The organism is Stenotrophomonas sp. SBJS02 (assembly GCF_020428325.2).
Lineage (GTDB): Bacteria > Pseudomonadota > Gammaproteobacteria > Xanthomonadales > Xanthomonadaceae > Stenotrophomonas > Stenotrophomonas africana.
The window spans coordinates 833,511-890,007 of the sequence record NZ_CP109812.1 but is presented as its reverse complement, the minus strand read 5'-3'; the positions used below and the strand labels follow the sequence as shown (position 1 = coordinate 890,007).

Below are 56,497 nucleotides of genomic sequence, written 5' to 3'. Positions count from 1 at the left end.
CTCGACGTCGACCTTGACCACTTCCAGGTTCTGGGTGCTCTGCTGCACTGCGCCCATGTGGCCCGACATCTTCTTGCCCGGGAAAACGCGACCCGGCGTCTGGCGCTGACCCAGCGAACCCGGCGCGCGATGCGACAGCGAGTTACCGTGGGTTGCATCGCCCATACGGAAGTTGTGGCGCTTGATGGTGCCCTGGAAGCCCTTACCCTTGGTGACACCCTGGACGTCGACGATCTGGCCGACTTCGAAGATGTCCGCCTTGACTTCGCCGCCAACGGCGAAATCGCCGAGCTGCGCGTCTTCAACGCGGAATTCCCACAGGCCACGACCCGCTTCCACCTTCGCCTTGGCGAAGTGGCCGGCTTCCGGCTTGTTGACCAGGGCAGCGCGACGCGCGCCGACGGTCACCTGCACGGCGCTGTAGCCGTCGGTTTCGACGGTCTTGATCTGCGCGATGCGGTTCGGGGTTGCTTCGATCAGGGTCACCGGGATGGAGCGGCCATCTTCAGTGAACACGCGGCTCATGCCAGCCTTGCGGCCCACGAAGCCCAACGAATACTTCTTCGTCATGGTCGTAGTCCTCAGGTCAGCTTGATCTGAACGTCGACGCCGGCAGCCAGTTCGAGCTTCATCAGCGCGTCCACGGTCTTGTCATTCGGGTCAACGATATCGAGCACGCGCTTGTGCGTGCGGGTCTCGTACTGGTCACGCGCGTCCTTGTCGACGTGCGGGGAGACGAGAACGGTGTAACGCTCGATCTTGGTCGGCAGCGGGATCGGGCCACGCACTTGCGCGCCGGTCCGCTTTGCCGTTTCAACGATCTCGCTGGCCGAACGGTCGATCAGACGATGATCGAACGCTTTCAGCCGGATCCGGATCTTTTGGTCCGCCATGGCGGTAGGTTCCTTCGTTAAAAGAGCGACAGACAAAGCCTCTGGGTTGCTTTGTCCCATGAAATTCCTGAATACGGACGACCCACAGTCCTGCAGGCCGCCAAGGTCACTCCATAGACCTCAAAAACGTAGGCAGACCAGTTACCCGGCCTGCCCAGACGTAGAAGCATAATGGCACGCAAGGCAGCTGTCAACAGTCGCCTGTTGACGCCGCCTGAATGGCATTGACCCTTCCTGGTCCGGGGAACACAAGGCACATCCTGTGCCTGCTTTCCCATTTGATACGCCCCGATGCCCTACCCAGGCAACATCGGGGCGCAGATACTACCAGATTACTCGATGATCTTCGAGACCACGCCGGCGCCGACGGTACGGCCACCTTCGCGGATGGCGAAGCGCAGGCCTTCGTCCATTGCCACCGGGTTGATCAGGGTGACGACCATCTTGACGTTGTCACCCGGCATCACCATTTCGACGCCTTCCGGCAGAGCAGCTGCGCCGGTGATGTCGGTGGTGCGGAAGTAGAACTGCGGACGGTAGCCGTTGAAGAACGGGGTGTGACGGCCGCCCTCGTCCTTCGACAGGACGTAGACTTCGCCTTCGAACTTGGTGTGCGGCTTGATCGAACCCGGCTTGGCCAGAACCTGGCCACGCTCGACGTCGTCACGCTTGGTGCCGCGCAGCAGCAGGCCAGCGTTGTCGCCTGCCTGACCCTGGTCCAGCAGCTTGCGGAACATTTCAACGCCGGTCACGGTGGTCTTCTGCACCGGACGGATGCCGACGATTTCGATTTCGTCGCCAACCTTGATCACGCCGCGCTCGATACGACCGGTCACCACGGTGCCGCGGCCCGAGATCGAGAACACGTCTTCCACCGGCATCAGGAACGGCTTGTCGATCGCGCGCTCCGGCTCCGGGATCCAGCTGTCCAGGGCATCGACCAGCTTCAGGATGGCCGGCACGCCGATGTCGCTCTGGTCGCCTTCCAGCGCCAGACGGGCCGAACCGGCGATGATCGGGGTGTCGTCGCCCGGGAAGTCGTACTTGCTCAGCAGCTCGCGCACTTCCATCTCGACCAGCTCGAGCAGCTCGGCGTCGTCAACCATGTCGGCCTTGTTCAGGAACACGACGATGTACGGCACGCCGACCTGACGCGACAGCAGGATGTGCTCGCGGGTCTGCGGCATCGGGCCGTCAGCGGCCGAGCACACCAGGATCGCGCCGTCCATCTGGGCGGCACCGGTGATCATGTTCTTGACGTAGTCAGCATGGCCCGGGCAATCGACGTGGGCGTAGTGACGGACCGGGGATTCGTATTCGACGTGCGCGGTCGAGATCGTGATACCACGAGCCTTTTCTTCCGGAGCGGCGTCGATCGAGGAGTAATCCTTGAACTCGCCACCGAAACGCTCGGCACCGATCTTGGTCAGTGCGGCGGTCAGCGTGGTCTTGCCGTGATCGACGTGACCGATGGTGCCGACGTTGACGTGCGGCTTGGTGCGCTCGAACTTACCCTTTGCCATTGTTCTATACCTTGATTGTTCGTAAGTGGTTTCAAGAGAGGCTGAGCGAGGCTCAGCCCTTCTTCATGACGGCTTCGGCGATGTTGGTCGGAGCCGGCTCGTAGTGATCGAATTCCATGGTGAAGGTGGCGCGGCCCTGGGTCTGCGAACGCAGCGCAGTGGCGTAGCCGAACATTTCACCCAGCGGGATCATCGCGTTGATGATGCTGGCCGAACCGTCACCGGTGGTGTCGGAACCCTGCAGCACGCCGCGACGACGGCTGACGTCGCCCATCACGTCACCCTGGTAATCCTCCGGGGTCACGATCTCGACCTTCATGATCGGCTCCAGCAGCACCGGCTTGGCCTTGGCGAAGCCCTGCTTGAAGGCCATCGACGAAGCCAGCTTGAACGCCATTTCCGAGGAGTCGACGTCGTGGTACGAACCGAACACCAGCTTCACCTTGACGTCCACGACCGGGAAGCCAGCCAGCGGACCGCTGGTGATGGTTTCGCGCAGGCCCTTTTCAACCGACGGAATGAATTCCTTCGGGATCACGCCGCCGGTGATGTCGTTGATGAACAGGAAGTCGTCCTTGATGGCCGGAGCCAGCTTCGGATCGGCACGGTCGGCAGCGGTGATCGGCGACAGTTCGATCACGACGTGACCGTACTGACCCTTACCACCGGACTGCTTGGCGTGCTTGTAGTCCGACTTGACGTCGGCCAGGGTGATGGTTTCGCGGTAGGCCACCTGCGGCGCGCCGACGTTGGCTTCAACGTTGAACTCGCGCTTCAGGCGGTCGACGATGATGTCCAGGTGCAGCTCGCCCATGCCCGAGATGATGGTCTGGCCGGATTCTTCGTCGGTCTTGACGCGGAACGACGGATCTTCCTGCGCCAGACGGCCCAGGGCCAGACCCATCTTTTCCTGGTCCGACTTGGTCTTCGGCTCGACGGCCATCGAGATCACCGGCTCCGGGAACGTCATGCGCTCCAGGATGATCGGGGCGTCCACGGCGCACAGGGTGTCACCGGTGGTGGTGTCCTTCAGGCCCACGGCAGCGGCGATGTCACCGGCCAGAACTTCCTTGATTTCCTCGCGGTTGTTCGAGTGCATCTGCAGGATGCGGCCGATGCGCTCCTTCTTGCCCTTCACCGAGTTCAGCACGGTGTCGCCACCGTTCAGGGTGCCCGAGTAGACACGGAAGAAGGTCAGCGCGCCGACGAACGGGTCGGTGATGATCTTGAAGGCCAGCGACGAGAACGGAGCCTTGTCGTCCGACTTGCGGGTCATTTCGACGGTGTCGTCGTCAACGTCCACGCCCTTCACGTCCGGCACGTCGACCGGCGACGGCAGCAGCTGGATCACGCCGTCCAGCATGGCCTGCACGCCCTTGTTCTTGAAGGCCGAGCCGCAGTACATCGGCACGATCTCGGTGGCCAGGGTGCGGGTACGCAGCGCGTTGATGATTTCAGCCTCGGCCAGCTCTTCGCCGCCCAGGTACTTTTCCATCAGCTCTTCGCTGGCTTCGGCAGCGGTCTCGACCATGAACTGGCGAGCCTCTTCAGCCGGGCCCTGCAGTTCGGCCGGGATTTCACCGTATTCGAACTTCATTCCCTGCGAAGCTTCATCCCAATGGATGGCCTTCATCTTCAGCAGGTCGACAACGCCCTTGAAGTTGTCTTCAGCACCGATCGGCAGCTGCATCGGCACGGCAACCGCGCCCAGCTTGGCCTTCAGCTGGCCGACGACCTTCTGGAAGTTGGCACCGGTGCGGTCCATCTTGTTGACGAACGCGATGCGCGGCACGTGGTACTTGTTGGCCTGGCGCCACACGGTTTCCGACTGCGGCTGCACGCCACCGACGGCGCACAGGACGAAGACGGCACCGTCGAGCACGCGCAGCGAGCGCTCCACTTCGATGGTGAAGTCGACGTGCCCGGGGGTGTCGATGATGTTGAAGCGGTGCTCCGGCAGGGACTTGTCCATGCCCTTCCAGAACGCGGTGGTGGCAGCGGACTGGATCGTGATGCCACGCTCCTGCTCCTGCTCCATCCAGTCCATGGTGGCGGCGCCGTCGTGCACTTCACCGATCTTGTGGCTCTTGCCGGTGTAGAACAGGATGCGCTCGGACGTGGTGGTCTTGCCGGCATCGATGTGAGCCATGATGCCGAAGTTACGGTAACGCTCGATGGGAGTGGAACGGGCCACGGGAGCCTCTCAGATTTCTTGGATTTCGGATGGCCGAACGCCGCCTTTCGGCGGCCTTCGGATTGGCGCAGTCCTTCTGGGACCGCGAGGCAGCACGCACCGAAGTGGTGCTGCCCTGCCTGTTTTACAAGGCCGTCAAACTCACCAGCGGTAGTGGGCGAATGCCTTGTTGGCTTCGGCCATGCGGTGGGTTTCTTCGCGCTTCTTGATGGCGCCGCCACGGTTTTCCGAGGCGTCGATCAGTTCAGCAGCCAGCTTCTTCGGCATGGTGTTCTCACCACGCTTGCGCGCGGAGTCGATCAGCCAGCGCATGGCCAGAGCCATCTTGCGCGACGAACGCACTTCGACCGGCACCTGGTAGGTGGCACCACCGACGCGACGCGACTTGACTTCGACCGCCGGAGCGACGTTGTCCAGAGCCTTCTGCACCAGTTCAATGGCGTTGGCGCTGCTGTTCTTCTCGGTGATCACGTCCATGGCGCCGTACACGATCTTTTCGGCGACGGACTTCTTGCCGCTCTGCATGACCATGTTGATGAAGCGGGCGATGGTTTCGCTTCCGTGCTTCGGATCGGGCAGGACGGAACGCTGCGGAGTATTACCCTTACGCGACATAGTGCTCTCTCCTTATGCCTTCGGACGCTTGGCGCCGTACTTGGAACGGGCCTGGCGACGCTTGGCAACGCCGGCGGCGTCGAGCGAGCCACGAACGGTGTGGTAACGCACACCCGGCAGGTCCTTGACGCGACCGCCGCGGATCAGGACCACGGAGTGCTCCTGCAGGTTGTGGCCTTCACCACCGATGTAGGAAATCACTTCTTCCTGGTTGGTCAGGCGGACCTTGGCAACCTTGCGCAGAGCCGAGTTCGGCTTCTTCGGAGTGGTGGTGTAGACACGGGTGCAGACGCCACGGCGCTGCGGGCACTTGTCGAGCGCCGGCGAGGCACTCTTGTAGGTGGTCGCTTGCCGCGGCTTGCGGACCAGCTGGTTAATCGTCGCCATCAGTAGGTTCTTCTGATTGGTGGCCGGAAAATCCGACCAGAGATGCGGAAATGTTAAAGCAGGCCAAAATTCTGGCCTGCTGAGACAGACGATTGTAGCAACCTGCCAGGAAAGCAGTCAAACGCCTCCTGTCAAGCCCGTTCCTGATCCCGGAACGTTACTGGGGGGCCTCCATGTACCCCGTTCAGGTTGGCCGGGTCGATCGCGGACGATCTCCCCTGCCCTTTCCCAATCCCATCGATGGACCGATGGGGTGGTCCGGCCTTGCGGCCGGACCGGATACCTCATTCTTCGCCCGAAGCCTGTTCAGCTTCGGCTTCAACCACCGGCGCCTCAACCACAGCCGGGGTGCCGGCCAGGGTCTGCATTTCCGACTCGGTGAGACCGGAAGCGCCGCGACGGCGGTTGCTGTGGTACGCCAGGCCGGTACCGGCCGGAATCAGGCGACCCACGATGACGTTTTCCTTCAGGCCACGCAGGTTGTCCGAGGTGCCGCGGACGGCCGCTTCGGTCAGCACGCGGGTGGTTTCCTGGAAGGACGCGGCCGAGATGAACGATTCGGTCGCCAGCGAGGCCTTGGTGATACCCAGCAGGACCGGATCGAAGTGCGCCGGCAGCTCGTTGCGGGCTGCAAGGCGGGCATTCTCCTCGATAACGCGCTGGCGCTCCACCTGTTCGCCGTTCAGGAACTTGCTGCTGCCCTGGTCGGTGATCTCGACCTTGCGCAGCATCTGGCGGGTGATCACCTCGATGTGCTTGTCGTTGATCTTCACGCCCTGCAGGCGGTACACGTCCTGGATTTCCTTCACCAGGTAGGCGGCCAGCGGTTCGACACCCAGCAGGCGCAGGATGTCCTGCGGGCTCGGCTCGCCGTCCACGATGGTTTCACCCTTGGTGACATGCTCGCCTTCGAACACGATGACCTGGCGGTACTTCGGGATCAGCTCTTCGTGCTCCGAACCATCGGTGTCCTTGATGATCAGGCGCTGCTTGCCCTTGGTGTCCTTGCCGAAGCTGATGATGCCCGAACGCTCGGCCAGCACCGCCGGATCCTTCGGCTTGCGTGCTTCGAACAGATCGGCCACGCGCGGCAGACCACCGGTGATGTCGCGGGTCTTCGACGCTTCCTGCGGGATCTTGGCGACCACGTCACCCACGCCGACGGCAGCGCCGTCCTGCAGGTTGACGATCGAGCGCGGCGGCAGCAGGTACTGCGCCGGCAGATCGGTGCCCGGGATCGACAGGTCGTTGCCCTTGGCGTCGACGATGCGCACGATCGGGCGCAGGTCCTTGGCCTGGGTACCACGACGCTTCGGGTCGGTGATTTCGCGCGACGCCAGGCCGGTCAGCTCGTCGGTCTTCTCGATGACGGTGATGCCGTCGACAAAGTCGATGAAGCGGATGAAGCCGGCCACTTCCGACACGATCGGGTGGTTATGCGGATCCCAGTTGGCCACGGTCTGGCCCGCCTTGATCGCATCACCGTCCTTGGACGTGATGGTCGCACCGTACGGCAGCTTGTAGCGCTCACGCTCACGGCCGTGGGCATCGAGCACCGAGATTTCGCCCGAGCGCGACACTGCCACCAGCGAGCCGTTGGCGTGCTCGACGGACTTGAGGTTGCTGAACTTGACCGAGCCGGTGGTCTTGACGGTGATGTTGTCGACCGCAGCAGCTCGCGACGCCGCACCACCGATGTGGAACGTACGCATGGTCAGCTGGGTACCCGGCTCACCGATGGACTGGGCGGCGATGACGCCGACCGCTTCACCGATGTTGACCAGGTGACCACGGGCCAGATCGCGGCCGTAGCAGCGACCGCAGACACCGAAGGCCGATTCGCACGAGATCGTCGAACGCACCTTGATGCTCTGCACACCGGCGTCTTCCAGCTTGGCGACCCAGGCTTCGTCCAGCAGGGTGTTGCGGGTGACGATCGGATCTTCGTCGTTGCCCGGCAGGAACACGTCCTCGGCAACCACGCGACCCAGCACGCGGTCCTTCAGCGGCTCGACCACGTCGCCGCCTTCCACGATCGGAGTCATGATCAGGCCTTCGGTGGTACCGCAATCCACCTCGGTGATCACCACGTCCTGCGCGACGTCGACCAGACGACGGGTCAGGTAACCCGAGTTCGCGGTCTTCAGCGCGGTATCGGCCAGACCCTTACGGGCACCGTGGGTGGAGTTGAAGTACTCCTGCACGTTCAGGCCTTCACGGAAGTTCGCCTTGATGGGCGTCTCGATGATCGAGCCGTCCGGACGCGCCATCAGGCCACGCATACCAGCCAGCTGACGGATCTGCGCCTGCGAACCACGCGCACCGGAGTCAGCCATGATGTACAGCGAGTTCATCGACTTCTGGTCGATGGTCTCACCCTTGGCATTGACGACCTTCTCGGTACCGATGGTGTCCATCATCGCCTTGGCGATGCGCTCGTTGGTGCGCGACCAGATGTCGACCACCTTGTTGTAGCGCTCGCCGGCGGTGACCAGACCCGACTGGTACTGCTCCTGGATTTCCAGCACTTCGGCTTCGGCCTCGGTGAGGATGCCCTTCTTCTCGTCCGGGATCAGCATGTCATCGATGCCGATGGAGACGCCGGCACGGGTCGCGTAGGCGAAGCCGGTGTACATCAGCTTGTCGGCGAACACGACCGTGTCCTTCAGACCCAGCTGGCGGTAGCTGGAGTTGATCAGGCGGCTGATGTTCTTCTTGGTCAGCTCGGTGTTGGCCAGCGCGAACGGCAGGCCTTCCGGCAGGATTTCAGCCAGCAGGGCGCGACCGATCGTGGTATCCACGATCGAGGTCTTCGGCTGCTTGTTGCCGTCTTCGTCGGTCACCACTTCGGTGATGCGGACCTTGACGCGCGCGTGCAGTTCCACCACGCGGTTGTCGTAGGCACGCTTCACTTCGGCGATGTTGGCGAAGGCCATGCCCTCGCCCTTCTTGTTTTCCAGCGAGCGGGTCATGTAGTACAGACCCAGCACGACGTCCTGCGACGGCACGATGATCGGCTCGCCGTTGGCGGGCGACAGGATGTTGTTGGTCGACATCATCAGCGCACGCGCTTCCAGCTGGGCTTCCAGCGAGAGCGGCACGTGGACGGCCATCTGGTCACCGTCGAAGTCGGCGTTGAACGCGGTGCAGACCAGCGGGTGCAGCTGGATGGCCTTGCCTTCGATCAGCACCGGCTCGAACGCCTGGATACCCAGACGGTGCAGGGTCGGCGCACGGTTCAGCATCACCGGATGCTCGCGGATGACCTCTTCCAGGATGTCCCAGACTTCGGCTTCTTCGCGCTCGACCAGCTTCTTGGCGGCCTTGATGGTGGTGGCCAGGCCACGACGCTGCAGCTTGGCGAAGACGAACGGCTTGAACAGCTCAAGCGCCATCTTCTTCGGCAGGCCGCACTGGTGCAGGCGCAGGTACGGACCGACCACGATGACCGAACGGCCCGAGTAGTCGACGCGCTTGCCGAGCAGGTTCTGGCGGAAGCGACCCTGCTTGCCCTTGATCATGTCGGCCAGCGACTTCAGCGGGCGCTTGTTGGTGCCGGTGATGGCACGGCCACGACGGCCGTTGTCCAGCAGCGCATCGACCGATTCCTGCAGCATGCGCTTTTCATTGCGCACGATGATGTCCGGCGCGCTCAGTTCGAGCAGGCGGCGCAGGCGGTTGTTACGGTTGATGACGCGGCGGTACAGGTCGTTCAGGTCGGAGGTCGCGAAGCGGCCACCGTCCAGCGGGACCAGCGGACGCAGGTCCGGCGGCAGCACCGGCAGCACGGTCATGACCATCCATTCCGGACGGTTGCCCGATTCCAGGAAGGCTTCGATCAGCTTGATGCGCTTGGTGAGGCGCTTGAGCTTGGTTTCCGAACCGGTAGCAGCGATTTCCTCGCGCAGGCGGGTCATTTCCGACTGCAGGTCGATCGTGCGCAGCAGTTCATACACTGCCTCGGCGCCCATGGCGGCGTCGAAGTCGTCACCGTGCTCCTGGCGGGCCTGCAGGTACTGTTCTTCGGTCAGCAGCTGGCGGCGTTCCAGGGCGGTCAGGCCCGGCTCGGTCACCACGTAGGCTTCGAAGTACAGCACGCGCTCGATGTCGCGCAGGGTCATGTCCAGCATCAGGCCGATGCGCGACGGCAGCGACTTCAGGAACCAGATGTGCGCGACCGGCGAGGCCAGGTCGATGTGGCCCATGCGCTCGCGACGCACCTTGGCCAGGGTCACTTCGGTGCCGCACTTTTCGCAGACCACGCCGCGGTGCTTCATGCGCTTGTACTTGCCGCACAGGCACTCGTAGTCCTTCACCGGGCCGAAGATGGCGGCGCAGAACAGGCCGTCGCGTTCCGGCTTGAAGGTACGGTAGTTGATGGTTTCCGGCTTCTTCACTTCGCCGAAGGACCACGAACGGATCAGGTCCGGCGAGGCCAGCGCGATCTTGATCGCGTCGAAGTCCAGCGTCTGGCGCTGCTGGTTGAAGAGGTTGAGCAGGTCTTTCATGGTGTTCTCCAGAAGGAGGAATGCTGTGTCGATGGGCTTTCAGTTGACTGCCAGCGGCGCGGCGGCGGAGGCCGCCGCGCCGGCATGGATCAGTTGTCTTCCAGTTCCATGTTGATGGCCAGCGAGCGGATTTCCTTCACGAGCACGTTGAAGGATTCCGGCATGCCCGCGACCATCTCGTGCTCACCGTCGACAATGTTCTTGTACATCTGGTTGCGGCCCTGCACGTCATCGGACTTCACCGTCAGCATTTCCTGCAGGGTGTAGGCCGCGCCGTAGGCTTCCAGCGCCCAGACTTCCATTTCACCGAAGCGCTGGCCGCCGAACTGCGCCTTGCCGCCCAGCGGCTGCTGGGTGACGAGCGAGTACGGACCGGTCGAACGGGCGTGCATCTTGTCGTCGACCAGGTGGTTCAGCTTCAGGTAGTGCATGTAACCTACGGTGGTGTGGCGATCGAACGCTTCACCGGTGCGGCCGTCGTACAGCTGGGTCTGGCCACTGCTCGGCAGGTCGGCCAGTTCCAGCATGCGCTTGATTTCCGCTTCGGTAGCGCCGTCGAACACCGGGGTGGCCATCGGCACGCCGTCGGTGAGGTTACGGGCCAGACGCAGCAGTTCCTCGTCGCTGAACTGCGACAGGTCGACACGGTTGGCCACGTTGGTGTCGTCGTGGTTGTAGATGTCGTCCAGGAACTTGCGCAGGTCGGCAACCGCCGCCTGGGCTTCCATCATCGCCTGGATCTTGCGGCCCAGGCCCTTGGCGGCCCAGCCCAGATGCACTTCCAGGATCTGGCCGATGTTCATACGCGACGGCACGCCCAGCGGATTCAGCACGATGTCCACGGTTTCGCCCGAGGCCATGTACGGCATGTCCTCGACCGGCACCACGTTGGAGACCACACCCTTGTTGCCGTGGCGGCCTGCCATCTTGTCGCCCGGCTGGATGCGGCGCTTCACGGCCAGGAACACCTTGACCATCTTCAGCACGCCCGGGGCGAGGTCGTCACCGGCGGTGATCTTGCCGCGCTTGTCGGCGAAGCGACGCTCGAATTCCTTCTCGTGCGCCTGGATCTGCTTCTGCGCGCGCTCGATGGCTTCCGAAGCGTCTTCGTCCTTCATGCGCAGGGCGAACCAGTCAGCCTTCTTCAGGCCGTCCAGGAAGGCGTCGCTGATCACGTCACCCTTCTTCAGGCCAGCGCCACCGTTGACCACCTTGCCCACGATCTGCGAACGCAGACGCATGTAGATGGCGGCTTCCAGGATGCGGAACTGGTCGTCGAAGTCCTTCTTGACGCGCTTGATTTCAGACTCTTCGATCTGGCGGGCGCGCTTGTCCTTCTCGATGCCGTCGCGGGTGAAGACCTGCACGTCGATGACGGTGCCGTCCATGCCCGGCGGAACGCGCAGCGAGCTGTCCTTAACGTCCGAAGCCTTCTCGCCGAAGATCGCGCGCAGCAGCTTCTCTTCCGGGGTCAGCTGGCTTTCGCCCTTCGGGGTGACCTTGCCGACCATGATGTCGCCGGCGCGGACTTCGGCACCGATGTACACCACGCCGCTCTCGTCCAGGCGGTTCAGCGCCTGCTCGGAGACGTTCGGGATGTCGGCGGAGATTTCCTCCGGCCCCAGCTTGGTGTCACGCGCGACGCAGGTCAGCTCTTCGATGTGGATCGTGGTGTAACGATCCTCTTCCACCACGCGCTCGGAGAGCAGGATGGAGTCTTCGAAGTTGTAGCCGTTCCACGGCATGAACGCGATCAGCATGTTCTGGCCCAGGGCCAGTTCGCCGATGTCGGTGGACGGACCGTCGGCCAGCACGTCGCCGCGGGCGATGACGTCACCCACCTGGACCAGCGGACGCTGGTTGATGCAGGTGTTCTGGTTCGAACGGGTGTACTTGACCAGGTTGTAGATGTCCACGCCTGCGTCGGTGGCGCCAACGATCTCTTCCTCGTTGACCTTGACCACGATGCGGGCAGCGTCGATCTGCACGATCTCGCCACCACGACGGGCGTTCACGGTCACACCGGAATCACGCGCCACGGCGCGCTCGATACCGGTACCCACCAGCGGCTTCTGCGCACGCAGGGTCGGCACGGCCTGACGCTGCATGTTGGCGCCCATCAGTGCGCGGTTCGCGTCATCGTGCTCCAGGAACGGAACCAGTGCGGCCGCGATCGACACGGTCTGCATCGGCGAGACGTCCATGAAGTGGACCTCCGCCGGCGGCTTCAGCAGCGATTCGCCCTGGAAGCGGCACGGAACGAACTGCTCGGTCAGCACGCTGTCGGCATTGGTCAGGGCGTTGGCCTGCGCAATGACGTACTCGTTTTCTTCGATCGCCGACAGGAACTCGACTTCGTCATAGACCTTGCCGTCCACGACCTTGCGGTACGGGGTCTCAAGGAAACCGTACTGGTTGGTGCGGGCGTACACGGCCAGCGAGTTGATCAGGCCGATGTTCGGGCCTTCCGGGGTTTCGATGGTGCAGACGCGGCCGTAATGGGTCGGGTGCACGTCGCGCACTTCGAAGCCGGCGCGCTCACGGGTCAGACCGCCCGGGCCCAGGGCCGAGACGCGACGCTTGTGGGTCACTTCCGACAGCGGGTTGTTCTGGTCCATGAACTGCGACAGCTGCGAGGAGCCGAAGAACTCCTTGATGGCAGCGGCGACCGGCTTGGCGTTGATCAGTTCCTGCGGGGTCAGGCCTTCCGACTCGGCCATCGACAGGCGCTCCTTGACCGCGCGCTCGACGCGGACCAGGCCCACGCGGAACACGTTCTCGGCCATTTCACCGACCGAACGCACGCGACGGTTGCCCAGGTGGTCGATATCGTCGACCACGCCGCGACCGTTGCGGATCTCGGTCAGGACCTTGATCACGTCCAGGATGTCGGAGCTGTCGCCATGGGCGGCGACCAGGCGCTTGGACTCTTCGTCGTTGCGCTCACCGTAGTACTTGCGGTCGTACAGCACGGCTTCGCCGGTGGTTTCCTTGCGGCCCACGCGACGGTTGAACTTCATGCGGCCGACCGCGGACAGGTCGTAGCGCTCGAAGGTGAAGAACAGGTTGTGGAACAGGTTCTGCGCGGCATCCTTGGTCGGCGGCTCGCCCGGACGCATCATGCGGTAGATCTCGACCAGGGCTTCCAGCTGGGTCTTGGTCGGGTCGATGCGCAGGGTGTTGGACAGGTACGGGCCACGATCCAGATCGTTCACCCACAGGGTGCCCACGGCATCCACACCGGCCTTGCGGAAGGCCTGCAGCTGCTCGTCGGTGATCTCGTCATTGGCCTGGGCCAGCAGTTCGCCGGTCGAGGCGTCGACCACGTCGTGCGACAGGATGCGGCCGACGATGTAGTCGTCCGGCACGGCCAGGGCGGCGATGCCCGAGGCTTCCAGCTGCTTGATGTGGCGCGCGGTGATGCGCTTGCCGGCTTCCACGATGACCTTGTCGCCGTCGGCGAGGTCGAAGCCCAGGGTCTCGCCACGCAGGCGCTCCGGCACCAGCTCCAGCTGGACGCCTTCATCCGGGTTGATGTGGAAGGTGTTGATCTCGAAGAACTCGGCCAGCATCTCTTCGTTGCTGTAGCCAAGCGCGCGCAGCAGGATCGACACCGGCAGCTTGCGGCGGCGGTCGATACGGGTGAACAGCGCGTCCTTCGGGTCGAACTCGAAGTCCAGCCAGGAACCGCGGTAAGGAATGATGCGGGCGCTGTACAGCAGCTTGCCCGAGCTGTGGGTCTTGCCACGGTCGTGGTCGAAGAACACACCCGGCGAGCGGTGCAGCTGCGAGACGATGACGCGCTCGGTGCCGTTGACGATGAAGGTGCCGTTCTCGGTCATCAGCGGGATTTCGCCCAGATAGACCTCCTGCTCCTTCACGTACTTGATGGCCTTGGTCGACGACTCACGGTCGTAGATCACCAGGCGCACGGTCACGCGCAGCGGGGCGCCGTAGCTCATGCCACGCTGGCGGCACTCACGCTCGTCGAAGACCGGTTCGCCCAGCTTGTAGCCGACGTATTCCAGGGCAGCGTTGCCGCTGTAGCTGGCGATCGGGAAGACCGACTTCAGCGCAGCGTGCAGGCCGTGGTCCGTGCGCTTGGCCGGATCGACGTTTTCCTGCAGGAATTCACGATAGGAATCCACCTGGATGGCGAGCAGGAACGGCACTTCGAGAATCGAGCGCTGCTTGCCGAAATCCTTGCGGATACGCTTTTTTTCGGTGAACGAATAGGACGTCATGAGGTCTTCCACCTTGTTGTGCGGATCGTGCGCCCACGATCCGAAGGGAACTTGAAATTGTCAGTTGGAAGTCGCTGGTATTGCCGGCACCAGCACGCCTTCTCCCGCTACTTCCAACTGCCAACTCGTCTGCTACCACGCCCCTGCTGCCGCGCGCTGCGCTGGCCGGCCGGGGTTTGACTGCAGCCCGTGTTGGGCTTTTTGCCTGCTTTTGAAACGGTAGAGTCGACTGTTAGTCGACTTCCTTCACAGCAGTCGACTAACAGTCGACTCTACAACACCGCAACAACGACCAAAGGCCGGGGGCTTACGCCCCCAGCCTTGGCTGCATCGCCGCGAATCGGTGACGATGCAAGGTAACTGCTTACTTGACTTCGACAGTCGCGCCAGCAGCTTCCAGGTCCTTCTTCATCTTCTCGGCGTCGTCCTTCGAAGCGCCTTCCTTCAGGACGCCACCGGCTTCGGCCAGGTCCTTCGCTTCCTTCAGGCCCAGGCCGGTGATGGCGCGGACGGCCTTGATGACTTCGACCTTCTTGTCGCCGGCCGACTTCAGGGTGACGGTGAACTCGGTCTGCTCTTCAACAGCAGCGGCCGGGCCAGCGGCAGCAGCCACGGCAACCGGAGCAGCGGCGGAGACGCCGAACTTCTCTTCGATGGCCTTGACCAGCTCCATCACTTCCATCAGGGACTTCTCGGCGATGGCGTCGACGATCTGTTCGTTGGTAAGGGACATGATTAATACCTTTGGATGATTTTCTGGGTTGAGGTTCCGTCAGGAACCACGGTAAGTCGAAACTCAGGCGGTCTCGGCGGCCGGCTCGGCAGCGTCGGCGGCAACATCGCCACCACCCTGCTTCTCGCCAACGGCCTTGATGGCGCGGGCAAACATCGTGACCGGCTCGGTCAGGACGCGGGCCAGCATGGCCAGGGCCTGGTCGCGGGTCGGCAGCGAGGCCAGCACTTCGACGTGGCTTGCCGGGAACACTTCGCCACCGATGGCGACGACCTTAGCCTTCAGCTTGTCGTTGCCCTTGGCGGCTTCCTTGATCAGGCGACCGGCAGCGCCGGGCTCCTCGAGCGAGAACGCGTACAGCAGCGGACCAACCATCTGGTCCTGGGCGACTGCGAACTCGGTGCCTTCAACGGCGCGCGAAGCCAGGGTGTTCTTGACAACCTTCAAGAAAACACCGGTTTCACGAGCCTGCTTGCGCATCGCGGTCATCTGGGCGACCGTGGTGCCAGCGTATTCGGCTGCGATCAAGGAGTGGGCCTTGGCGGCGACGTCTGCCAGCTCGGCGACTACTTCTTGCTTCTGGGACAGATTGAGAGCCATTGCACTCCTCCTATTGAACTCCGCTTACGGCTCCTGCCGTGTGCGGTCCTGTGCAGCATCCGTCCTGGACGCCGGGAACATCGGGATGATGTTCCGGGGGTGGGCCGTTCTAGACCTGGAGTGGGCCAACCTGGGAAACCCAGACGTGCGTGAACCAGAAAAACTCCAGAAGGGCACCATCTACGCAGGGTGATTCCGGGGAATCGATTAAGCGCTCATGACTGCTCCGGCGGCGACTCCTTGCCAGATCGAGCCTCCCTGCCCGTCGCCGGTATTGCCACGACCGCGCCTGCGGTCTTTGACGGCTACCGCCGGCGATGCACTGCCAGCGATGCCTTCAAATGTCACGGTCACGGCACCGAAGGTACCGTGACCGCTTGAAACAATTACTTCAGGGTCAGCGACGACTGGTCGACGGTGACGCCCGGGCCCATCGTCGAGCTGACCGAAACCTTCTGCAGGTAGGTGCCCTTCGAGGTGGCCGGCTTGGCCTTGATCAGGTCCAGCAGCAGCGCGGTCAGGTTCGACTTCAGCGCGTCTTCGGCGAAGTCGGCCTTGCCGATGGTGCAGTGGATGATGCCAGCCTTGTCGGTGCGGTAACGGACCTGACCCGACTTGGCGTTCTTCACGGCTTCACCCGGGTTCGGGGAAACGGTGCCGACCTTCGGGTTCGGCATCAGGCCGCGCGGGCCCAGCACGGTGCCCAGCTTACCGACGACGCGCATGGCGTCCGGGGTCGCGATGACGACGTCGTAGTTCAGATCGCCGGCCTGCATCTTCTCGGCCAGATCATCCATACCGACGGCTTCGGCGCCAGCGGCTAGGGCTTCGTCAGCCTTGGCACCGGCCGGAGCGAACACGGCGACGCGGACCGACTTGCCGGTACCGGCCGGCAGCACGGTGGAGCCACGGACCTGCTGGTCGGACTTCTTCGCATCGACGCCCAGGCGCACAGCGACGTCGATCGACTCGACGAACTTGGCCTTGGTGGCGCTCTTCAGGATGTTGATCGCGTCCTCGAAGGCGTATGCCTTGCCCGGAACGACGGCGGCCTTGATGGCCTTCTCACGCTTGGTCTGTGCCATCTTATTAACCCTCCACCACGAGGCCCATGGAACGGGCAGAGCCAGCGATGGTACGCACGGCGGCGTCCAGATCGGCGGCAGTCAGATCCGGTTCCTTCGCCTTGGCGATCTCTTCCAGCTGCTTACGGGTGACCTTGCCGACCTTCTCGGTGTTCGGGCGCTTGGAGCCCGACGAGATGCCAGCGGCCTTCTTCAGCAGGGTGGTGGCCGGGGTGCTCTTGGTGATGAAGGTGAACGTACGGTCCGAGTAGGCCGTGATGATCACCGGAACCGGCAGACCCGGCTCGAGCTTCTGCGTGGCAGCGTTGAACGCCTTGCAGAATTCCATGATGTTCAGACCGCGCTGACCCAGCGCAGGACCGACCGGCGGCGAGGGGTTGGCCTGACCGGCCTTCACCTGCAGCTTGATGTAACCGACAACTTTCTTTGCCATGTGAGTGCTCTCCGGGTGCTAGCGCCTTTCGACAACAGGCTCCCCATCGGACCGGGAATCACGCGTCCCGGCATCGCGTTTTGAAATCATGCTGAAGGCCACCTTGCGGCGGCCTCGTCCTGCTGGCCTCCCAGCGGGGAGCCGCGCACTATATCAGGTTTTTTCTTCACATGCCTGAAGCGGCACATAAACGGACAAAACCGGGCCAAGCCCGGTTTCTGGTTCCGTAGAGTCGAGCTTGCTCAACTGATCAGCAAAGTCGAGCAAGCTCGACTCTACAAGACAGGTCAGACGGCCTTTTCGACCTGGCCGAACTCGAGCTCGACCGGGGTGGCACGACCGAAGATCAGCACCGAGACGCGCAGACGGCTCTTCTCGTAGTTGACTTCTTCGACGACGCCATTGAAATCATTGAACGGGCCGTCGGTGACGCGGACCATCTGGCCCGGCTCGAACAGCACCTTCGGGCGCGGCTTCTCGACACCTTCCTGAACGCGATTCAGGATAGCCTCGGCCTCGGAATCGGCGATCGGCAAAGGACGATCGGCAGTACCGCCGATGAAGCCCATCACGCGCGGGGTTTCCTTGACCAGGTGCCAGCTTTCGTTGTCGATGCGCGGAATGCCGGCTTCTTCATGGGTCTCGATCTGGACCAGCACGTAACCCGGGAAGAACTTGCGCTCGGAGCGGCGCTTCTGGCCAGCGCGCATCTCGACCACTTCCTCGGTCGGGACCAGGACGTCGCCGAAGCGCTCTTCCATGCCGTCACGGACGATGCGATCGCGCAGAGCCTGCGCCACCGACTTCTCGAAGCCCGAATAGGCGTGAACGACGTACCAACGCTTCATGCAATTCTCCTTAGCGGCTCAGGAACCACTGAGTCAGTTTCTGGATCAGGAAGTCGAAGCCACCCAGCAACAGGCTGAGGATGAGCACCACGACGATCACGACCCACGTCATGCGGATGGCTTCCTGGCGCGTCGGCCAGACCACCTTGCGCAGTTCAAAGCGCGACTCGGAGAGGAATTCGCGGGTGTCGCGCCCCTTGCCGGTCAGCATGAACACGCCGATACCGCCAACCAGACCGACCACGACCGCCAACGCACGCAGCTGACCTGCCCACGCGCCCAGCTGGGCGGCGCGACCAGAGTCGGCGGAGAACCAGAACCAGACGAACAGACCGGCCAGCACCAGCAGCGATGCGGCGACATACTTGACGATATCTCCACCGTTGGCGGAGTTGTCCTTGGAGTGTTCGATCTTGCTATTCATCAGGCTGTGTCTGCTTTAGCGGCCCAGGCCGCTGGATAAGGTGGGCAGATGGCACGCCAGGAGGGACTCGAACCCCCAACCTGCGGTTTTGGAGACCGCTGCTCTGCCAATTGAGCTACTGGCGTACGTTGAAAACTTGCCTTCCCTTAGACGGCGAAGGCGGACCGAGGTTCCCGGCCCGCCATTCACGTAACCGGCGGCGCTATGCAACCACCGGTACTGCAGGCTTACTCGATGATCTTCGAGACCACGCCGGCGCCGACGGTACGGCCACCTTCGCGGATGGCGAAGCGCAGGCCTTCGTCCATTGCCACCGGGTTGATCAGGGTGACGACCATCTTGACGTTGTCACCCGGCATCACCATTTCGACGCCTTCCGGCAGAGCAGCTGCGCCGGTGATGTCGGTGGTGCGGAAGTAGAACTGCGGACGGTAGCCGTTGAAGAACGGGGTGTGACGGCCGCCCTCGTCCTTCGACAGGACGTAGACTTCGCCTTCGAACTTGGTGTGCGGCTTGATCGAACCCGGCTTGGCCAGAACCTGGCCACGCTCGACGTCGTCACGCTTGGTGCCGCGCAGCAGCAGGCCAGCGTTGTCGCCTGCCTGACCCTGGTCCAGCAGCTTGCGGAACATTTCAACGCCGGTCACGGTGGTCTTCTGCACCGGACGGATGCCGACGATTTCGATTTCGTCGCCAACCTTGATCACGCCGCGCTCGATACGACCGGTCACCACGGTGCCGCGGCCCGAGATCGAGAACACGTCTTCCACCGGCATCAGGAACGGCTTGTCGATCGCGCGCTCCGGCTCCGGGATCCAGCTGTCCAGGGCATCGACCAGCTTCAGGATGGCCGGCACGCCGATGTCGCTCTGGTCGCCTTCCAGCGCCAGACGGGCCGAACCGGCGATGATCGGGGTGTCGTCGCCCGGGAAGTCGTACTTGCTCAGCAGCTCGCGCACTTCCATCTCGACCAGCTCGAGCAGCTCGGCGTCGTCAACCATGTCGGCCTTGTTCAGGAACACGACGATGTACGGCACGCCGACCTGACGCGACAGCAGGATGTGCTCGCGGGTCTGCGGCATCGGGCCGTCAGCGGCCGAGCACACCAGGATCGCGCCGTCCATCTGGGCGGCACCGGTGATCATGTTCTTGACGTAGTCAGCATGGCCCGGGCAATCGACGTGGGCGTAGTGACGGACCGGGGATTCGTATTCGACGTGCGCGGTCGAGATCGTGATACCACGAGCCTTTTCTTCCGGAGCGGCGTCGATCGAGGAGTAGTCCTTGAACTCGCCACCGAAGCGCTCGGCACCGATCTTGGTCAGTGCGGCGGTCAGCGTGGTCTTGCCGTGGTCGACGTGACCGATGGTGCCGACGTTGACGTGCGGCTTGGTGCGCTCGAACTTACCCTTGGCCATGGCTGCTTATCTCGAATTCGTCTGAGAGGTGATGCTTAAGATGGTGCTCACGAAAGGAATCGAACCTTCGACCTCTTCCTTACCAAGGAAGTGCTCTACCGACTGAGCTACGTGAGCCGAGTTTTGCATTATGACATGAACTCGATAATATTCAAAGTTCATTCAATGGAGCGGGAGACGGGAATCGAACCCGCACCATCAGCTTGGAAGGCTGAGGTTCTACCATTGAACTACTCCCGCGCCGGGAATGTCACAACGTGAAACTGGTGGAGGGAGGTGGATTCGAACCACCGAAGGCGTAAGCCAGCAGATTTACAGTCTGCCCCCGTTGGCCGCTTGGGTATCCCTCCTTACCACCCCATTCCGTTGCCGCCGAAGCGTTGCGGTGTGTGGTGGTGAGCCGCTTATTCTGCTGATGGGACGGGGGGCTGTCAACGCTTTTTTCCACTTTTTTCACACGCTGTCGCAAACCCATTGATACGCAAGGTTATTGCCCCGGGACCGGCAGGGTCTCGTTGGCGAAAATTGCGACATGAGGGACACCGTCGGCGCCAATCCAGCCCCGATACATGCCCTGGGTGTTGAACGGCGTGGCCATTTTGCCGTCTGCGCCGAGCACGATCGCACCGCCGTCGCCACCCATCTGCGGAATCGCCTCGTTGATCACGCCCTTGCCTGCCTGTTCCGGGCTCTGTCCCTGGTAGCGCATGCGCGCGCAGATCTCGTGTGCGGCAGCAGTGCGGATGTAGTACTCGCCCCAGCCGGTGCCCGATACCGCACAGCGCGCATCGGCCCAGGTGCCTGCACCGATGATCGGCGAGTCACCCACCCGGCCATAGCGCTTGTTGGTCATGCCGCCGGTGGAGGTACCGGCGGCCAGGTGCCCCTGTGCATCCAAGGCGACCGCACCGACGGTCCCGAAGTGCTTTGCGGTCTCCAGATCGGCGTGTGCCTGGCCACTGGCCTCTTCCTTCAGTGCACGCTGCAGCTGCTGCCAGCGCTTCTCCGTGCGGAAGTAGGAGGGATCGACCAGAGACATGCCCTGCTCGACCGCGAAGGCTTCGGCGCCCTGCCCGACCATCATCACGTGCCTGGATTTCTGCATCACGGTCTGCGCCAGCAGGATCGGGTTGCGCACGCGCTGGACGCCTGCCACTGCGCCCGCCGCTTGGCTTGCGCCATCCATGACAGCCGCATCCAGCTCGTTATGGCCGTCGTGGGTGAACACTGCGCCCTTGCCGGCGTTGAAGGTGGGGTCGTCCTCCAGCACGGTGATCGCCGCAGTGACCGCTGCAAGCGCCGGGCGACCGGCCGCCAGTTCGGCATGGCCCTTCAGCAGCGCAGCGCGCAACGCATCGCGCGCAGCCTTCTCTTCGGACGGCGACAGGTCCTTGCGCTCGACACCGGCGCCACCGTGAATGACCAGCAGCGGTGAGGTGGCCGGCGCGGCCTCGGCAAGCATGGGCAGGGACAACAGTGCGGACAGCGCCAGGCGCAGTTTCATCGGGTACGTCTCCAGCAGGACGAGGGAATGGATTGCAGGGTAGTGCCGGCCGCTGGCCGGCAAGGGGCGCGTCAGGGAAGGTGAGTTGCCGGCCAGCGGCCGGCACTACCTAAGCGTGAACTCCATTTCGCCGTCGCTGATGTCTGCCACCGCCTGATAGTCGGCGTCGGCCTGGACGTCGTCCAGGCGCATGCGGCTGCCACTGGCGACCACGGTTACCGGGACGGCACGGAAGCGCAGCGGCTCGCCTTCCACCAGACGGTCGGCATCACGACCGGGGCTGACCACCCAGACCTTGCCTTCGCCATCGGCGCTGTAGACCTGGGCCTGGCCATCGGGCTCCACGCACAGGGCGGTGTCCTCATCAACGCCGATGCCGACGATGTCGGGATCACCGCTGTCCTGGGCGGCGCGCGCCACGAACACGATCAGGCGGCCGAGCCGATCGCGCTTGTCGAAGTGGGTGTCGGTGACCACGCGCTGCAGGTAAGGCATCTGCAGGAAGCCACTGTCCATGGTCACCGCGCTGCCCATCGGGTCGGCCAGCGCACCCGCGGAGGTGATGCTGCCGCCGTCCATCGCGCCGTAGGCATAGCCACCGAGGATGGCGAGCCCGGCACTGGTGCCGGCTATCGGTTTGCCGGCGCGCACATGGGCGTTCAGCGCGCGGTTGAGCGCAGTGCCCTTCCAGAAGCGGATGTAGCGCGACTGGTCACCACCGGCAATGAAGATGGCATCAGCTGCGGCAACCACGCGCAGCACGGCCGGATCGTCGGCGCCGCGGCGGCTGTCGAAGACCAGCGTCTGCACTGCGGTGGTCCCGCCGATCTCGCGATACAGGCGGTCCTGCAGCTCGTCACTGCCAGAAGCGCGCAGGATCAGCACGCGGCCATTCCCGGCCTGCTTCAGCCACCACTGAAAGGCTTCCGGCACCCATTCGCCACCGCCCATCAGCATCATGGCTGGCGCGCGCGGACCGGGCCGGGGTGCGTCGAGATCCCCGGTTTCGTAGTAGGCGAAGCCCGGACCCTGCAGGTCCAGCGCAAGGGCCGCCAACGGCATGGCCAACACCAGCAGCGCCAGCCAGGCAAAGGGGGTACGCAGGGTCCGATGGAGGCGTCGCATCTTGATCTCCCTGAACAGAATCCACTTGCAAGCGTTTTCACTCTTTGCCAGATAGGGGTCCAGTAGTCAAGGACATAAAAAAGGCGTTAAATGCGCGCGCCCATTCCGGAAATCTGAATGGGGGACAGGGCCCCTCCTCTGCGGGCCGGCTTCATTTCCGAGAATTCCTCATGCGTAAAAAGGCGATGGCGTGGTCGATCCAGCTGGCGTTGATGGGCGTGGCTGCTTCTGCGGCGGCCCAGGCACCGGCTTCCTCCTCGGTTCGACAACTGGATGCGGTGCAGGTCACCGGTTCGCGCATTCCGCGCGCCCAGGTGGAAGGCCCCGCCCCGATCACGGTGATCAACGCCGAACAGATCCGCTCCAGCGGCTTCACCAGCGTGCCGGACGTGCTGCGTGCGATGACCCAGAACGGCGGTGAGACGCAGAGCCAGCAGTCCTCCAGTGGCGCCGATTTCTCGCCGGGCGCCCAGCAGGTGGACCTGCGCGGCCTGGGCCCGAACCACACGCTGGTACTGGTCAATGGCCGCCGCATCGCCGACTTCCCGATGCCGTTCAAGGGCCGCAGCAACTTCACCGATGTCTCCAACATCCCGCTGGGGATGATCGAGCGCATCGAAGTGCTGACCGGCAGCGCCTCGGCCATCTACGGCTCGGACGCGATCGCCGGCGTGGTCAACTTCATCCTGAAGAAGAAGGCCGACGGCACCACCATCGACATGCGCATGGGCACCACCAGCGAAGGCGGTGGCGAGTCGTTCGACATGAGTCTCGCCAGCGGTTTCAGCCGCGGCAATTTCAACGCGGTGTACAGCGTTGAGCTGCAATCGCAGACCCCGCTGTGGGCGTACGAGCGCGACATCCAGGATTCGACCCAGGACGGCCCGACAGAGGGCTCGCGCATCGCCCGCCGCGCTTACCTGCGCACCGACTACAACGATGACTACCTGGACCCGGGCGCGGCCACCTGCGAAGCGCTGGCTGGGCAGAACCAAGGCAGCACCTACCGCGCCTACCGCCCGCGCTATGGCTATTACTGCGGAAGTGACAGCTCGATCGGCTACGGCACCATCCTCAGCAAGCGCCGTGGTGCCAATGGCTACGCCTCGCTGAGCTACGACTTCGACAATGGCCAGCAGTGGTTCGCCGATGTGCAGCTGGGCTACCACACGATGTCGCTGATGCGCGACGTCACCAAGTGGGGCCGCATGGATGCCAATGGCGATGAGTCGGGCTACTTCAACAACGAAGCCACCGGCGAGATCGAGTTCTGGCAGCGCCAGTTCTCGCCCGAGGAAATGGGTGGCCTGCGCAACGCCATGGTGCGCAGCACGCAGAAGACCTTCAGCGTGACAACCGGCTTCAAGGGCAACCTGGCCGGCAACTGGGACTACGAAGCGGCGCTGAGCCATTCGCAGTACCAGTCGCGGATCAGCTGGGCGCAGATCATCGCCGCCAAGGCCAATGACCTGTTCCTCGGCCCGCAGCTGGGCGTGGATGACGACGGCTTCCCGATCTACAACGCCGACCCGTCACGCCTGTACCGGCCACTTACCCGCGCCGAGTACGATTCGATCGCCGCGCGTACCACCTACACCCCGAAGTCGCGCACGGAGACCGCCGCCTTCACCCTGACCAACTCGGCGCTGTTCGGCCTGCCGGGGGGCGACGCCGGGTTTGCCGCGACCGTGGAGGTGGGCCAGCAGGCCTACTCGCTGAACCCCGATCCGCTGGCGACCGAGTACTACTACTACAGCTGGAAGGATTCGGACGGCAAGGGTTCGCGCAACCGCTGGGCGACCGCTGCGGAGCTGCGCATGCCGCTGCACGAGACGGTCAACCTGAGCGTGGCCGGCCGCTACGACCAGTACCGCTATTCCGGCCACACCATCGGCAAGGCCACCTGGAGCGGTGGCCTGGAATGGCGCCCGATCGACACGCTGCTGGTCCGCGGTTCGTATGGCACCGCGTTCCGCGCGCCGGACCTGCACTACGTGTTCGCCGGCCCGGGCAACGATGAGACCACCGCCGAAGACCTGTACAGCTGCCGCGCCGACGGCGCCACGGACTGCGCCGACTACGAACGCAACCTGATCCGCAGCCGCACCGGCAACCGCCAGCTCGACCCGGAAACCAGCACGTCGTGGAGTGCCGGCTTCGTCTGGTCGCCGGCGATCGGCCTGGACCTGTCGGTGGACTGGTTCGACATCGACATGCGCAACCAGGTGCAGGACATGGACGTGCGCACGATCCTGGCCAACGAAGCGAACTGCCGCCTGGGCAGCGCCGACATCACCTCGCCGACCTGCGTGGATGCGCTCGCCCGCATCACCCGCAGCAACGACGGGCGCCTGTATGGCGTGCGCGTGGAGCCGATCAACGTCGCCCGCGAGTCCACCTCCGGCATCGACGTCGGCCTGCGCTACCGCCTGCAGACGGGCATCGGCGACTTCATCTTCAACGGCACCCACACCTGGGTGAAAAAGCATGACTTCCAGCGTTATCCGGGTGATCCGATCCAGGACCAGTTCGCGGTCAACAGCAACTTCGACATCCCGCGCACCAAGACCAGCCTGAGCGTGACCTGGGAGAGGGATGCGTGGTCGGCAACGGTGTACGGCTCGCGCCTCGGCAAGCTGCCGACCTCGGACAGCTACGACCAGGTATTCACGTGGGACAGCGGTGACAGCCCGTACATCAAGGCGACGTACCGCTACAACGCTTCGCTGCAGTACCGCTTCGACGACCACTCGCGCCTGTCGCTGTCGGTGGTCAATGTGTTCAACAAGATGCCGCCGAAGGACCTGACCTATACGGCCTACCCGTACTACGACGTGTCCTGGTTCGACAGCGTCGGCCGCACCATCAACCTGCAGTACACCCACAAGTTCGGTGGCAGCGCGCTGTAAGGCACGCCGCATTGCAGAACGTGGACGACAAGGCCCGCCACTGGCGGGCCTTGTTGTTTGCGGTTCTGCTAGATGCCCACCTTGGTGGGCACTGTTTCGCCGCGCCCACCAAGGTGGGCGACTACCAGAGCGGGCCATCTGGGGTTTTCCACACCGCACGTGGAAAGCAATGGGAACTTGGTGTGGACAAGTGGGTTCGAGCGTTGCGGTGCAGGCGTTTCCGGACGTGGTGATTTTTTATCCACGGCCCCGATTGTTTTCCACACGGTACGTGGAGAGCGATGGGAACTTGATGTGGACAAGTGGGTGCGAGCATTGCAGCGCAGGCGTTTCGAAGCGCGGTGAAAATTTGTCCAGGTCGCGCGGGCGAGCCCCTTGTAGAGCCGAGCCCACGCTCGGCTCCGGCTGGCATCAGCCGAGCATGGGCTCGGCTCTACATCAGGTTCGTCGGTTTTCCACACCTGGCGTGGAAAGCGATGGGAGTTTGCTGTGGACAAGTGCCGGCGAACGTCACGCCGCAAGCGTTTCGCAGCGTGGTGATTTTTTGTCCATCGCCAGAAACGCGAACGCGCACAAGGCGGGGCGTCCGGGGTCGATCCGATGCCGCTGGATCAGACGTTGAAGCGGAAGTGCAGGATGTCGCCTTCCTGCACGCGGTATTCCTTTCCTTCCAGGCGCAGGCGACCGGCTTCCTTGGCGCCGGCTTCGCCCTTGTACTTGATGAAGTCGTCATACGCGATGGTTTCAGCGCGGATGAAGCCCTTCTCGAAGTCGGTGTGGATGACCGCGGCAGCCTGCGGGGCGGTGGCACCCTTGCGCACGGTCCACGCGCGGACTTCCTTCACGCCAGCAGTGAAGTAGGTCTGCAGGCCGAGCAGGCTGTAGGCCGCGTTGATCACGCGGTTCAGGCCCGGCTCGCTCAGGCCCAGGTCGGCCAGGAAGGTATCGCGGTCTTCGTCATCGAGCTGGGAGAGCTCTTCTTCGATCGCGGCCGACACCGGCACCACCTGCGCGCCTTCGGCGGCGGCGTGCGCGCGCACGGCTTCCAGGTGCGGGTTGTTTTCGAAGCCGTCTTCCAGCACGTTGGCGATGTACATCACCGGCTTCAGGGTCAGCAGGAACAGGTCGCGCACCAGCGCCTTCTCTTCCTCGTCCAGGCCCACCGAACGGCCGGACTTGCCGTCGGACAGTGCCGCCTGCAGCTTGGCCAGCACCGGCTTGCGCGCCGCCGCGTCCTTGTCACCGCCCTTGGCCGCGCGTTCGGCACGGTTCAGCGCCTTCTCGACGCTGTCCAGGTCAGCCAGCGCCAGTTCGGTATCGATGGTTTCGATGTCCGAGATCGGGTCGACCTTGTTGTTGACGTGGATGACGTCGGCGTTCTCGAAGCAGCGCACCACATGGGTGATCGCATCGACTTCGCGGATGTGCGCCAGGAACTTGTTGCCCAGCCCTTCACCGCTGGCGGCACCGGCCACCAGGCCGGCGATGTCGACGAACTCGACCGCGGTCGGGATGACCTTCTGCGGATTGATGATCGCTGCCAGCTCGTTCAGGCGCGGATCCGGCACCGGCACGATGCCGACGTTCGGCTCGATGGTGCAGAACGGGAAGTTCGCCGCGGCGATACCCGCCTTGGTCAGCGCATTGAACAGGGTCGACTTGCCGACGTTGGGCAGGCCGACGATGCCGCATTTGATACCCATGGGTGACAGCTCTCTGGGGTGAAAGTGATTGGGGAAACAGCGACGTGGGCGCTGCTTTTCCAATCATTCTCCGTACCGACCAACGGTCGGTAACTACCGGTCTGGTTGACTCCGTAACGGCCAACGGTCGGTACCTACCGGTTATTTCGGGGTGTGCAGCCGCTTCATCGCTTCGCTGAAATCGCCCTGTACCGCCAGCGGCATCACGTCGATCGCATCGTCGATGGCGCGCGCGATCAACACGTCGTCGTCCTTCGACGGGCGGCCCAGTACCCAACCCACCACGCGGTCCTTGTGGCCGGGATGGCCGATGCCCACGCGCAGGCGGTGGAACTTGCCGTGGCCGAGCAGGCGCATGGTGTCACGCAGGCCGTTCTGGCCGCCGTGGCCACCGTCGAACTTCAGCCGCGCCACGCCGGGCGCCAGGTCCAGTTCGTCGTGGGCCAGCAGGGTTTCTTCCGGCTCGATCTTCCAGAACCGCTGTGCGGCGGTGACCGACTTGCCGCTGAGATTCATGAAGGTGGAGGGCTTGAGCAGCCACACCGTCTGCCCGGCGATCTCGACCTTGGCGGTCTCACCGAACAGCTTGCTGTCCACATTCCATCGCGCACCGGCTTTTTCCGCCAGGGCCTCAACGAAATGAAACCCGGCATTGTGCCGGGTCCGGGCGTGTTCCGATCCGGGGTTGCCCAGACCGACGATCAGTCGCAGTCCTGCCATGGTTCCTTCCAGTACGGTGCCTGCCCGGAGGCAGGCACCGTAGCGGTATTACTCGGCGGCAGCCGCTTCTTCGTCAGCCGCGTCGACCTTGCCGGCCTTGGCGGTGACGATGGCGTCGTCGTGGTCCTTGCCCAGCGCCAGGGCCGGGATTTCCACGCCCTTCGGCAGCTTGATGTTGGACAGGTACACCACGTCACCGGCCTTCAGCTCGCCCAGGTCGACTTCGATCGACTCCGGCAGGTCCTTCGGCAGGCAGGTGATGGTCACTTCCTTCAGTTCGTGGGTGACCACGACGTCGGCAGCCTTGCCGGCCGGCGAGGTGTCTTCGTTGATGAAGTGCAGCGGGACCGAAGCGGTCAGGGCTTCGTTCTCGTTCACGCGCTGGAAGTCCAGGTGCATGATCAGCTGCTTGTACGGGTGGCGCTGCATGTCACGCAGCAGGACCTTCTGCACCTGGCCGTCCAGGTTCAGGTCCAGGATCGAGGCATAGAACCACTCGTTCTGCTGGGCCAGCCAGATTTCGTTGTGGTCCAGGCTGATGGCGACCGGCTCGGCGTTGCCGCCGTACACGATGGCCGGGATCACACCCGCGTGACGCAGGCGGCGGCTCGCACCCTTACGCTGCAGTTCACGCTTGGTGACCTTGATTTCATGGGTCTTCGACATTTTCGACTACTCAGGTTGTTGCCTCGCCTTGCGGCTTGGCGGTTGAAGATGCTTCCGCGACCAGAAGCACCCGGGGTATGCCCCCGCCGTTGCCGGCAGGGACGAAAAACTCAGTCGACGTACAGCGAGCTGACCGACTCGCCGAAGGCGATGCGGCGCATCGTTTCGGCCAGCATTTCCGCCACGCTCAGCTGGCGGATCTTGCTGCACACCCGCGCTGCGTCCTTCAGCGGGATGGTGTCGGTCACCACCAGCTCGTCGAGCTGGGAATTGGTGATGTTGTCCACCGCCGGGCCCGACAGCACCGCGTGGGTGCAGTAGGCGGCGACCTTGAGCGCACCGCGCGCCTTCAGGGCAGCGGCAGCGGCGCACAGGGTGCCGGCGGTATCGACGATGTCATCGACCATCACGCAGGTCTTGCCTTCGACGTCACCGATGATGTTCATCACGGTGGAGACGTTGGCGCGCGGGCGGCGCTTGTCGATGATCGCCAGGTCGGCGTCATCCAGGCGCTTGGCCACCGCACGGGCGCGGACCACGCCGCCCACGTCCGGCGACACAACGATCAGGTTCTCGGTGCCGTAGGCGCGCCAGATGTCGGCCAGCAGCAGCGGGGACGCATACACGTTGTCCACCGGAATATCGAAGAAGCCCTGGATCTGGTCGGCGTGCAGGTCGACGGTCAGCACGCGATCAGCGCCAGCGGTGCTGAACATCTTCGCCGCCAGCTTGGCGGTGATCGGCACGCGCGAGGAACGCATGCGGCGATCCTGGCGCGAGTAGCCGAAGTACGGCACCACGGCGGTCACGCTGGCCACCGATGCGCGCTTGAGCGCGTCGATCAGCACCAGCAGTTCCATCAGGTTTTCCGCGCTCGGCGCGCAGGTCGGCTGGATCACGAAGACGTCCTGCTTGCGGACGTTCTCTTCGATTTCCACCTGCACTTCGCCATCGGAGAAGTGCGAGACCAGCGCCTTGCCCGGGCGAACCCCCAGTTCCTTGCAGATGTTCTGCGCCAGACGTTTGTTGGCGTTGCCGGAAAAGACCAGCAGGTTCGGGGACTCTTGCATCATGATTGTCTCGGGCGGGGACGAGTGGCGGGGATCCGGGGTCGGCAAGGACCCGATGGACCCTTGCTGCTGACAACACCGCGGTTGTTTCCACGTCCCGCGCAGGTGATGCGCTGGAAGGCGCGGACACAGCCGCTATTGGCAGGGGCGGTAGGATTCGAACCTACGAATGCCAGGATCAAAACCTGGTGCCTTGGGCCTCTTGGCGACGCCCCTGCATTGATAAATCAGTGTTGCTCGAGTGCATCCAGCAGTGGCGAACGCGAAACGCCCGCTGCCACCCTTGCCCGCAACTCCTTCGGCAACTTCGACCGTCCCTGCTCTGCAGCAGACTGCGATGCGAACTCGACGAAACAACCACTTCCCGAACCGGTCAGCCGCGCCGTGCCAATGTCGCTCAACGCGGCGAACGCTGCCTCGACGGCAGGCTCACGGCGGCGCAGCACCGGTTCGAACGCGTTCCCGACCAGGGTCCCGGAAGCGAAGTCCTCTATTTTCGCCACTGGGCTGTCGCGCGTCAAATCCGGGTCTGCAAACAGGGCCGGGGTGGGAACATGAACGCCCGGCTCAACCACCACATACCAGGCCGGTGTCAGCACGATCGGCTGCAGGCGCTCGCCCACCCCTTCGGCCCAGGCGTTGCGCCCGCGCACGAACACCGGCACGTCCGCGCCCAGGCGCAGGCCAAGCGCGGCAAGCGCGTCCTTGTCCAGCCCTGCCCGCCACAACCGGTTCAGCACGACCAGCACAGTGGCCGCGTCGGAGGAACCGCCACCGAACCCCCCACCGGCAGAAACGTGCTTTTCAACGATGATGTCTGCGCCTTGCGCGATATTGGCCGCATCTTTCAGAAGCCGCGCGGCGCGGACCGCCAGATCATCGGCCTCGGCCACGCCGGCCAGGCCCTCGCCCTGCCGATGCACCAGGCCGTCTTCACGCAGGCGCAGGCCGATGCGGTCACCCCAGTCCAGCAGGCGGAATACGGTCTGCAGCTCGTGGTAACCGTCGGCCCGGCGGCCGGTGATGTGCAGGAACAGGTTCAGCTTGGCCGGGGCCGGCCACCAGGACCAGCCCGTGCCATCGGCTACCCCACTCATGGAGCGCCCTGCCCCCACTGGTCCACCAGCAGGCGCACCTTGGCATCCCCATTACTGGCCTCGATCCGGCGCGGCAGCGCTGGGCGCCCGGCCTCGGCGGGATACCAGTCCAGGTACTGCACCTGCCAGCCCATCTGCTGCATGCGGCGCGGCCGGCCTTCACCGTCGCGCTCGACCTTCTCCGGACCGGCAGCATCGCCGGCCACCAGGCCACGGATCCACTCCGGCAGCTGGTTGACCGGAATGTCCCAGCCAGTGGCTTCCAGCAGCAGCTGCTGGGCATCCTCGCCGTCACGCGGCCCGCCAGCCAGCCCTTCCAGGCGGCCGGCTTCGGAATGGGTATCGCCGGTCAGCTTCCAGCTCTGCCGGGTCACCGGCGCGCTCAGCTCGACCACATAACGGCGCCCTTCCTGCTTCCAGTCGATGCGACCGCTGCCGCCGTCCTTGCCCTTGCTGACCGCGACCCGGCCCTGGAAGGCCCAGTCCGGCTGTGCCTGCAGCGCGGCCACGCGCGCTGCCTCGGCCTGCGCCGCTTCGGCAGACACGGTCTCGACCACCGCTGGCGCCGGGGTCTTCTGCGTGCCCACGCTGGTGCAGGCGCTGACCATCAGGGTCGCGGCCGCCAACAGCAGCGGCCGGATCAGGGAAACACTCATGGATTGAACTTCTCGCGGGCGCGCAGCAGCGCGCGGTTTTCAGGGTCGAGCTTGGCCGCTTCCTCGAAGAAGTGGCGGGCCTCGTCATGCTTGCCCAGCACCCACAGCACTTCGCCGACGTGGGAAGCGATCTCCGGATCCTTGGCCAGGGTCCAGGCCCGGCGCAGCTGCACCAGTGCCTCTTCCTTGCGGCCCAGGCGATACAGCACCCAGCCATAGCTGTCGACGATGGCGGCGTTGTCCGGTTCGGCCACGCGGGCGCGGTCGATCAGCTCCAGAGCCTCCTGCAGGCGACCGGTGCGATCGGCCAGGGTGTAACCCAGCGCGTTCAATGCCGGTACGTTCTCCGGCTCGGTCACCAGGATCTTGCGTAGATCGGCCTCGGCGCGTGGGATGTCGTCACGGCGTTCCCAGGTGAGCGCACGGGCGTACAGCAGGCCGTTGTCATCCGGGTAAGCGGCCAGGCCCCGGGCCAGCGCATCCAGTTCACCGGCGCTATCGTCTGCGCGCTGGCGCAGTTCGGCTTCCAGCAGGTAGGCGTCGCGGCGCACATCGTCGTCGACCACCGCATCGGACTGGATCGCGTGCACTTCATCCAGCGCCAGCGGCAGGCGCCCGGCCAGGGCCTGGGCGTTGGCCGCGCGCAGGCGCGCTTCGCTCAGCTCATCGCCACCAGGCACGCTGTGATACCACTGCACCGCCTCGGGGTAGCGCTTCAGGTACTCGGCGATCTTGCCCAGCAGCAGGCGCTGCGCCGGGTCCGGCTTGGCCGCCTGCCGCGACAGTTCGTTGTAGAGGTTGGACAGCGCGGCCTTGTCGCCCTGCTTGGCCAGCAGCGAAGCGCGCATGCCCCAGGTCTGCACGTCCTGCGGGCCGAAGGCCAGCACGCGCTCGGCGGCGGACGGCTGGCCGAGGCTGTCGTAGGCGATGGCCACCGCATTGCGCAGTTCCGGGTCCTGGCGGGTCTTCGGCTCCACGTCGTGCAGCAACGACAATGCCTTGTCGGTCTCGCCAGCCTGCTGCAGCTGGCTGGCACGCAGCAACGCCACGCGCGGCTCCTCGGGGAAGCGCTTGACCACTTCATCGATCATGCGCCGCGCCAGCTCGGGCTTTTCCATGCGCAGGGCCAGGCGGCCGAATTCCTGCCAGGCTTCGATCTTCGGCGGAATGGCGTTGGCGTCGACCAGCTCACCCAGCACCTGTGCGGGCACCGCCGGATCACGGCCACCACCGATCAGCGCGGCCAGGGCGAACTTCCAGCCGCGCTCGTCGGGGTCGGCCAGCAGGGCCTGCAGCTCGGTGCGGGCGGCCTTCACATCGCCCTGTCGCATGGCCAGCGCACCGGCGGCGCTGCGCATGGTCAACGAGCGTGGGGCGCGCTGCTGCCACAGGGCCAGGCCCTTGGCGGCGCTGGCATCGTCGTTGGCGAGCATGGAAATGCGGGTCGCGCGCTCGGCCAGGCCGGCGTCGCCGTCGGTCTGCTGGGCCGCCTGCAGGTACCAGCGCGCGGCGTCGGCCAGCTTGCCGGCCTGCAGCGCGAACTCACCGGCCATCACCGGTTCCAGCGCCAGTTCCTCAGTGGCCGGGGCCCGCACGGGGGCCTTGGCCGGCACTGCCGCCAGGGCCTGGCTGCAGGCCAGGGACAGCAGCAGAACACTGGGGATGCGAATCAATGCGGGCATCGTCGGCATCGGGGCCTTAAAATGTCGTCCAATGGCCAGCAGCTTATCGCAAGCAACTGAACAATGACCCTGTGGGTGCTCGGACTGAATCACCAGACCGCACCGGTGGAGCTGCGCGAGCGCGCGGCCTTCGCCGGTGAGGCGTTGCCGCGCGCGCTCGGTTCGCTGCGCGATACCCCGCAGATCGCCGAGGCGGTGCTGCTGTCCACCTGCAACCGCACCGAACTGTACGCCGTGGCCGATTCGGCGCAGGCACTGGACCAGTGGCTGCACAGCCAGGCCGGCGACCTGCAGGGCTACCTGTACCAGCATGCCGATGCCGAGGCCGTGCGCCACCTGTTCCGCGTCGCCACCGGGCTGGACTCGATGGTGCTGGGTGAACCACAGATCCTCGGCCAGGTGAAGGATGCCTGGTCGACCGCGCGCGACCACGGTCTGCTTGGCCAGCGCCTGGACCGCCTGTTCCAGCAGACCTTCTCGGTGGCCAAGCGTGCACGCACCGATACCCAGGTCGGCGCCAACCCGGTGTCGGTCGCCTCGGCGGCGGTGCGCCTGGCGCAGAACGCGTTCGCCCGGCTGGACGATTCCACCGTGCTGCTGGTCGGTGCCGGCGAGACCATCGAACTGGCTGCACGGCACCTGAGCGAGGGCAAGGTCCGCCGGCTGCTGATCGCCAATCGCACCCTCGCCCACGCGCAGGAACTTGCCAGCCGCCATGGCGGCGTGGCCCTGCCGCTGACCGAACTGGACCGCCACCTGGGCGAGGCCGACGTGGTGTTCTCGGCCACCGCCGCGCGCGAGCCGGTGATCCATCGCGAGATGGTGGCCAAGGCCCTGCGTGCGCGCCGGCACAAGCCGATGCTGCTGTTCGACCTGGCCGTGCCGCGCGACATCGAGGCCGAGGTCGGCACGCTCAACGATGCCTTCCTCTACACCGTCGATGACCTGGAACGCGCGGTGGAAGACAACCGCCGTGGCCGTCGCGAGGCCGCCGCCGAAGCCGAGGCGATCATCGACCTGCAGGTGTCGCGCTTCGTCGAGACCCAGCAGGCCAGCGCCCACCAGGCGCCGCTGCGGCAGCTGCGTGCGTTCGGCGAGGCCACCCGCGCCGAGCTGCTGGAGCGCGCACGCCAGCAGCTGGCCAACGGCAAGCCGGCCGATGAAGTGCTGGAACTGCTGGCCCACGGCCTGACCAACCGCCTGCTGCATCCGCCGACCGCCGCCCTGCGCGCTGCCGCGCTGAGTGGCGATGCCGACCTGACCCGCGCCGCCGAGCGCCTGTTCCCGGCCACGCCGGGTTACCGCCACCCACCCGTGAGACCCGATGACGCCGACCCTGCGCCGTAAGCTGGAAGCGCTGGCCGAGCGCCGCGAAGAACTGGAACGCCTGCTCGCCGAACCCGATGTGGTCGCCGACAACACCCGTTTCCGCGACCTTTCGCGCGAATTCGCCCAACTTGAACCGATCGCCATCGCCCTGACCGATGAAGCCCGTGCCAAGGCCGACCTGGCCGCCGCCGAAGGCATGCGCGCCGACCCCGACCTGCGCGAGCTGGCCGACGAGGAAATCGCTGCTGCACAGGCGCGCCTGCAGGAACTGGAGCAGGAGCTGGCGCTGCTGCTGGTGCCGCGCGACCCGCGCGATGAAGGCAACCTGTTCCTGGAAGTGCGCGCGGGTACCGGCGGCGATGAGGCCGCGATCTTTGCCGGCGACCTGTTCCGCATGTACGCCCGCTACGCCGAGCGCCAGGGCTGGAAAGTCGAAATCGAATCGGACAGCCCGGGCGAGCATGGCGGCTACAAGGAAGTGGTGGCGCGCGTGGTCGGCCGTGGCGCGTTCTCACGCCTGAAGTTCGAATCGGGTACGCATCGTGTGCAGCGCGTGCCAGCCACCGAATCGCAGGGCCGCATCCACACCTCGGCGGCCACCGTAGCGATCATTCCCGAGGCCGATGAGGTCGATGACATCGTCATCAACCCCGCCGACCTGAAGGTGGATACGTTCCGCTCGTCCGGCGCCGGTGGCCAGCACGTCAACAAGACCGAATCGGCCATCCGCATCACCCACGTGCCGACTGGCGTGGTGGTGGAATGCCAGACCGAGCGCAGCCAGCACGCCAACCGCGACAAGGCGATGAAGCGCCTGAAAGCACAGCTGCTGGACGCCGAGCGCCAGCGCCAGGACGCCGCGCAGGCTGAATCACGGCGCCTGCAGGTCGGCAGCGGCGACCGCAGCCAGCGCATCCGCACCTACAACTTCCCGCAGGGCCGGATCACCGACCACCGCGTGGAAGGCCTGACGCTGTACGACCTGCCCAACGTACTGGCCGGCGACCTCGACCCGCTGCTGCAGCGGCTCAGCCACGAACACCAGGTCGACGCCCTGGCCCAGTTGTCGGCGAGCTGAGTCGCATGTCGGCCTGGCAGCAGCGGCAGCACCTGCAACAGGCGATCGCACGCCAGCCCGGCGACTTCGTCGCCTGGGTGATGCTGGCCGACCTGGAACTGGAGGCCGGCGACATCGCCGCCGGTGAGCAGGCCGCACGACGTGCGCTGCAGCTGCGCCCGAACCACCCGGAAGCACTGGCACGGCTGGGCCGCGTCGCCTGGATGGCCGGTGCGCATGCCGACGCGGCCAGGCTGCTCGGCCAGGCCTCGGCTTTGGCCCCGCAGCACCCGGGCATCGCACTGTGGCTGGGCCATGCGCTGGAAGATGCCGATGATGCTGAAGGCGCAGCAGCGGCCTATCGCCGCGCGCATGCGCTGATGCCGGATGAACCCTATATCGCCGCGCAGCGCCTGGCCTGGCAGCGCCGCCTGTGCGACTGGCAGGACGTGGACGCGTTGGCTGCGCAGGTACGCGCCGCGCTCGCCGCCGGCCAGGGTGCGGTGGAGCCCTTCGCCTTCCTCAGCGAAGACGCCAGCGCGGCCGAGCAGTTGGTCTGCGCGCGTGCGCGCGCCGCAGTCGTGGCGTCGGCGGTGCGCCCCCTTCCTGCAGTGAAGGTTCGCGAGCATGGCCCGCTGCGCGTCGGCTTCCTGTCCAATGGCTTTGGTGCCATCCCACCGGGTTGCTGACCGTGGCCCTGCTCGAACAGCTGCGCCATGATCCTGCTCTGCAACTGCACCTGTTCGCACTGAACCACGACGACGGCAGCCGCATCCGCAAGCGCCTGCAGGCGGCGACGCACCTGCACGACATGTCCGGCCTGCGTCATGCCGACATCGCCACCCGCATCCGCGCGCAGGGCATTGACCTGCTGTTCGACCTGCGCGGCTGGGGCGGTGGCGGCACGCCGGAAGTGCTGGCGATGCGCCCAGCCCCGCTGCAGCTGAACTGGCTGGCCTATCCCGGCACGTCAGGCGCGCGATGGCTGGATGCCGTGGTCGCCGACGAATTCGTGCTGCCGGCATCACTGGAATCGCACTTCAGCGAACGTGTCCTGCGCCTGCCACGTGCCTTCCAGCCCTCGGACAGCACGCGTGTGCTTGAACCGGCACCGTCCCGCGCCGAGTGCGGCCTGCCCGAGCACGGCGTGGTGTTCTGCTGCTTCAACAACAGCTACAAGCTCAACCCGCGCAGCATGGGCCGCGCCTTCGCAGTGCTTCAGGCCGTGCCCGGCAGCGTGCTGTGGCTGCTGTCCGGCCCCGGCCAGGCCGACGCTCGCCTGCGCACTGCCGCGCAGACCGCCGGCCTGGATCCGGCACGCCTGGTATTCATGGCCAAGCTGCCGCATCCGCAGTACCTGGCCCGCTATCAGCGTGCCGACCTGTTCCTCGACACGCATCCGTACAACGCGCACACCACCGCATCCGACGCACTGTGGGCCGGCTGCCCGGTGCTGACCTGCCCCGGCGACACCTTCGCCGCGCGCGTGGCCGGCAGCCTCAATCACCATCTGGGGCTGGCGCGAATGAATGTCGCTGACGATGCGGCGTTCATCGCCACCGCCAGCGCGCTGGGCAACGACCCTGCGGCACTGGCCGCGCTGCGTGCCGATCTGGCGCAGGCGCGCGAGCGCAGTGGATTGTTCGACATGGACGGGTTCGCCCGCGACCTGTCGGCGCTGCTGCAGCGGCTGGCGCGCGAACACGGCTGGCTGGGAACAACCGAACCGACCGGGTAATGTCGATTGGATGATGTCGACTGGGTAGAGTCGACTGTTGGTCGACTGCCTTCGGCAGGAAGCCTGAAACCCCGCGCTGCGCGCGATAGTCGACTGACAGTCGACTCTACCAGGCGTCGACATCGCCTGAGCCATCCCTGCGCTACGCTCGGGCTTCCTCTCCACGTGGTGTGACGATGGCCAAGCTCAAGCGCAAGGACTACGACGAACTGCTGCTGCCGCTGCAGCTGGAACTGACCGCGATGGCGCGCTGGGTGCAGCACAGCGGGCAGCGCCTGCTGGTGTTGTTCGAAGGCCGTGATACCGCAGGCAAAGGCGGCGCGATCCAGGCCATCAGCCAGCACCTCAACCCGCGCCAGTGCAGGGTGGTGGCGCTGCCCAAGCCCACCGACCGCGAAGCCACGCAGTGGTATTTCCAGCGCTACGCCTCGCATCTTCCCGCCGCCGGCGAGATCGTGCTGATGGACCGCAGCTGGTACAACCGCGCCGGCGTCGAGCGGGTGATGGGCTACTGCAGCGAAACCGAGTACCAGCAGTTCCTGCGCCAGGCGCCGGTGTTCGAGCAGCTGCTGGTGGATGACGGCATCCTGCTGTTCAAGTACTGGCTGTGCGTCGACCAGGAGCAGCAGGAGAAGCGTTTCGCCGAGCGCCACCTCGATCCGCTGAAGGGCTGGAAGCTGTCCCCGGTCGACCTGAAATCGCGCAGCAAGTACAGCGCCTATACCGAAGCCCGCGAGGCGATGCTGCGCGCGACGCATCGCGAGGCGGCGCCGTGGACGCTGGTGGATTTCAACGACCAGCGGCTGGGGCGACTGACCCTGGTGCGCAACCTGCTGGACCGGTTGCCGGACACACGGGTGGATGCGCCGTTGCCGGAGCTGCCGAAGCTGAAGGGCAAGCTGCATCGCGAGCACTACGATGTGCTGAAGCCGATCGAGGACTTCCCGGTCGAGGAATAGGGGGGGGGGCGGCAGGGTTGCACCCTGCACCTGCCGAAGCCAGAGCAACGGCAACAGCAACGGCGGGCTTCCTGAGGGATGGCGGGGTGGGTCCGGTTGCGGGGGACGCTGCAAGTACGTCCATGTAAGCTCGGTCGCCGCATCCATGCGGCTCACGCCCCCGCAACCGGACCCACCCCGCCTTCGACAGTTTCTCGCGACCTGCAGCAGACCCACGACATGCGTGGATGCTCTTCATTCGATTGTCGAAATATTCAATTTCAATGGAGATTCATCCACGCATGGCGTGGATCTAACGTGTCGACCAAGGTCGACACCCACCAACAGCCGCAGAAATCTGTCAGAGGTGGGGCGGTGTCGGAGTGCGGGGTGTCAGCCGCATGGATGCGGCTGCCAAGCCTACAGGGACGTACTTGTGGCGTCCCCGCACTCCGGCACCGCCCCACCATCCCACGGAATGCCCGCCGTTGCTGTTGTTGCTGCTGTTGTTGCTGCTGTTGCCGTTGCTCTGGCATCGGCAGGTGCAGGGCCGCAGGCCCTGCCGACCAACCCACTACTTGGCAGCTGCGATCTGCTTTTCGATGTCGGCGGCCGTCACCGGGCCGAGGAAGGTGTGGGCCAGCTTGCCCTGCGGATCCAGCAGGTGCGTCAGCGGCAGGCCACGCGGTGTGGCGAAGTCCGCCGGCGGATCGAACGGGTCCACGATCACGATCGGATAGGTCACCGGATGCTTGGTCAGGAACGACTGCATCTCCGGCACTTCGATGTCCTCATAAGCCAGGCCGACCACTTCGATGTTGCTGCGCATCGCATGCAGCGCGGACAACTCCGGCATCTCCTTCCGGCACGGTGCGCACCAGGTGGCCCAGAAGTTCACCACCACCCACTTGCCACGATGCGCGGCCAGATCGTAATCACTGCCATCCACCGCCTTCATCTTCAGCGTCGGGAACTCGGCGGTGGTGCGCTCGGCCGGGGTTTCATCGACCGGCGCCGGTGCGGCCGGCGTCGGTGCCTGTGCCGGCGGCTGGCTGCTGGCCGGGGTCGGCTCCTGCGCCGGCTTGCAGGCCGACAGGGCCAGTACCAGGGCCAGCGGGAGCAGCAACGGGGTCTTGCGGGTCATGGCATGTCTCCGGAATCGGTATAGATATCACTGACCTTGCGCTTCAGGCGTTCACGCAGGGGCAGTCGCAGATCGTCCAGCGCCGCCAATGCGGCACGGCCCAGGCTGTCATCGCGGTACGGCAGGTGCTGCTCGGCTACCGGGATGCGCAGCTGGGTGCATTCGTACAGATCGGCCAGGCTCACCTGGTTCAGGTCGCGCGACAGCAACCACTCGCCGCGCTCGTCACGGCGCAGCAGGTCGATCTCCTGCAGGTTGCAGACCAGGTCATGCAGCAGGGAGTCGGTCAGCATCGGCTCCAGCCGCAGGATTTCATCATCGGCCAGGCCCCTGCCCTTGGCGCGTGCATGGTGGAAGCGGCCGAGCAGGCGCAGCAGGCCGTAGAACTCGTAGCCCTGCGGCAAGCGCAGTTCCACTGGCTGGTAGCGGAAGGCGGCCATCGACGAGGACAGCGACGCGCCCAGCAGCACCGCCACCCAGCACAGGTAGATCCACAGCAGCAGGATCGGCACGAAGGCGACCGTGCCATAGAGCTTCTGGTAGGACTGGAAGCTGCCCAGGTAGGCGCCGATGCCCCACTTCACCAGCTCCAGGATCACCGCGGCCAGGATCGCGCCGGGAACTGCGTGCCGCCATTTCACCGTGTGATGCGGCACCACCCGGAACATCAGCGTGATGCACACGAACTCGATCAGGATCGGCGCCACCCGCAGCGCAAGCTCGGCCAGCCAGCGGCCCTCCTGCGTGCCGAACAATGGCATTGCGAACACCCGCGCCGATACTGCCAGCGAAGCAGCGGCGAGCATCGCGCCCAGGGTCAGCACGGTCCAATAGACCAGGAAGCGGGTCAGCTTGGGCCGGGTCGAGCCGACCCGCCAGATCTGGTTGAAGGTCTCTTCAACACTGTTGAGCGTGATCAGCAGCGAGACCACCAGCGCAATGAAGCCGGCGGCGGTGAGCTGGCCGGCACTGGCCGAGAACTGCCGCAGGTAGCCCTCCGCGGCGCGCGCAGCGTTGGGCACGAAGTTGGAAAAGACGTAATCGCTGAGCTGGTCGCTCCAGCGGTCGAAGACGGGGAAGGCCGAGAGCACGCCGAACACCACGATCGCCAGCGGCACCAGCGCGAACACCGTGGTGTAGGCCAGCGCCGCCGCTGCCTGGAACAGGCGGTCGTCGAGGAAGCGATGCCACAGGAAGCGGCCGAAACTGATGGCACGTGCGCGATCCCGCGCGCGCTCCATCCACAGGTTGAGCGTATCCAAAGGTTCCATCGGTGGAAGGGTACCCGATGCGGAATGCTGGCAGGATAGCCATACTGGCGACCACACGACGAGGAGAAGCGGGCACGATGGGCGAGATTCTGGTGCTGTACTACAGCCGGGGCGGTTCGGTGGCACGGCTGGCGCGCCAGATCGCGCGGGGCATCGGCGAAGTACCGGGCATGAGCGCGCGCCTGCGCACGGTGCCGCCGGTGGCCGCCGTGACCCAGACCGCACAGCCGCCGGTGCCCGACGATGGCGCGCCCTACGTGAGCGTGCAGGACCTGGTGGAATGCCAGGGCCTGCTGCTCGGCAGCCCCACCCGCTTCGGCAACATGGCCGCGCCGGTCAAGCATTTCCTGGACGGGCTCGGCGCCGAATGGGTCAACGGCACCCTGTCAGGCAAGCCGGCCGGCGTATTCACCTCCACCGCCTCGATGCACGGCGGGCAGGAATCGACCCTGCTGTCGATGCAGGTGCCGCTGCTGCACCACGGCTGCGTGATCGTCGGCATCCCGTTCACCGAACCGGCGTTGAGCCACACCACCAGTGGCGGCACGCCCTATGGCGCCAGCCACGTGGCCGGCGCCGCCGATGACCCGCAGCGACCGATGACGAGGCCGTGCTGGCCCGCGCGCTGGTCGCCGGGTGGCCGACATCGCGCAGCGGTTGGCCCGATGAGCCGCCCGGGGCGCACGATCCTGCTGCTGGCCCTGATGGGGCTGGCCGCGCTGTTCGCCGGCTGGTTCATCAATGACAAGCACTGGCTGGCCACCCAGCTGGTGTTCACCGCGCCGCCACTGGCGTTGGCTGTTGCCCTGCAACTGGGTTGGCGCAAGGCCGGCTTCTGGGCCTCGGTGCTGGCGCTGGGCTGGTTCAGCCACGGCGTGATGAGCGCCTGGAGCCACCCGGAGACGCGCTGGCTGGCGTTGATCGAGATTGCATTGGCCCTGCTGGTGATCTTCAGCGCCAGCCTGCCGGGGCTGCGCGCCCGCTTCGGCAAGCGACGCTGACGCTGCGGCCGCCGGGCCGTATCATCTGTGTTCCTGGCCCCGCGCCGCTGTACCTGTCCTGGTTTCGCGCATGCACATGATGGAAGAGCTCCTGGTCGTCACCACCGGTGGCACGATCGACAAGATCTACTTCGACGACAAGTCGGACTACCAGATCGGCGACCCCCAGATCGGCATGATCCTGCGCGAGCTGGGCGTGACGTTCCGCTTCAACGTGATTCCGATCCTGCGCAAGGATTCGCTGCACATCAACGATGAGGACCGCGAACTGATCCGCGCCACCATCGCCGCGCAGCCGACCCGGCACGTGCTGGTGACCCACGGCACCGATTCGATGGTGCAGACCGGCCAGGTGCTTGCGACGATTCCGGAAAAGACCATCGTGATGACCGGCGCGCTGAGTCCGGCACGCTTCCGCGGCTCGGATGCCGAGTTCAACATCGGCTGCGCGATCGGTGCGGTGCAGTCGTTGCCGAGCGGCGTGTACATCGCCATGAACGGCCGGATATTCGATCCGCAGCACGTGCGCAAGAACGTGGCCGCGAACCGCTTCGAGTCGGTCTGAGGAACAGCGTGCCGACCAAGGTCGGCACCTACCCAAAGAGAAAACGCCCCGGCCTGGGCCGGGGCGTGCCCATGGAGAGGGACTTGGGCTCAGTACTGGGCGCTGAGGGTCAGGCCCGAGAAGGTGCTGTACGCCTTCACCCGCACATACCAGGTGCCGGCGGTGGGACTGTTGATGGTGCAGGTCTCGCTGTTTCCGCTCAGGTACGGACGGCAGGTGTAGGTGGTATCGGTCGGGGCACTGCCCTGGCGCACGTACAGGTCGGCATCACCGCTGCCGCCACTGATCGCAACGCGCAGCTGGGTGCTGCCGGCCGGAACGGCGACGGTGTAGTTCAGCTCGGCACCGGTCGCGGCGCCCAGGCCGGTCACCGGCACGTTGTTCTGCAGCACGTTGCCGCCCGGGTTCGGATTGCCGCCACCGTTGATCGCCGCAGCCACAGCGGCATTGGCGTCGATGATGCCGGCGCCACAACCACCCGAGCAGGCGCCCGGCAGCGGACGTGCGGTGCTCTTGATGATGCTCTCGACCTGCGCCGGGCTCAGCGCGCTCGGCGCCACCGACTGCATCAGTGCGACCACACCGGCCACATGCGGCGCCGCCATCGAGGTGCCGTTGTAGGACGCGTAGGTGGCGCTGCCCGGCGTGGTGGTGCCGGTGTTGAGGGTGGACAGGATGCTCTGGCCCGGGCCGGAAATGTCGATGCCGGCACCATAGTTGGAGAAGCTGGCACGCGCACCGGCCGAGGTCGTGGCCGCCACCGCGATCACGTTCGCGCAGTTGGCCGGCACCGACGAGGACACGTTGGTGTTGCTGTTGCCGGCGGCAACCACCACGGTGGTACCACGGCTGACCGCGCCATTGATCGCGTTCTGGTAGGTAGCCGAGCAGGTGCCGCCACCGCCCAGGGACATGTTGATGACTTCGGCCGGGTTGGCATTGGCCGGCACGCCACTGACGGTGCCGCCGGATGCCCACACGATCGCATCGGCGATGTCGGAGGTATAACCACCGCACTTGCCGAGCACGCGCACGGGGACGACCTTCGCATTGAACGCCGTGCCAGCCACGCCGGTGCTGTTGTTGGTCACGGCCGCCACGGTGCCAGCAACGTGGGTGCCGTGCCAGCTGGAATTGGAGGCCGGGATGCCCGAGCCACACTCGTTGGCGCCGTACCAGTCGCCTTCGTCGTTCGGATTGTTGTCGCGGCCACCGCCATCACGGGCCATCGCGGCGTCGCTGATGAAGTCGTAGCCGGGCAGGATGTTGGCGTTGAGGTCGGGATGGTTGGTGATGCCCGTGTCGATCACGGCCACCACCACGCCGGTGCCGGTGGACTTGTCCCAGGCCGGCTGGATGTTGATGCCGGCGCTGGAGGTGCCAAAGCCCCACTGCTCGCTGAAACGAGTGTCGTTCGGGGTCAGCGTCGCGCGCATGATCTGGTCGACTTCGACGTATTCCACGTTCGGATCGGCGGCGAGCTTGCGCATCAGCAGCTCGGATTCGGCCTGGTCGAGCGGACGGTCGGTCTTGACCAGGGTCGGGCCCACGGCCAGCTTGCGGACCTGCTGCAGGCCCAGCGCGCGGCCCTGGCTCGTGGCCATGCCCGCGGCGGCGCTCTTCAGCGAAGAGGCCAATGCGGTGGTGTTGGCCACCGGGGCACTGCCGTCGCGGTACTTCACGATGAAACGCTGGTGGGTCGGCGCGGACTGCAGGCCGCTGAGCTGGACATCACCGGCCAGCGCAGGCGTGGCCAGCAGCAGCGATGACAGAACGGACGCACCAAGGACCACCCACACTCGACGCACACGCGGTTGCGTTACCTGGGACATCGTATTTCCCTTTCTAGTGGTGTGAATGCCGGAATCGGCAGAAGCACCGGCCGAACCATGGGCTGGCTTTCGTTGGCGAGGTTCGAAGTCCGGCGAGTCAGCGGATTCCCCTATCAATCCGCCGTGCAGATGACGCTAATGACCAAAACCGGACACCACAAGATTTTCAGCGTCTTTTCAGCAAGATGAAATGTCTGATCTGAGACTTTACGGGTCGAGGGTTTGTGAAGGTGAAGGAACTTTCTCGTGCCCTGCACAGACCTGACTGGGTCGTCACGTGTCCTGGAATGACTTTGCCGACATCGGCGTCCTCCGTCGGCGGGCACGGACCGTCCGGTAGCGCCGGGTCATGCCCGGCGGCCTGACCAGAACGCAGAAAGCCCGTCACGGGGACGGGCTTTCCGGAAGAGCAGCCGAGCGTCGGCTCGGCTCTACAGTTCAGCGTGGGCGATCATCAGCCCAGCTTGACCAGCCAGTTGTGGCGGTCCGGCAGGCGGCCGTACTGGATGTCGGTCAGTTCCTTGCGCAACGACATGGTCACTTCGCCGGCCGGGGCGTTGATGTCGCCCACCGAGAAGCCCTCGCCCTTCAGCTGGCCGATCGGGGTGACCACCGCCGCGGTACCGCAGGCGAACACTTCGGCGATCTCGCCGGAGGCAACGCCGTCCTTCCACTCGTCGATGCTGACCTTGCGCTCTTCGACCTTCATGCCGCGGTCGCGGGCCAGCTGCAGGATGCTCTCGCGGGTGATGCCCTCAAGGATGCTGCCCGAGAGCTGCGGGGTGACCAGCGTGCCGTCCTTGTAGACCAGGAACACGTTCATGCCACCCAGTTCTTCCAGGTACTTGCCTTCGACCGGGTCGAGGAACAACACCTGCGAGCAGCCCTGTGCCTGTGCCTTCTGCTGCGGCAGCAGCGAAGCCGCGTAGTTGCCACCGCACTTGGCGGCGCCGGTGCCGCCCTTGGCCGCACGCGCGTATTCGGTGGACAGCCAGATCGACACCGGGGCGACGCCCTTGGCGAAGTACGGGCCGGCCGGGCTGGCGATGACGTAGTAACCGGCCTTGTGCGCACCGCGCACGCCGAGGAAGGCTTCGTCGCCGATCATGAACGGACGGAAATACAGGCTCGACTCATCGGCCGACGGCACCCAGGCGCTGTCCACGGCGATCAGCTGCTTCAGCGATTCGACGAAGATCTCCACCGGCAGTTCCGGCAGCGCCAGGCGCTGCGCCGAACGCTGCAGTCGACGGCCGTTGGCATCCGGGCGGAAGGTCCAGATCGAACCGTCGGCATGGCGGTAGGCCTTGATGCCTTCGAAGATTTCCTGGCCGTAGTGCAGCACGGCCGCGGCCGGATCCAGCTGCAGCGGGCCGTAGGCACGCACGTTGGCGTTGTGCCAGCCGGTGTCCTTGTCCCAGCGCACTTCCACCATGTGGTCGGTGAAGTGCAGGCCGAAGCCCGGCTTCTCCAGGATCTGGGCGCGCTCTTCAGCGCTGCGCGGGTGGTCCGAACGGGTGACGGCGAAGCTGGGAATGGACTGGGACACCGGAGATTTCCTGTTCTGGTTGCGGGTAATGCCGGGCCCGCGTCACTGCGGGCCGTGGGTCAAAGCATGCCGGTCTCGAGCCGGGCCGCCTCGGACATCATGTGCTGGTTCCACGGCGGGTCGAACACCAGGTCGACGTCGGCCTCGGCCACTGTCGGGATCATTTCGAGCTTGCTGCGCACGTCGTCGACGAGGATGTCGCCCATGCCGCAGCCGGGTGCGGTCAGGGTCATCTTCACGTCGATCTCGCGCTTGCCTTCGTCCAGGTGCTTGATCTCGACTTCGTAGACCAGGCCCAGTTCGACGATGTTCACCGGAATTTCCGGATCGAAGCAGGTGCGCAGCTGCTGCCATACCAGCTGTTCCACCTGTTCATCGGTGGCATCGGCCGGCAGCTCCAGCGGTGCCGGCGCCTCCTTGCCGATGGCGTCGCCGTCTTTGCCGGCGATGCGGAACAGGTTGCCCTCGACAAACACCGAATAACTGCCACCCAGCGCCTGGGTGATGTACCCATAGCTGCCGGCGGGCAGGGTCACGGTATCGCCCTGCGGGACCATCACGGCCTCGCAATCGCGTTCGAAGTGGACAGGTTCGCTGCTACGGGAATACATGGGGACCGATATGGGGCCGTGGCCGCGGCCACGCAAGACGGCATTCTAGCCCAGCCGCCCTGCTGCCGCCGGTGCACTGCGGCAAACCACAGTATCCTGTGGGTGATCTTCAGGGAGCTTCGATGTCCTTCAATGCCGCGCGTGCCAGGACCGTGACCTGGCTCTGGCCCATCATGCTGTTGCTGGGCCTGTTTGTTGCTCCCCTCGCCTGGACGGTGCTGGCGCTGATGACCGGCCGGCAGGTCGGCTGGATGGCGGTACTGACCGCCCTGGAACTGGTGTTCATGCTGCGCATGGGTACGCTGGGCCCGGGCCGGCTGCGCATCGCTCTGGTCGTGCTGGGCACCCTGCTGGTGGCCGCCGTGGCCAACTGGACCATCGCCAGCGCCTGGATGGGCGGTTCGATCGGGCTGGACCTGTGGGACGCCACGATGCGGATGGGTCCGCACCTGGCCTGGACCCTGATTACCCTGGCCAACGGCGCGGTGGAATGGCTGTGGCTGGCCGTCGCCGTGGTCGTAGGCGCCTGGCTGGCGCGCTGACCGCGTAGATCCACGCGTGGATTCGGTAGTGCCGGCCGCTGGCCGGCAGAGCGTGCGGACCAAGGTCCGCACCTACCAGATCCAGCCGCGGCCTAATGCCCGCCGTAGATCCACGCCATGCGTGGATTCGGTAGTGCCGGCCGCTGGCCGGCAAGAGCGTGCGGACCAAGGTCCGCACCTACCAGATCCAGCCGCGGCCTAATGCCCGCCGTAGATCCACGCCACGCGTGGACGGGGTCGTTCCGGCCGCTGGCCGGGAAAAGGCGTGCGGACCAAGGTCCGCACCCACCGGATGCAGCCGGATCTCAATGCCCGCCGTCGAGCGCTTTCAGTTCGCTCACCAGCGAGGCTGCCGCTTCCGCACCATCGCCGTACAGCATGCGCGTGTTGTCGGCATAGAACAGCGCATTCTCGATGCCGGCAAAACCGGTGCCCTTGCCGCGCTTGATCACCACCACGTTGCGCGCGTTGACCACGTCCAGCACCGGCATGCCGTAGATCGGGCTGGCCGGGTCGGTGCGTGCCACCGGATTGACCACGTCGTTGGCACCGATCACCAGCACCACGTCGGTGTTGGCGAACTCCGGGTTGATGTCGTCCATGTCGGCGATCAGATCGTACGGCACGCCCGCTTCGGCCAGCAGCACGTTCATGTGCCCGGGCATGCGCCCGGCCACCGGGTGGATGGCGAACTTCACCTTCACCCCGCGCTGGCCCAGCCGCTGTGCCAGCTCCCAGATCTTGTGCTGGGCCTGCGCCACGGCCATGCCGTATCCCGGCACGATCACCACGCGTTCGGCGTAGGCCATCATCGCCGCAACGTCCGACGCTTCAATCGGCTTCTGCGCACCGGTGATCGCCTGCGCTTCGCCGCCGGCACCGCCGCCGAAGTTGGAGAACAGCACGTTGCGGATCGGCCGGTTCATCGCCTTGGCCATCAGCCGGGTCAGCAGGATGCCGGCCGCGCCGACCATCATGCCGGCGATGATCAATGCCTCGTTGCCCAGCACGTAGCCTTCGAATGACACCGCCAGGCCGGTGAACGCGTTGTACAGCGAGATCACCACCGGCATGTCGGCGCCACCGATCGGCAACGTCATCAGCACGCCCAGCGCCAGCGCCAGCACGAAGAACGCGACGATCGCCCAGGTATTGAGGGTGCTGGCCGCGATGATCGCCAGCACCACCACCGCCAGTGCCACCAGCAGGTTCATCACCTGCTGGCCGGGCCAGGTCACGCGCTTGTCCAGGCGCCCATCCAGCTTGGCCCAGGCGATCACCGAGCCGGACAGCGACACCGCACCGATCGCCGCGCCCACCACCGCCAGCACCAGCACCGTGCCGGACGGCTGCCGCGCGGCCAGATCGGCCAGCGCCTGCGCACTCCAGTGGGTGGTATCGCGGTTGGCGAGGAAGGCATAGCGCAGCAGTTCCACCGCACCGATGGCGGCCGCCGAGCCGCCGCCCATGCCGTTGTACAGCGCGACCATCTGCGGCATGTCGGTGACGGCGACCTTGCCCGCCGACCACCAGGCCAGGCCGGCCCCCAGCAGCAGTGCTACCAGGATCAACGGCACGTTGTGCAGTTCGGGCAGGAAGAAGGTCGCCACCGTGGCCAGCAGCATGCCCAGCCCCGCCCAGCGGATACCGCTGCTTGCGGTCATCGGCGAGGCCATGCGCTGCAGGCCGAGCAGGAACAGGGTGGCGGCAACCAGGTAGCTGGCCTTGACCAGCCAATCGAGCAGTTCGACGGTGCTGATGTTCAAGCCTGCGGCTCCTTCGGTTCATCGTTGCCGGCCTTGCGCACGCTCGGCTTGAACATTTCCAGCATGCGCGCGGTGACCACATAGCCGCCGGCGGCGTTGCCGGCACCGAGCACCACGGCAAGGAACCCCAGCACCTTCTCCAACGGCGTCTGTGCGTGCCCCAGCACCACCATCGCGCCGATCAGCACGATGCCATGGATGAAATTGGAGCCCGACATCAACGGGGTATGCAGGATCACCGGGACCCGGGAAATGATCACGTGGCCGGCAATGGCGGCCAGCATGAAGATGTACAGCGCTACGAACCCGTCACTCACTGGCAACGCTCCTGCTCTGTCTTCGTCGTCCCATCATAACCATGGGCTGAACCCGGTGCGCGCCCGGCGTCAACCGAAGCCGCGCTCACGCGTTGTCGATGGTGACCCCGAGCGAGGAACCGTACCCTGTGCTGGTGAGCAGCCCCGTCCCCCCGAGCGCCGAGACCGATGCCCTGCCGGCATCGCTGGAGGCGTTCCTGGCCAGTGTCGGCCCGCGTGCGTTCCGCTTCGCCGAGGCCGGGTTGCGCCAGCGCGAAGACGCCATGGACGCGGTGCAGGACGCGCTGTTGCGCATGCTGGACTACGCCGACAAGCCGGCCGTCGAATGGGCGCCGCTGTTCTGGAGCATCCTGCGCCGGCGCGTGATCGACGTGCAGCGCCGGCGCCGTTTCCGCCTGCCGTTCTGGCGCGACAACCAGGACGCGGAAGGCGGCGAGATCGACTGGGCCGACCCCGGCCCGGACCCGGCACAGGCGCATGAACAGCGCCAGCAGTACCAGCAGCTGGTGGACGCGTTGCGCCGCCTGCCCGCCCGCCAGCGCGAGGCGTTCACCCTGCGCGTGCTGCAGGATCTGGACGGGGCCACCACCGCCCGCGCCATGGGCTGCAGCGAAGGCGCGGTAAAAACCCATCTGGCACGCGCCCGCCAGGCGCTGCAGGATTACCTGGAGATCCACCCGTGAACCGCTCCCTGCCTTCCGATGACTCCCTGCGCGGCCTGCACGCGCAGTCGCTGCGCGCGCTGTCGCCGGCAACGCTGGCCCGGCTGCGCCAGGCTCGCCACGGCGCCACGGCCACCCATCGCGGGCGCTGGCGCTGGTGGCTGGCCAGTGCCTGTTCGCTGGTGGTGGCGCTGGGTATCGGCCTGCAGTTCACTGGCCATGGCACGCTGACGGGCCCTGCGCCGGCACCTGTGCTTGCCTCGGTGGAAGACAACAGCGCGCTCTACGACGAAAATCCCGATCTGTACCTGTGGCTGGGCGATACCGACCTGGCGATGGAGTGAATGATGTCCCGACTGCACGCCCTGCCCCTGCTGATGACCCTGTTGCTGCTGCCGGCCCTCCCGGCACTGGCGCAGAGCGCCGCGCCCGCCCTGCCGCCACGCCCGCCCGCGGCCAGCCGCCTGCCGGCCTGGGAACAGCTGAGTGAAGCACAGCGGGAATCGCTGCTGGCGCCGCTGCGCGACCGCTGGAACAGCGCCGATGCCGGCCAGCGCCAGCGCATGCTCTCGCATGGCCAGCGCTGGCAGTCGATGAGCCCTGAGGAACGCGACAAGGCCCGCCGTGGCCTGCGCCGCTTCGAGCACATGAGCCCGGAACAGCGTGAGCAGGCCCGGGCCCTGTTCGGCCAGATGCGGGATCTGCCGCCCGCGCAGCGCGATGCACTGCGCGAGCGCTGGTCGCAGATGACGCCGGAACAGCGCAAGGACTGGGTGCGCGAGAACCCGCCGCCGGCGAAGCCGCGGTAAGACCAGATTCAATCCTCTGTAGCGCCGAGCCCACGCCCGGCTGCTTCATCGCGTCTGCGCAAGCCGAGCATGGGCTCGGCTCTACAGCATGCAGGTCAGGTCACGCTTGCCAGCGCGTCTTGGCCAGCAACTCGTCTTCCCAGTCGAAACCGAGCTGCCCTTCGCGCACGAACAGCGCGACGAAGTTGAGCAGGTTGCGCGCATACATCTCGCTGGCCTGGGTCGCGCCGCGGCTGGCCAGGCCCAGCGGGCCATCGATGGTCACGCCCTGATGCTCGATGCACTGCCCCGGCTGGGTCAGTGCGCAGTTGCCGCCGCTCTCCGCCGCCAGGTCCACGATCACGCTGCCGGTGGCCATGCCTTCCACCATCGCGGCAGTCACGATCGTCGGCGCCGGTCGCCCCGGCACCGCTGCAGTGCAGATCACCACATCCACGCTGCGCAGGTGGTCGGCCAGCCGGCGCTGCTGCTCGGCGCGTTCCTCATCGGTCAACGCACGCGCATAGCCGCCTTCGCCGGCCGCACTCACGCCAAGATCGAGGAAGCGCGCGCCCAGCGACTGGATCTGCTCGCGGGTTTCCGGGCGCACGTCGAAACCTTCCACCTGTGCGCCCAACCGGCGCGCGGTGGCAATGGCCTGCAGGCCGGCCACGCCGGCACCGATCACCAGTACCTTGGCCGGGCGCACGGTACCGGCCGCAGTGGTCAGCATCGGGAAGAAACGCGGCGCGCGTTCGGCTGCGATCAGCGCGGCCTTGTAGCCGGCCATGCCCGCCTGCGAACTGAGGACGTCCATCGCCTGCGCGCGGGTGGTGCGCGGCAGCTGCTGCAGTGGGAACAGCTGCAGGCGGTCGCCAGCGGCCAATGCCGCAAGCGCCGGATCACTGGCCGGGGCCAGCAGGCCGACCACGCTGGCAGCGGGCTTGAGCTTTTCCAGGACCGACACCGGCGGCGCCTGCACGCACAGCAGGATATCGATCTCGCCCCAACGGCCCGCGTCGAACACACGTGCGCCGGCATCGTCATAGGCCACATCGGTGAAGCCTGCCGCCAGGCCGGCGCCGGCCTCGTACCAGACGGTAATGCCGAGGGCACCGAGCTTGCGCGCGGTTTCCGGCGTCAACGCCACGCGCCGTTCGCCCGGCGCGGTCTCCTTGATCCCCAGCAACGCCACGGCCATGCAGGTCCCCGCTGATCGGTGAGTTTTCCCGATCCTAGCAGGCGGCCACGGCTCAGTGCAGTGTTGCGCTGCCCGGGTCCAGCCGATCGATCACACCCTGCATCGCGCTGTCGAAGGCGCCATCGTCGACGTGGGCGCGCAGGCGGCCCAGCCGCACCATCACCGCCAGTTCTTCCGGCGAGGCCACGCAGAAGCGCACGCCGCGGCGGTTGACGAACAGCAGGCGCGAGGAAATCGGGCTGACCCAGGACAGCTTGCCGGCCTGCACCTTGCCGTCCTTGTCGACGAAGTCCAGCCAGTTGCCGATTTCCATGCGGCGGAAGCGGTCGGCGTCGGCGTTGTCGAAGTCGTCGGCGTCGATCTGCCCGCCCAGCTCGACCGCTGGCGATTCAGCCACCGGCGGCGCCGGCAAGGCGACCTGCGGCAGCTCCGGCAGCGCGCGCTGCAGTTCCGGCCGCGATTCGGCAATGCCCTGCAGGGTGTCATGCAGGGCATCGATGGCGCCGGTGGCGGCATCACCATGCACACCCACGCTGGCGAACACCTTGGCCAGCACCGGCTGCCAGGCCTGCAGCCACGGTTTGCCGACGATCTGGCGGCGGGCCTCGGCCACTTCCTCCAGCAGGCCGTCAGCCAGGCTCAGTGCCTCGGCCACCGACGCGCCCTCCTCGCCCTCCCGCAACAGCGCCAGGGTCAGGTGGTGCTGCCACGGCTGGCGCAGGAACTCGGCAATGGCCGGCGGCAGGGTGGCATCGCCGATGCGGCGGTCCAGTTCGGCACCGGCACGGCTGCGGGCCATTTCCAGTTTTTCCTGGCCGCGCTGCGTTTCGGCGGCGCGACGCTCGGCGATTTCCACGCGGCGGCGATGCTGTACGAGGAACTCTCGGAATTCTTCTTCCAGCGTCAGGAAGATCGCGAGATTCTCGTTGAACTCGGCCACCAGGCGTTCGATGATCTCCTCGACCTTGGCCATCAGCATGCGCTCGGCCTGGCTTTCGCCGGTATTGCCCTCGCAGGCTTCGGCCAGTGAGTTGAGCAGCTTGCGGGCCGGGTGGGTCTTCTGCACGAACATACGGCGGTCGAGCATGGCGACCTTGACGAACGGCACCACCAGGCGGCCGATCAGCTCGCGCGAGCGACCTTCCAGCTCGCGCTCGTCCAGCATCACGTCGAACAGCATGCCGACCAGATCGATCGCGTCCTCGTCCTGTGGGTCCAGGCGGGTCTGGCCGGGATCGACGCCGAGGCGGGTGGCGCTGGACAGCACTTCACTCTTCAACCGCTGCGCCAGCGATTCGCCATCCTCGCCGATGGCCGCACGCAGCGTCGCACTGGGCGTGGCCTGCAGCAGCGACAGCACCGACATCATCTCGCGCTGGCTCAACGGGCGGTGCTGGCCGACCGCGACCTGTGCGGCCGAGGTGGCGTCCTCGCGAACGTGGCGGGTCTGCTGCAGCAGCTCGTGCAGGGCCTCCAGCAACATGCCCTGCTGGCCGGCATACGCCTCGCCACTGCCGGCGTCCTCGCCCCCGAGATGCTGCTGCATGTGGCCACGGCGCTCGGACCAGCGCGCGGCGAAACGCTGCGCCCAGGCCGGCGCGGCCTGTTCATCATCACCGAATTCGGATTCGAAGCCTGCCGCGTGGCGCGGCTCGACCAGATCGTCCACCCCCGGCGCCATGCGCGGGTCGGGCGCGGTCGACAACGGACGCCGCGGCGCCCCCATCTGCGACATCACGCCCGCGGCGGCCAACTGCTCGTCCAGCTTCTCGTAGATGCGGCCGACCGGCGCGCGCAGGTCGCGCTCGCACAGTTTGATCAGCACCAGGTGCACTTCCGGCGCCAGCTCGCAGCCGGCAAAAGCCTCATGGATGGCCACGCCCAGGTGTTCGGGGCTGACCGGGTTGTGGTCGGCATCCAGCTCGGCGCCGCCGATCAAGCGGCCCAGGCGACGGTCCAGCCGCGCCAGCACCGGCTTGAAATCGCGCAGCAGCACGGTGGCGAAATTGCGCACCGCCAGCCGCGACTCCAGTACATGTTCAGCCAGAAGGCTCAGGCCATCCTCGGCCGGCCCGGACAGGGTGGTTTCGGCCGACAGCGGCTCGCCACCGGCCAGTGCATCCCAGGCCCGCTGCAGGTGGCCGGCGAAGGCGGCGGCGATGTCCTCGCGGCGGCGGCGCAGCTCGCGCATCGCATCCAGGAACAGCAGCTGCGATGAACCTGCATTGCCGGCCCGGTCGAACAGTGCATCGTCGAAACGCGCCAATGCGGCCCCGAAAGCCTGGCACAGCGCCGGCAGGACCATGTCCCGGGCACGCTGAAGCTGGACCGGGTCACGGCCCGGCGATCCCATCGGTGTGGGCGCGCTCATCATTCGGGAAGGCTCCCCACCTTCTCTGGTACGACAGACAGCATGGACATCGCGACGACCGGCACACCCCATGTGCCGGTACGTCGATGGTAGGCCGGCCAGCCCGTCACGGACAGTGAAACAGTCCTCACTTCAAACCTCATGACCGGCGGCCCGGCAAGATGGATATCGTAAGCCGTGCGAGGCCCACGAGGCGAGAGGAAGCGATCGTCCCTTTCCCGCCAGTGGCATGATGTTCATCACAGTTTGTTATTCAGGGGCCGGACGCGACACAGACGGCGTCATTGACCACCCCGACTATAATCAAGCACCCGTGATGACCGGTTCAGACTCCATGCCCGACCCCGCTGCCCTGCTTGCCCTGGATGCCCGCCGCTCGGTGCCCTCGCGGCAACTGGGCGAGCCCGGACCGGATGCGGCCACCCTGCACCGCATGCTGACCTCGGCCGTGCGTGTGCCCGACCACGGCAAGCGCGTGCCGTTCCGCTTCCTGAAGATCGCCGGCGATGCACGTCACACTCTGGGCGACTTCCTGGCCGAGCGCAGCCGCCAGCGCGACCCACATGCCGGCGAGGCGGTTTTCGAAAAGGACCGCCAGCGTTTCAGCCATGCGCCGCTGGTGATCGTGGTGGTGGCCAGCCCGCGTCCGGACCCGAAGGTGCCCGAACAGGAACAGCTGATGACCGCCGGCTGCGTCTGCTTTGCCCTGCTGCAGGCCGCGCAGGCGCTGGGCTTCGGTGCACAGTGGCTGACCGCATGGATGGCCTTCGATCCAGTCGTGCAGGCACACCTTGGCCTGACTGAGGGCGAGGGCATCGCCGGCTTCATCCATATCGGGACACCCAAGGCGGAGGTGCCTGAGCGCGAGCGGCCAAGCGTCGCGACCCTGCTGCAGGACTGGACCGGCCAGTGAGCGTGGTGAATGCCATGCCGCTGCCGCCGCCGCTGTATCTGGTGGATGCCAGCATCTACGTGTTCCGCGCCTGGCATTCGCTGCCGGACGAATTCCAGGACAGCCAGGGCTGGCCGACCAACGCAGTACACGGATTTGCCCGCTTCCTGCTGGACCTGCTGGAGCGCGAGCGCCCCCGGCACATCGCCATCGCCTTCGACGAGGCGTTGGACAGTGGCTTCCGCCACCGCCTGTACGCGGCCTACAAGGCCAACCGCGACCCGGCGCCGGAAGCGCTGAAGCGCCAGTTCGTGCACTGCAAGGCGCTGTGCGCAGCGCTGGGCCTGGTGGTATTGGCCCACCATGACTACGAGGCCGACGACCTGATCGGCAGTGCCCTGCACCAGCACCGGCACAGCCATCGCGGCCTGATCATTTCCGCCGACAAGGACCTGTCGCAGCTGCTGCTGGACCACGACGAACAGTGGGACTACGCACGCAACCAGCGCTGGGACGTGGCCGGGGTGAAGGCGCGGCACGGCGTACACGCGCACCAGATCGCCGATTACCTGGCGCTGTGCGGCGATGCGGTGGACAACATCCCCGGCATCAGTGGCGTCGGCAGCAAGTCCGCCGCCGTGCTGCTGGCCCATTTCGGCAGCATGGATGCGCTGTACGAACGCTTGGACGAAGTGCCGTTCCTGCGCCTGCGCGGCGCCGCACAGATGGCGGTGCGCCTGCGCGAGCAGCGCGAGCACGCCCAGCTCTGGCGCCAGCTGACCACCATCGCGCTGGACGCGCCGCTGGAAGGCAGCCAGCCCGGCCTGCTGCGCCAGGCCGCAGACCAGGAGCTGCTCGGTGGCCTGTGCCAGACCCTGCGCTTCGGCCCGATGACCCGCCGCCGGCTGTTCGAAGCCGCTGGCGTGGCCGACCCTCTTCCCACCCACAGCGAGCCCGCATGAGCCAGCGCAACACCGAAGCCCCGCGTGTCGTCTATGAAGGCAAGTACCAGCGCATGCTGGTGCGCGGCACCTGGGAATACAGCGAACGTACCCATGCCGGTGGCCTGGCGGCGATCATCATTGCCGTCACCCCGGAGGACAAGGTGCTGTTCGTCGAGCAGTTCCGCGTGCCGCTGCAGGCACCCACCATCGAGATGCCGGCCGGCCTGGTCGGCGACATCCACGCCGGCGAATCGATCGAAGTCTCGGCGGTGCGCGAGCTGGAAGAAGAAACCGGCTGGACCGCCGATCACGCCGAAGTGCTGATGATTGGCCCCACCTCCTCCGGCGCCAGCAGCGAAAAAATCGCCTTCGTGCGCGCTACCGGCCTGCGCCGGATCGGCGAAGGTGGCGGCGATGACAGCGAGGACATCACCGTGCATGAGATTCCGCGCAGTGAGGCTGCGGCCTGGCTGGTGCAGAAGATGGGCGAAGGCTACGAGCTGGACGCCAAGCTCTGGGCCGGGCTGTGGATGATCGAGCATCACCTGGACGGACGCCCGCGTGGCTGACGCCGACCTGCATGCACTGCCGGCGCTGCTGGGCGCCGATGATCCGGCAATCTACGCGATCCACCGGGCGCAGGGCGCGTCGCCGTACCTGCTGCTGGCCGACCACGCCGGCCAGCAGGTGCCGCGTGCATTGGCGGGCCTTGGCCTGGCGCAGGCGGAGCTGGACCGCCATATCGGCTGGGACATCGGCATTGCCGGCACCACCCGTGCACTGGCCGAACGGCTGGATGCCTGGGCGATCGAACAGACCTATTCGCGGCTGCTGATCGACTGCAACCGACCGCTGGCCTCGCCGACGCTGATTCCGGAAGTGAGCGACCACACCGTGGTGCCGGGCAATGCCGGGTTGTCGGCGGCACAGCGGCAGCAGCGC

At 65.7% G+C, this 56,497-nt stretch carries 47 protein-coding genes, 5 tRNA genes and 2 pseudogenes (2 of these 54 only partly in view); 16 read left to right on the top strand and 38 right to left on the bottom strand.

Features of this window, described 5'->3' with window-relative positions; all coding sequences use genetic code 11:
- From rplC to FQS62_RS03940, 21 genes are all read right to left on the bottom strand, one after another.
- A protein-coding gene (gene rplC, locus FQS62_RS04040) for a 50S ribosomal protein L3 (RefSeq protein WP_004145336.1) crosses the window boundary here: on the bottom strand, nucleotides 1–570 show its 5' portion. 81 nt of this gene lie to the left of the window's left edge; only the first 570 of its 651 coding nucleotides appear in the window; it begins with the start codon at nucleotides 568–570; its stop codon lies off the left edge, out of view.
- Nucleotides 571–581: 11 nt separating this feature from the next.
- On the bottom strand, nucleotides 582–893 hold the full coding sequence (gene rpsJ / locus FQS62_RS04035) for a 30S ribosomal protein S10 (protein WP_005408208.1): 312 nt from the start codon (nucleotides 891–893) through the stop codon (nucleotides 582–584).
- Between the two features lie 332 nt (nucleotides 894–1,225).
- Nucleotides 1,226–2,416 carry an elongation factor Tu gene (gene tuf, locus FQS62_RS04030; RefSeq protein ID WP_004154360.1) on the bottom strand — a complete coding sequence of 397 codons (1,191 nt, stop codon included), beginning with the start codon at nucleotides 2,414–2,416 and terminating at the stop codon, nucleotides 1,226–1,228.
- A gap of 52 nt (nucleotides 2,417–2,468) precedes the next feature.
- Entirely contained in the window at nucleotides 2,469–4,610 is a 2,142-nt protein-coding gene (fusA, locus tag FQS62_RS04025; RefSeq protein WP_005408207.1) for an elongation factor G, read from the bottom strand.
- Between the two features lie 141 nt (nucleotides 4,611–4,751).
- The gene (gene rpsG, locus FQS62_RS04020; protein ID WP_004145321.1) at nucleotides 4,752–5,225 is read right to left on the bottom strand and encodes a 30S ribosomal protein S7; all 474 of its coding nucleotides are present in this window, start codon (nucleotides 5,223–5,225) and stop codon (nucleotides 4,752–4,754) included.
- 12 nt (nucleotides 5,226–5,237) lie between these two features.
- Nucleotides 5,238–5,612: a 30S ribosomal protein S12 gene (gene rpsL, locus FQS62_RS04015; RefSeq protein ID WP_004145320.1), complete on the bottom strand. Its 375-nt coding sequence runs from the start codon at nucleotides 5,610–5,612 to the stop codon at nucleotides 5,238–5,240.
- A gap of 284 nt (nucleotides 5,613–5,896) precedes the next feature.
- On the bottom strand, nucleotides 5,897–10,120 hold the full coding sequence (gene rpoC / locus FQS62_RS04010) for a DNA-directed RNA polymerase subunit beta' (RefSeq protein WP_099589278.1): 4,224 nt from the start codon (nucleotides 10,118–10,120) through the stop codon (nucleotides 5,897–5,899).
- 89 nt (nucleotides 10,121–10,209) lie between these two features.
- Nucleotides 10,210–14,364, bottom strand: a complete 4,155-nt coding sequence (gene rpoB, locus FQS62_RS04005; protein WP_049401089.1) for a DNA-directed RNA polymerase subunit beta — start codon at nucleotides 14,362–14,364, stop codon at nucleotides 10,210–10,212.
- Nucleotides 14,365–14,728: 364 nt separating this feature from the next.
- The gene (rplL, locus tag FQS62_RS04000) at nucleotides 14,729–15,097 is read right to left on the bottom strand and encodes a 50S ribosomal protein L7/L12 (RefSeq protein ID WP_010480374.1); all 369 of its coding nucleotides are present in this window, start codon (nucleotides 15,095–15,097) and stop codon (nucleotides 14,729–14,731) included.
- Between the two features lie 63 nt (nucleotides 15,098–15,160).
- Nucleotides 15,161–15,697 carry a 50S ribosomal protein L10 gene (rplJ, locus tag FQS62_RS03995; RefSeq protein WP_010480377.1) on the bottom strand — a complete coding sequence of 179 codons (537 nt, stop codon included), beginning with the start codon at nucleotides 15,695–15,697 and terminating at the stop codon, nucleotides 15,161–15,163.
- 386 nt (nucleotides 15,698–16,083) lie between these two features.
- The gene (gene rplA, locus FQS62_RS03990) at nucleotides 16,084–16,782 is read right to left on the bottom strand and encodes a 50S ribosomal protein L1 (RefSeq protein WP_004154350.1); all 699 of its coding nucleotides are present in this window, start codon (nucleotides 16,780–16,782) and stop codon (nucleotides 16,084–16,086) included.
- Between the two features lie 4 nt (nucleotides 16,783–16,786).
- Nucleotides 16,787–17,215 carry a 50S ribosomal protein L11 gene (rplK, locus tag FQS62_RS03985; protein WP_004145248.1) on the bottom strand — a complete coding sequence of 143 codons (429 nt, stop codon included), beginning with the start codon at nucleotides 17,213–17,215 and terminating at the stop codon, nucleotides 16,787–16,789.
- 287 nt (nucleotides 17,216–17,502) lie between these two features.
- Nucleotides 17,503–18,063 (bottom strand): transcription termination/antitermination protein NusG, encoded by a 561-nt coding sequence (gene nusG / locus FQS62_RS03980; protein WP_004154362.1) that lies wholly within the window; start codon nucleotides 18,061–18,063, stop codon nucleotides 17,503–17,505.
- A gap of 10 nt (nucleotides 18,064–18,073) precedes the next feature.
- Entirely contained in the window at nucleotides 18,074–18,487 is a 414-nt protein-coding gene (secE, locus tag FQS62_RS03975; protein ID WP_049445146.1) for a preprotein translocase subunit SecE, read from the bottom strand.
- A 49-nt stretch (nucleotides 18,488–18,536) separates the two neighbouring features.
- Nucleotides 18,537–18,612 (bottom strand) — tRNA-Trp (locus FQS62_RS03970).
- 102 nt (nucleotides 18,613–18,714) lie between these two features.
- Nucleotides 18,715–19,905: an elongation factor Tu gene (tuf, locus tag FQS62_RS03965; RefSeq protein ID WP_004154360.1), complete on the bottom strand. Its 1,191-nt coding sequence runs from the start codon at nucleotides 19,903–19,905 to the stop codon at nucleotides 18,715–18,717.
- A 41-nt stretch (nucleotides 19,906–19,946) separates the two neighbouring features.
- Nucleotides 19,947–20,022 (bottom strand) — tRNA-Thr (locus FQS62_RS03960).
- 49 nt (nucleotides 20,023–20,071) lie between these two features.
- Nucleotides 20,072–20,145: transfer RNA gene (locus FQS62_RS03955), tRNA-Gly, on the bottom strand.
- 24 nt (nucleotides 20,146–20,169) lie between these two features.
- Nucleotides 20,170–20,255: transfer RNA gene (locus FQS62_RS03950), tRNA-Tyr, on the bottom strand.
- Between the two features lie 137 nt (nucleotides 20,256–20,392).
- On the bottom strand, nucleotides 20,393–21,409 hold the full coding sequence (locus FQS62_RS03945) for an isoaspartyl peptidase/L-asparaginase family protein (protein WP_226053553.1): 1,017 nt from the start codon (nucleotides 21,407–21,409) through the stop codon (nucleotides 20,393–20,395).
- Nucleotides 21,410–21,514: 105 nt separating this feature from the next.
- On the bottom strand, nucleotides 21,515–22,534 hold the full coding sequence (locus FQS62_RS03940; protein WP_226053552.1) for a cyanophycinase: 1,020 nt from the start codon (nucleotides 22,532–22,534) through the stop codon (nucleotides 21,515–21,517).
- A 170-nt stretch (nucleotides 22,535–22,704) separates the two neighbouring features.
- Between FQS62_RS03940 and FQS62_RS03935 the strand changes: the two genes are divergently transcribed.
- Complete coding sequence (locus tag FQS62_RS03935; RefSeq protein ID WP_208043233.1) at nucleotides 22,705–25,443, top strand: TonB-dependent receptor plug domain-containing protein; 2,739 nt, start codon at nucleotides 22,705–22,707, stop codon at nucleotides 25,441–25,443.
- A gap of 611 nt (nucleotides 25,444–26,054) precedes the next feature.
- On the opposite strand, the gene ychF is transcribed toward FQS62_RS03935, so the two are convergent.
- The 8 genes from ychF to FQS62_RS03895 all read right to left on the bottom strand — a co-directional run bounded on the left by ychF (nucleotide 26,055) and on the right by FQS62_RS03895 (nucleotide 33,037).
- The gene (ychF, locus tag FQS62_RS03930; RefSeq protein ID WP_014036087.1) at nucleotides 26,055–27,146 is read right to left on the bottom strand and encodes a redox-regulated ATPase YchF; all 1,092 of its coding nucleotides are present in this window, start codon (nucleotides 27,144–27,146) and stop codon (nucleotides 26,055–26,057) included.
- A gap of 141 nt (nucleotides 27,147–27,287) precedes the next feature.
- Nucleotides 27,288–27,866: an aminoacyl-tRNA hydrolase gene (pth, locus tag FQS62_RS03925; RefSeq protein WP_107379153.1), complete on the bottom strand. Its 579-nt coding sequence runs from the start codon at nucleotides 27,864–27,866 to the stop codon at nucleotides 27,288–27,290.
- Nucleotides 27,867–27,914: 48 nt separating this feature from the next.
- A complete protein-coding gene (locus FQS62_RS03920; protein WP_107379152.1) occupies nucleotides 27,915–28,532 on the bottom strand; it encodes a 50S ribosomal protein L25/general stress protein Ctc in 618 nt (205 codons plus the stop codon).
- Between the two features lie 110 nt (nucleotides 28,533–28,642).
- Nucleotides 28,643–29,602, bottom strand: a complete 960-nt coding sequence (locus FQS62_RS03915; RefSeq protein ID WP_005415400.1) for a ribose-phosphate diphosphokinase — start codon at nucleotides 29,600–29,602, stop codon at nucleotides 28,643–28,645.
- Between the two features lie 139 nt (nucleotides 29,603–29,741).
- Nucleotides 29,742–29,818, bottom strand: a tRNA-Gln gene (locus FQS62_RS03910).
- Nucleotides 29,819–29,829: 11 nt separating this feature from the next.
- Complete coding sequence (gene ispE, locus FQS62_RS03905) at nucleotides 29,830–30,699, bottom strand: 4-(cytidine 5'-diphospho)-2-C-methyl-D-erythritol kinase (RefSeq protein WP_208043234.1); 870 nt, start codon at nucleotides 30,697–30,699, stop codon at nucleotides 29,830–29,832.
- Nucleotides 30,696–31,355, bottom strand: a complete 660-nt coding sequence (lolB, locus tag FQS62_RS03900) for a lipoprotein insertase outer membrane protein LolB (protein ID WP_088479938.1) — start codon at nucleotides 31,353–31,355, stop codon at nucleotides 30,696–30,698. The genes ispE and lolB overlap by 4 nt, the downstream gene beginning before the upstream one ends.
- Nucleotides 31,352–33,037 carry a tetratricopeptide repeat protein gene (locus tag FQS62_RS03895; RefSeq protein ID WP_170272474.1) on the bottom strand — a complete coding sequence of 562 codons (1,686 nt, stop codon included), beginning with the start codon at nucleotides 33,035–33,037 and terminating at the stop codon, nucleotides 31,352–31,354. The genes lolB and FQS62_RS03895 overlap by 4 nt, the downstream gene beginning before the upstream one ends.
- Nucleotides 33,038–33,100: 63 nt before the next feature.
- Here FQS62_RS03895 and hemA point away from each other — a divergent pair, with 63 nt between their 5' ends.
- From hemA to ppk2, 4 genes and pseudogenes are all read left to right on the top strand, one after another.
- A complete protein-coding gene (gene hemA, locus FQS62_RS03890; protein WP_049444762.1) occupies nucleotides 33,101–34,384 on the top strand; it encodes a glutamyl-tRNA reductase in 1,284 nt (427 codons plus the stop codon).
- Entirely contained in the window at nucleotides 34,362–35,444 is a 1,083-nt protein-coding gene (prfA, locus tag FQS62_RS03885; RefSeq protein ID WP_107379151.1) for a peptide chain release factor 1, read from the top strand. The genes hemA and prfA overlap by 23 nt, the downstream gene beginning before the upstream one ends.
- A gap of 5 nt (nucleotides 35,445–35,449) precedes the next feature.
- Nucleotides 35,450–37,161, top strand: a pseudogene (locus FQS62_RS03880) (tetratricopeptide repeat protein).
- A gap of 176 nt (nucleotides 37,162–37,337) precedes the next feature.
- Entirely contained in the window at nucleotides 37,338–38,120 is a 783-nt protein-coding gene (gene ppk2, locus FQS62_RS03875) for a polyphosphate kinase 2 (protein ID WP_019661160.1), read from the top strand.
- Nucleotides 38,121–38,673: 553 nt separating this feature from the next.
- On the opposite strand, the gene FQS62_RS03870 is transcribed toward ppk2, so the two are convergent.
- Both FQS62_RS03870 and FQS62_RS03865 read right to left on the bottom strand, forming a co-directional pair.
- The gene (locus FQS62_RS03870; protein ID WP_208044176.1) at nucleotides 38,674–39,243 is read right to left on the bottom strand and encodes a TlpA family protein disulfide reductase; all 570 of its coding nucleotides are present in this window, start codon (nucleotides 39,241–39,243) and stop codon (nucleotides 38,674–38,676) included.
- The gene (locus tag FQS62_RS03865; RefSeq protein ID WP_049447343.1) at nucleotides 39,240–40,514 is read right to left on the bottom strand and encodes a YihY family inner membrane protein; all 1,275 of its coding nucleotides are present in this window, start codon (nucleotides 40,512–40,514) and stop codon (nucleotides 39,240–39,242) included. Before FQS62_RS03865 ends, FQS62_RS03870 begins: the two co-directional genes overlap by 4 nt.
- Before the next feature lie 77 nt (nucleotides 40,515–40,591).
- Between FQS62_RS03865 and wrbA the strand changes: the two are divergent.
- The 3 genes and pseudogenes from wrbA (at nucleotide 40,592) to FQS62_RS03850 (ending at nucleotide 42,080) form a co-directional block, all read left to right on the top strand.
- A pseudogene (gene wrbA / locus FQS62_RS03860) lies at nucleotides 40,592–41,183 on the top strand (NAD(P)H:quinone oxidoreductase).
- Nucleotides 41,180–41,515 (top strand): DUF2069 domain-containing protein, encoded by a 336-nt coding sequence (locus FQS62_RS03855; protein WP_107379148.1) that lies wholly within the window; start codon nucleotides 41,180–41,182, stop codon nucleotides 41,513–41,515. Before wrbA ends, FQS62_RS03855 begins: the two are co-directional and overlap by 4 nt.
- Before the next feature lie 79 nt (nucleotides 41,516–41,594).
- Complete coding sequence (locus FQS62_RS03850; RefSeq protein WP_041864473.1) at nucleotides 41,595–42,080, top strand: asparaginase domain-containing protein; 486 nt, start codon at nucleotides 41,595–41,597, stop codon at nucleotides 42,078–42,080.
- An 89-nt stretch (nucleotides 42,081–42,169) separates the two neighbouring features.
- Here FQS62_RS03850 and FQS62_RS03845 read toward each other — a convergent pair whose 3' ends face one another.
- The 3 genes from FQS62_RS03845 to sufT all read right to left on the bottom strand — a co-directional run bounded on the left by FQS62_RS03845 (nucleotide 42,170) and on the right by sufT (nucleotide 46,072).
- Entirely contained in the window at nucleotides 42,170–43,912 is a 1,743-nt protein-coding gene (locus FQS62_RS03845) for a serine protease ExpR (protein WP_049447337.1), read from the bottom strand.
- Between the two features lie 454 nt (nucleotides 43,913–44,366).
- Nucleotides 44,367–45,461: a branched-chain amino acid aminotransferase gene (locus FQS62_RS03840; protein ID WP_010481775.1), complete on the bottom strand. Its 1,095-nt coding sequence runs from the start codon at nucleotides 45,459–45,461 to the stop codon at nucleotides 44,367–44,369.
- Nucleotides 45,462–45,520: 59 nt separating this feature from the next.
- Nucleotides 45,521–46,072 (bottom strand): putative Fe-S cluster assembly protein SufT, encoded by a 552-nt coding sequence (gene sufT / locus FQS62_RS03835; RefSeq protein WP_024957743.1) that lies wholly within the window; start codon nucleotides 46,070–46,072, stop codon nucleotides 45,521–45,523.
- A 122-nt stretch (nucleotides 46,073–46,194) separates the two neighbouring features.
- Between sufT and FQS62_RS03830 the strand changes: the two genes are divergently transcribed.
- Complete coding sequence (locus tag FQS62_RS03830) at nucleotides 46,195–46,614, top strand: hypothetical protein (protein ID WP_049447335.1); 420 nt, start codon at nucleotides 46,195–46,197, stop codon at nucleotides 46,612–46,614.
- Nucleotides 46,615–46,919: 305 nt separating this feature from the next.
- Here the strand turns inward: FQS62_RS03830 and FQS62_RS03825 are convergent, their stop codons facing one another.
- The gene (locus tag FQS62_RS03825; protein ID WP_208044175.1) at nucleotides 46,920–48,380 is read right to left on the bottom strand and encodes an NAD(P)(+) transhydrogenase (Re/Si-specific) subunit beta; all 1,461 of its coding nucleotides are present in this window, start codon (nucleotides 48,378–48,380) and stop codon (nucleotides 46,920–46,922) included.
- The gene (locus tag FQS62_RS03820) at nucleotides 48,377–48,697 is read right to left on the bottom strand and encodes an NAD(P) transhydrogenase subunit alpha part 2 (RefSeq protein WP_025877970.1); all 321 of its coding nucleotides are present in this window, start codon (nucleotides 48,695–48,697) and stop codon (nucleotides 48,377–48,379) included. Before FQS62_RS03820 ends, FQS62_RS03825 begins: the two co-directional genes overlap by 4 nt.
- A 98-nt stretch (nucleotides 48,698–48,795) precedes the next feature.
- On the opposite strand from FQS62_RS03820, the gene FQS62_RS03815 reads away from it, so the two are divergent.
- Genes FQS62_RS03815 through FQS62_RS03805 form a run of 3 tightly spaced genes read left to right on the top strand, consistent with a single transcriptional unit; the run spans nucleotide 48,796 to nucleotide 50,168 of the window.
- Entirely contained in the window at nucleotides 48,796–49,380 is a 585-nt protein-coding gene (locus FQS62_RS03815) for an RNA polymerase sigma factor (RefSeq protein ID WP_080354889.1), read from the top strand.
- Nucleotides 49,377–49,703, top strand: a complete 327-nt coding sequence (locus FQS62_RS03810) for a hypothetical protein (RefSeq protein WP_049447330.1) — start codon at nucleotides 49,377–49,379, stop codon at nucleotides 49,701–49,703. The genes FQS62_RS03815 and FQS62_RS03810 overlap by 4 nt, the downstream gene beginning before the upstream one ends.
- Nucleotides 49,704–49,706: 3 nt before the next feature.
- Nucleotides 49,707–50,168, top strand: coding sequence for a DUF3106 domain-containing protein (locus tag FQS62_RS03805; RefSeq protein ID WP_226053551.1), 462 nt, complete (start codon nucleotides 49,707–49,709; stop codon nucleotides 50,166–50,168).
- Nucleotides 50,169–50,268: 100 nt separating this feature from the next.
- On the opposite strand, the gene FQS62_RS03800 is transcribed toward FQS62_RS03805, so the two are convergent.
- Nucleotides 50,269–51,348 carry an NAD(P) transhydrogenase subunit alpha gene (locus tag FQS62_RS03800; RefSeq protein ID WP_107379145.1) on the bottom strand — a complete coding sequence of 360 codons (1,080 nt, stop codon included), beginning with the start codon at nucleotides 51,346–51,348 and terminating at the stop codon, nucleotides 50,269–50,271.
- Nucleotides 51,349–51,400: 52 nt separating this feature from the next.
- Nucleotides 51,401–53,722, bottom strand: a complete 2,322-nt coding sequence (locus tag FQS62_RS03795) for a PacR family protein (protein ID WP_057499612.1) — start codon at nucleotides 53,720–53,722, stop codon at nucleotides 51,401–51,403.
- Between the two features lie 331 nt (nucleotides 53,723–54,053).
- On the opposite strand from FQS62_RS03795, the gene FQS62_RS03790 reads away from it, so the two are divergent.
- The 4 genes in view from FQS62_RS03790 to FQS62_RS03775 are tightly spaced (each overlapping or abutting the next) and all read left to right on the top strand, a layout consistent with a single transcriptional unit that may run on beyond the window.
- A complete protein-coding gene (locus FQS62_RS03790) occupies nucleotides 54,054–54,632 on the top strand; it encodes a nitroreductase family protein (RefSeq protein ID WP_049447348.1) in 579 nt (192 codons plus the stop codon).
- Nucleotides 54,617–55,573 (top strand): 5'-3' exonuclease, encoded by a 957-nt coding sequence (locus tag FQS62_RS03785; protein WP_204309938.1) that lies wholly within the window; start codon nucleotides 54,617–54,619, stop codon nucleotides 55,571–55,573. Before FQS62_RS03790 ends, FQS62_RS03785 begins: the two co-directional genes overlap by 16 nt.
- A complete protein-coding gene (locus tag FQS62_RS03780) occupies nucleotides 55,570–56,124 on the top strand; it encodes an NUDIX hydrolase (protein WP_010481791.1) in 555 nt (184 codons plus the stop codon). The genes FQS62_RS03785 and FQS62_RS03780 overlap by 4 nt, the downstream gene beginning before the upstream one ends.
- Nucleotides 56,117–56,497, top strand: the 5' portion of a protein-coding gene (locus FQS62_RS03775; protein ID WP_208044174.1) for an N-formylglutamate amidohydrolase. The gene runs 417 nt beyond the window's last position; 381 of the gene's 798 nt are visible here — the first part of the coding sequence; it begins with the start codon at nucleotides 56,117–56,119; the stop codon falls past the right edge of the window. The genes FQS62_RS03780 and FQS62_RS03775 overlap by 8 nt, the downstream gene beginning before the upstream one ends.

What these genes read in the sequence shown, in the direction of transcription:
- rpoC (WP_099589278.1), bottom strand. Translation starts at nt 10,120, where the DNA reads ATGAAAGACCTGCTCAACCTCTTCAACCAGCAGCGCCAGACGCTGGAC.
- secE (WP_049445146.1), bottom strand. Translation starts at nt 18,487, where the DNA reads ATGAATAGCAAGATCGAACACTCCAAGGACAACTCCGCCAACGGTGGA.
- rpoB (WP_049401089.1), bottom strand. Translation starts at nt 14,364, where the DNA reads ATGACGTCCTATTCGTTCACCGAAAAAAAGCGTATCCGCAAGGATTTC.
- ispE (WP_208043234.1), bottom strand. Translation starts at nt 30,699, where the DNA reads ATGAGTGGGGTAGCCGATGGCACGGGCTGGTCCTGGTGGCCGGCCCCG.
- FQS62_RS03830 (WP_049447335.1), top strand. Translation starts at nt 46,195, where the DNA reads ATGTCCTTCAATGCCGCGCGTGCCAGGACCGTGACCTGGCTCTGGCCC.
- rplK (WP_004145248.1), bottom strand. Translation starts at nt 17,215, where the DNA reads ATGGCAAAGAAAGTTGTCGGTTACATCAAGCTGCAGGTGAAGGCCGGT.
- rpsJ (WP_005408208.1), bottom strand. Translation starts at nt 893, where the DNA reads ATGGCGGACCAAAAGATCCGGATCCGGCTGAAAGCGTTCGATCATCGT.
- nusG (WP_004154362.1), bottom strand. Translation starts at nt 18,063, where the DNA reads ATGAAGCGTTGGTACGTCGTTCACGCCTATTCGGGCTTCGAGAAGTCG.
- FQS62_RS03895 (WP_170272474.1), bottom strand. Translation starts at nt 33,037, where the DNA reads ATGCCCGCATTGATTCGCATCCCCAGTGTTCTGCTGCTGTCCCTGGCC.
- FQS62_RS03790 (WP_049447348.1), top strand. Translation starts at nt 54,054, where the DNA reads ATGCCCGACCCCGCTGCCCTGCTTGCCCTGGATGCCCGCCGCTCGGTG.
- FQS62_RS03940 (WP_226053552.1), bottom strand. Translation starts at nt 22,534, where the DNA reads ATGCGACGCCTCCATCGGACCCTGCGTACCCCCTTTGCCTGGCTGGCG.
- FQS62_RS03945 (WP_226053553.1), bottom strand. Translation starts at nt 21,409, where the DNA reads ATGAAACTGCGCCTGGCGCTGTCCGCACTGTTGTCCCTGCCCATGCTT.
- FQS62_RS03805 (WP_226053551.1), top strand. Translation starts at nt 49,707, where the DNA reads ATGTCCCGACTGCACGCCCTGCCCCTGCTGATGACCCTGTTGCTGCTG.
- sufT (WP_024957743.1), bottom strand. Translation starts at nt 46,072, where the DNA reads ATGTATTCCCGTAGCAGCGAACCTGTCCACTTCGAACGCGATTGCGAG.
- rpsL (WP_004145320.1), bottom strand. Translation starts at nt 5,612, where the DNA reads ATGGCGACGATTAACCAGCTGGTCCGCAAGCCGCGGCAAGCGACCACC.
- prfA (WP_107379151.1), top strand. Translation starts at nt 34,362, where the DNA reads ATGACGCCGACCCTGCGCCGTAAGCTGGAAGCGCTGGCCGAGCGCCGC.
- tuf (WP_004154360.1), bottom strand. Translation starts at nt 19,905, where the DNA reads ATGGCCAAGGGTAAGTTCGAGCGCACCAAGCCGCACGTCAACGTCGGC.
- rpsG (WP_004145321.1), bottom strand. Translation starts at nt 5,225, where the DNA reads ATGTCGCGTAAGGGTAATACTCCGCAGCGTTCCGTCCTGCCCGATCCG.
- FQS62_RS03795 (WP_057499612.1), bottom strand. Translation starts at nt 53,722, where the DNA reads ATGATGAGCGCGCCCACACCGATGGGATCGCCGGGCCGTGACCCGGTC.
- lolB (WP_088479938.1), bottom strand. Translation starts at nt 31,355, where the DNA reads ATGAGTGTTTCCCTGATCCGGCCGCTGCTGTTGGCGGCCGCGACCCTG.
- hemA (WP_049444762.1), top strand. Translation starts at nt 33,101, where the DNA reads ATGACCCTGTGGGTGCTCGGACTGAATCACCAGACCGCACCGGTGGAG.
- pth (WP_107379153.1), bottom strand. Translation starts at nt 27,866, where the DNA reads ATGGCAGGACTGCGACTGATCGTCGGTCTGGGCAACCCCGGATCGGAA.
- FQS62_RS03870 (WP_208044176.1), bottom strand. Translation starts at nt 39,243, where the DNA reads ATGACCCGCAAGACCCCGTTGCTGCTCCCGCTGGCCCTGGTACTGGCC.
- rplL (WP_010480374.1), bottom strand. Translation starts at nt 15,097, where the DNA reads ATGTCCCTTACCAACGAACAGATCGTCGACGCCATCGCCGAGAAGTCC.
- rplA (WP_004154350.1), bottom strand. Translation starts at nt 16,782, where the DNA reads ATGGCACAGACCAAGCGTGAGAAGGCCATCAAGGCCGCCGTCGTTCCG.
- tuf (WP_004154360.1), bottom strand. Translation starts at nt 2,416, where the DNA reads ATGGCAAAGGGTAAGTTCGAGCGCACCAAGCCGCACGTCAACGTCGGC.
- rplJ (WP_010480377.1), bottom strand. Translation starts at nt 15,697, where the DNA reads ATGGCTCTCAATCTGTCCCAGAAGCAAGAAGTAGTCGCCGAGCTGGCA.
- ppk2 (WP_019661160.1), top strand. Translation starts at nt 37,338, where the DNA reads ATGGCCAAGCTCAAGCGCAAGGACTACGACGAACTGCTGCTGCCGCTG.
- FQS62_RS03845 (WP_049447337.1), bottom strand. Translation starts at nt 43,912, where the DNA reads ATGTCCCAGGTAACGCAACCGCGTGTGCGTCGAGTGTGGGTGGTCCTT.
- FQS62_RS03865 (WP_049447343.1), bottom strand. Translation starts at nt 40,514, where the DNA reads ATGGAACCTTTGGATACGCTCAACCTGTGGATGGAGCGCGCGCGGGAT.
- FQS62_RS03920 (WP_107379152.1), bottom strand. Translation starts at nt 28,532, where the DNA reads ATGTCGAAGACCCATGAAATCAAGGTCACCAAGCGTGAACTGCAGCGT.
- FQS62_RS03800 (WP_107379145.1), bottom strand. Translation starts at nt 51,348, where the DNA reads ATGGCCGTGGCGTTGCTGGGGATCAAGGAGACCGCGCCGGGCGAACGG.
- FQS62_RS03815 (WP_080354889.1), top strand. Translation starts at nt 48,796, where the DNA reads ATGGTGACCCCGAGCGAGGAACCGTACCCTGTGCTGGTGAGCAGCCCC.
- FQS62_RS03850 (WP_041864473.1), top strand. Translation starts at nt 41,595, where the DNA reads ATGGAAGAGCTCCTGGTCGTCACCACCGGTGGCACGATCGACAAGATC.
- ychF (WP_014036087.1), bottom strand. Translation starts at nt 27,146, where the DNA reads ATGGGTATCAAATGCGGCATCGTCGGCCTGCCCAACGTCGGCAAGTCG.
- FQS62_RS03915 (WP_005415400.1), bottom strand. Translation starts at nt 29,602, where the DNA reads ATGCAAGAGTCCCCGAACCTGCTGGTCTTTTCCGGCAACGCCAACAAA.
- FQS62_RS03855 (WP_107379148.1), top strand. Translation starts at nt 41,180, where the DNA reads ATGAGCCGCCCGGGGCGCACGATCCTGCTGCTGGCCCTGATGGGGCTG.
- FQS62_RS03935 (WP_208043233.1), top strand. Translation starts at nt 22,705, where the DNA reads ATGCGTAAAAAGGCGATGGCGTGGTCGATCCAGCTGGCGTTGATGGGC.
- FQS62_RS03780 (WP_010481791.1), top strand. Translation starts at nt 55,570, where the DNA reads ATGAGCCAGCGCAACACCGAAGCCCCGCGTGTCGTCTATGAAGGCAAG.